The sequence below is a fragment of the Mesorhizobium bavaricum genome, from assembly GCF_056781655.1.
Genome location: NZ_CM165566.1, coordinates 3,239,793 through 3,292,891, shown reverse-complemented (window position 1 = coordinate 3,292,891; position 53,099 = coordinate 3,239,793). Strand labels below are relative to the sequence as shown.

Here is a 53,099-nt window from a genome sequence, read left to right as displayed (position 1 = left end):
CTTCGGTGATGCCGGTTTCATCAACCAAACGGCGAACAAGATCGTCCAGCGCACCCGGTGGCCTTCCTTGCTCGTCAGTCATCGGAACCATCCCGTATGCGGCACAACGCAACTTACTGTTACTGGTTCCCCCCGCAGAATGACTCGCTAATCCTGTACGAAAGCGTACAGTTCACTTGTCGCTCGGTCGTCAATGGCAACGAGCGGTTGAAAGAGTCGATCACGCTTTCGCCCTTGAGGGAGACGCGAGATGGCCTTACGTGGCACGGCTGACGAAATACAGTTGGCGGCACTCACCAGACTTCTAGACGATTATTGTGAGCAGGCCGGCATTGAAGGCACGCACCCAGCGCGGGAACATTTGGCACGTCGCCTGATCGCTCTTTTCAGCGGCAACATCGACAGTCCAGACCATATCAAGATGGCTCTGGACAGCGTTGCGAAGGACTGGAAGCCCGATCAGATGCCGAGAAACGGCTAGTCGCAACGCTTATTGCAGGCTCCGCGAACCACCCGTGACGGACTCGGCTAGCGGGTTTTCGCGCCTCGCCGTAAGGTCATCGCCGCGGATACGCTGCCCTACACACGGTCATCACGGTGTCGCGCAGCCAGCGATGCGCCGGGTCGGCATCCATGCGCGGATGCCACATCGCCGATATATTGAACTCCGGCACGGGCAGCGGGATTTTGAAGGTCGCAAGACCCGCCGTGGCGGCATGGTCGCATGCCATGGCGTTGCCAAGACACGACCGCGGCACGGCCGCGACCAGATCCGACTGGCGTGCGATCCGCATCGCATCCGGGTAGCCGGGCACGATAACCCTTATTGCCCGTTTCAGCCCCAGCCTCTGCAGGGCGGCATCGATCGGCTCGATCGGATCGCCTTCCCTGGACGCCACCACATGGTTGCAGGCCGCATAATTTTCGGGCGTCACCACTGGTCCCAGAAGGGGATGCCCAATCCGGGCGACGCCGACGAGCCTGTCCTGGAACAACATCTGGGTGCGTATCTCCGGCGCGGAGGTGCCAAGCACGCCGATCTCCAGATCGATGAGCCCCTCCCGTAGCGGTCGCGCATCCTTGTTGGGTTTGGCGACAAAGCGCAGGCAGATGCGTGGCGCCGCCTGCGTAACGGCGGTCACGACGGGGCCGGACAGAAATTCCAGGAAGGCTTCACTGACACGTATGGTGAATGTCAGGTCGAGCGAGGCGGCGTCCACGTCGGTGATTTGCGGCCGCAGCACCGCTTGCACGTCCCGCGCGAGCTCATGGACGCGGTCGCGCAGCTCGGCGGCGCGCGGTGTCGGCACAAGTCCCCGCCCGGCGCGGACGAGCAGCGGGTCGCCCGTCGCTGCCCGAAGCCTGGTCAGGGTCCGGCTCATGGCCGATGTACTCAAGCTGAGACGACGGGCCGCCCCGGTCACGCTGCCCTCGGCGAGCAACACATCCAGCGCTGTGAGAAGGTTCAGATCCACATCGGCATTGTCCATGCAATGAGCCTACCCCACTCGCTTCGCATGACATAGCGCCCGATGCAACTATACTTTGATTGTGATGCGTCTGGCGCCCGGCGTGTGGTTGCTTATATCCGCGGTCAACCCTCACCACCCGAAAGACATTCACCCATGCCTACAGCCGTTTTGAGCGATAGAGCCCGCACGATCCTCCTCATTGGCGCATCGCGTGGCCTCGGCCATGCCATGGCGGCCGAGTTCCTGAAGAAGGGATGGAACGTCGTCGGCACGGTCCGCGACGGTGGAACCCGGACCCTGTTGCACGATCTGGCGGACGAGTATGGCGGTCGGGTCGAGATCGAGATCCTGGACATTTGCGAGCCCGATCAGCTCGCGGCGCTGCACGGCCGCCTGTCCGGCAGAGTGTTCGACATGCTGTTCGTCAACGCCGGCGTGAGCAACAACCCGGTCGAAACGATCGCGGATGTGACGACCGACGAGTTCGTCAGGGTGATGGTCACCAATTCGCTGAGCCCGATGCGTGTCATCGAAAGCCTGGAGCCGTACGTTCCCGCGACAGGTCTGATCGGCGCTATGTCATCCGGGCAAGGCAGCGTCGCCAACAACGAGACCGGCCAGCGCGAGGTCTATCGCGGCAGCAAGGCGGCCCTGAACATGTTCATGCGAAGCTTCGCCGCCCGCCAGGCCGGCACATCGCGCGCCATGGTGGTGATGGCGCCGGGCTGGGTCCGAACCGATCTGGGCGGCCCGGACGGGCGGCTGAGCATCGAGGAGAGCATTCCCAGCCTGGTGAACGTGCTTCTCGCGAAGCAGGGAAAACCGGGCCTGGAATATCTCGATTATCTCGGCCGTACGGTCCCCTGGTGACATTGTTCGAGATCAAGGCGCTGCTCATCCCGTTACGGTTCGTTGCTCGCGACGCGATCAATGGCGTCGGTCAGCCGTTTCCGCTCCTTGTTGATCCACTGACCCTCCGAGTAGTTTTGGAGAAACGCCTCGGCGAACTCCACAGGATCCTCCCCGACGATCGCGCGGATCGGGGTTCCGATCGCCGCGCTCTGCTCGAAGAGATCCGCGAGATCCTCCAGCATCGATACCAGGGTGTCGCCTTTCGTTATCGCCCCGAAGTACATCAGGTATCGATCCAGCGCATCGATCGCCGCGCGATAGTTCGCGGGAAGCTGTGCCGTCCGCGCCTTGTAGTGCCGGTAACGCTTCTTCTGATCGATCGACCCTGCGATCTGCTCAATCCACCCTGTGGCCATGTCTATTTCCTTTCCGTGTGAAGCTGCTCGAGCCGTTCCGCGAGGAAACTCCACGTCCTCCAGAACTCTTCGAGATATTCCCGTCCCCGAGCGTTGACCGAATACACCTTGCGCGGCGGCCCCTTCTCGGACGGGATCTTCTCCACGTCGACGAGGCCCTTTTGCTCGTTCCTGACGAGCAGGGCGTAGACGGTGCCTTCGGCGATGTCGGAGAAGCCCTGCTCCCGCAACCGTGCCGTGATCTCGTAGCCGTACGCGGGCTGCACGGAGAGGATCGCGAGGATGATGCCCTCCAGCGTGCCCTTCAGCATCTCCGTCATCTGCTTGCCCACGCAAAATCTCCCGTAGCTACTCAGCGTTACTAACTACCAGTATGTAGCAACACTGAATAGTGGCCGTCAACCCCCGTGCCCTCCAGATGCGCTGACCCGGGGCAGACCAGCGCCTGACGCCCTGGCCATCGCCACCTTGGCCATCATCGCCCGGTCCAGTCCGTCGTCTCACAGGGAGGAGCGCAGAGCGTCATTTTCTCGAGGGCTGAGGTTTGCCAAAACGCGTTGCGCGCGGCTCCCCGGCCAGCGCGACAGCGGATGAGCGCCAAAAGGCCGCTCCAGGTGCTTTTGCACGTGGTGCGTCTCCACGGTAAATCGGCCGGCGATAATGTCTGGCAGCCAAAGTGCGTCAGGGTTGGCGTCAAGTCGCGTCGGCAGAAGGTCGTAGCGCGGCGCCAGCGGATGCGTCAGCCTCTGCAGGCGGCCACTCACGCTACAGTGATCGGCAGGGATGAAACCCCACGCTGCCAGCGGCGTTTTAACGCTGCAACGCAGTCGAGGTTTCCAATGCAAACCGCATGGTTCTCCAAACCCGTGGTGGTTTCCGTCGGCGTCACCGGTTCCACCCGCAATCTGTCCAATACCCAACAGGCCATCGAATTGCTCACGACACATTGGCGCGACACAGGCAGCGTGAAGCATCAGTCCGCGCTGCGCGCCTGCCGCCGGGCGACGAGCGGCGACGTGTCCCCCGACATCGCCAGGGAGGCTTTTGTCGATGCCGCGCGCGAGGCGCATATCCTGGTCGAGTAGGCCGGGTCGAGCAAGCCGGCCGCATTCACGGACCGTGGCGGCCGTTCACATTTTCGTGATTGACGGAACCGGTTGAAACGGCAGGCGTTTTTTTGCAGGCGTCTTTTTCTCAGGCAAACACTAGGCGCCTTTTTCTCAGGCAACATCAGGAGGCGTTTATGCGCGTCATGAATCTCGCCACCCTCGCCCTCATCATCCTTGGCGGTCTCAACTTTCTGTCCATGGGTGTTACGGGCTACGACGTAATCGGCACGGTCCTCGGGGGCGCCATGCTGGCCCGCCTGGCCTATCTGGTCATCGGCCTTGCAGCCATATGGCAGCTTATGCCGGGCTTCCAGAGCTTGACGGTTGGAGAAGTCGATGCCGAACGGCATATTCATCATCATCCGTGACCAGTAAGGTGGGGGCGGCGGAAAATCCGCCGCCCCCATCGCATGAAGGCGATCAGGCGGCCGCCATGTGAAGCGCGGGGGCGAATTTCAAGCATTCTTCACGTCCTGCAAAAATCAGGAGCCTCGCTGGCGAGCAAGCGAATCCAGGAACTGGGTGATTTGACGGGCGCCACTCAAATTCACCACTGGCACCAGCGGCCCGCGGATTGCCCGCTCCGCCTCGATGGCAGGCCGACTGTTGCGATCGAAATTCCAGATGTAGCGGAGAAACGACAGGTACTCCGCATCCAGCCGCTCGGTGCATCCGGCAGGCAGATCAGGCCGGGGGCGGTTCAACACGCTGCGCAGGACCACTCGTCTCAGACAGGTGGTGCGAGGCGTGTTCAGCCAGACAACGAGATCGGACTTGGGAAGCCTCAAATCAAAGGTCTGCCGGTAGTAGTTTCCCTCACACACCCAACCGGCACCCGCAACCGCCGCGCCGACGCGTGCCCGGAAAACTTCGGGTTCGGGTTTGCTCCAGCCTGGTCCCCAGAAGAGCTTGTCGAGATGCACGACCGGCAAATGCAGCCGCTCGCCAATATGCCGCGCTAGGGTCGACTTGCCGCTTCCGGCGTTTCCGAGAATTACGATCCGCTGCATCATTTTGGCTTTGCGACTTCCCGGACACAGTAGTCAACCTGGCGACTGAATTTCGGCCGGCCAGACTCAGACTGTTCGCGCCCCATGCCTGGCCAGCGCGTGCTCGATCAGCACGTCGATGGTCTGGCTGTAGCCTATGCCTGACGCCGCCAGCGCCTTGGCATACATCGAGATGTCGGTGAAGCCGGGAAGCGTGTTGACCTCGTTGACCAGCAGCGAACCGTCGGCACGCAGGAAAAAGTCGACGCGCGCCATGGCTTCGCAGCCGAGCGCCTGAAAGGCCTGCCGCGCCATCTCCCTCGCTTTGTCGGCGACCGCGGCCGGGACATCGGCCGGCACCTTGACCACCGCGCCATCGGCATCGAGATATTTGGCCTCGTAGGTGTAGAAGCCGTGCCTGCCGGCCGGAATGATCTCGCCGGGCAGCGAGACCGTCAGCGTGCCGTCGGCCCTCTGCAGGACCGAGCACTCGATCTCGCGGCCTTCGACGAACTCCTCGATCAGCGCCTTGCCGTCATAGCGGAAAGCCGTTTCGATGGCCTGCCGGAAACCGTCCCTGTCATTCACCTTGCTCACCCCGAAGGACGAACCCTGGCGCGCCGGCTTGGCGAAGAATGGCAGGCCGAGCGCCCCTGCAATCTCCTGGAACGAACTGACATCGTTTCGATGCAAGGTGACCGAGCGGGCAACGGCAAGGCCGGCCTCGCGCATCAGCCGCTTGGCGACATCCTTGTCCATGGCGGCGGCCGAGGCGAGGATACCGCAGCCGACATAGGCGACATCGGCGACCTCGGCGTAGCCCTGCACCGAGCCGTCCTCGCCGAACGGCCCGTGCAACACCGGAAAGACGACATCGACGGGGTCAGGTTGCGTTCCATCCCGCGACACGGCGACCAGCCTGCCCTTGCCGCCGGGCAACAGCGCGACCTCCACACCGTCCTCGGATACCGGAGCCCCTGCCCCGTCGCCGGCGGCCGACTGTTGCAGCAGCCACCTGCCATCCCTGGAGATGGCGATCGGCACGATCTCGTAGCGTGTCCGGTCGATCGCCTTCAGCACATTGGCGGCCGAAAGACGCGACACGTCATGTTCAGCCGAACGCCCGCCATAGAGGATGGCCACCCTTGTCTTGTCCGTCATCGAAATCCCTCAACTGTCAAAAATCAAATGGCAACCGCAATGCCCCGATTGGCGAAGAAGCGGTCGAAATCGGCCGGCGCCAACTCTGCGTTTTCCTGTGTGGCGCTGGTATGGCCGGACGGATTGTGGAAGCGGAAACCCTCGTCCGACGCCGCGGTGACCAGCACCAGATGGCCGCCCTTCGAGGGCGGCTGGCGCTCGGGCCAGCGGATCGAGCTGCTGACCGAAGCGATGAAGAAGCGCGACCGCGCCAGGATCGCCGGAATGTCCGATGTCGCGACATTCGTCATCACCTCGGCTTGCAGTCCGAAAACCTCCTGCACGAAGCTGACGAAGGGCGCGTAGATCAGCCCCTTGATCGAACCTTCGGTGACGACATAGCCGCCATATCCAGCGCAGCGCCGGGCCAGTTCGATCGTCGGAACGATCTCGCCGCGCGTCGCCAGGATCATCTTCAGGCACGCCATGCCACAGATGTTGGCGGCCCAGACCGCGTACTCCTCAACTGTCTCAGCCCCCGACCGCTGCCACAGAGGATCGCGCCGGAGCGCGACTTCAGCGCCCTCGGCGAGCACGTCCATGGTCATGTCTGATGTTTCCCACTGGCTGAAGAACGGCACGGTTTCAGGCAGTGGACTCATGCGACTCCTCGATCGGTTTCGGATTCTCGTATACGAGGATACGCGATGGGTGGAAAGCCGCTCAGAAGGCGATTTTCACCGAGGCGGCGCTGCGCTTGGCCGGCCCGTGATGGACGGCCTCGATGTTGTTGCCGTCCGGATCGAGCAGGAAGGCAGCGTAGTAGCCGGGATGATAGGGGCGTTCACCCGGCGCGCCATTGTCCGTGCCGCCGCCGGCGAGCCCGGTCTTGTAGAAGGCATCGACCATCGCATGGTCCCTTGCCTGGAAGGCGAGATGATGGCGCCCGGTGAGCTTTCCCTGCGCCGCCCGGCTATCGGCGCTGGAGACGAACAGCTCGTCGGCCCAGAAATAGTCCTCGCCGACACCACCGATCGGCACATCGAGCACCTGCAAGATCGCCTCGTAGAAACGCCGGCTGGCGGGCAGGTCCCTGACCACCAGCTGGATATGGTCGATGAGCCGGCCGCGATGCAGTTCCATGAAAATTCCTCCTCGCAAGGCTTTCGAATTTAGGTTCGGACGGCGGGCCGTCAATGCAGGGGCTTGCCAACCGCCAGTCCTGCCACACGCCCGGCCATGGCATCTTCGGTCTGTCTCGAACAGAAAAAGCCCGCCGGGAGGGGGATCCGGCGGGCCTTTGGAAAGCTGATACCGAGCTTTCTGATGTCTGACGGGGGATCAGACATGGTGAGAACTTTTATGTGCCGCAGAGGTTCCACCGGAACGAAAAAAACCGCCAGCGAGTTTGTCGGTTCTCGGAAGCCGGACCATGTGTCAGGCGATCAATCCCGTTTCAGCTGGAACCTTTTGTTCGGAGCCAGGTTTCGTCCCGCGGCAGGGAGGAATCCAATTGGATAGTTTTCACAGGCTCGAAGCGCTGATCGACAGCGCCGGTGTCGACGATGTCAAAGAGGCAAACGCTTTGTTGCGTCGCTTCAAGGGCGGGTCGCAGGACGTCACGGCGGCCATCGACGAGTTCATGCTGGACTTCGTGACATTGGTCTTCGTCGTCGAGGTCGGCCAGGACGATTTCGAAAGACCGATCCGCAAGCTCGCCCGCACCAGTCTCTCGACTCTCAACCACCTGGTCAACGTGGCGGCGTAAGGACGCCGCTCCGGGCGCCGGGCTATCCCTTCAATATGGCAGCCAGCCTGGGGATGCCCTCGCTCACCGCGCGCCGGTCGGCGAGCGTGAACGATAGCCGCAGCGTGTTGCGCCCGGTTGCGTCGGCAAAGAACGCGCTGCCGGGCACGAAGGCGACGCGCGCCTCCTTCACCGCCCGCGCCAGCAGTGCGGTGGCGTCGGACCCTTCCGGCAGCGTCGCCCAGACGAACATGCCGCCTTCCGGGCGGCTCCAGGTCACGCCTGCCGGCATGTTGGCCTCGAGCGCAGCAAGCAGGCCGTCGCGGCGCTCGCGGTAGGCACCGATGAGCTTTTCCACCTGGTCGTCGAACACGGCTTCGGCGACGCGATGCATCACCACCTGGTTGATCGACGGGCTGTGCAGGTCGGAGGCCTGTTTCATCAGCACCAGCTTCTCGACGATGTGGCGCGGCGCGCACACCCAGCCGACGCGCATGCCCGGCGACAGGATTTTCGAGAACGAGCCGCAATAGAGCGTGCGCGCCTTGTCGATGCCGCCGGATCGGGCGCAGTCGAGCGCCAGGATCGGCGGCACGCCCTCGCCGTCATAGCGCAGCGCGCGATAGGCGGCGTCCTCGATGACGGCGATGTCGAGCTCGCCGGCGAGGTCGAGCACCGCCTCGCGCTGCTGGCGGTTCAGCGTTTCGCCGGTCGGGTTGGCGAAATCCGGCACCAGATAGGCGAACTTGGCCCGCCCGCCATTCGCGGCGGCGGCGGCGCGATAGGCCGCCGGCGTCATGTTGCCGCCGGCGACCGTCAGCCGCTCATAGCGCGGCTCATAGGCGTTGAACGCCTGCAGCGCGCCGAGATAGGTCGGCCATGTCACCAGCGCGGTGTCGCCCGGCGACAGGAACAGCTTGCCGAGATAATCCAGCGCCTGCTGCGAGCCGGAGGTGATGAAGATGTTGGCCTCGTCGCAGGCGACGCCGAGCTTGCCCATCTGCCCGGCCAGCCAGCGCCGCAACGGCAGATAGCCTTCCGAGACCTGGTACTGCAGCGCCGCCCCCGCCTCGCCGCCACCAAGCACCGAGGCATAGGCATCGCGGATCGCCTCGGCCGGAAACAGCGCCGGATCGGGAATGCCGCCGGCAAAGGAGATGATGTCGGACTGGTCGAGCAGCTTCAGGAGTTCGCGGATTTCGGACGCCTTCATGCGCGACGAGCGCGAAGCCAGCAGGTTCATCAAGGTCAAGGCGCGCCTCCCGCGACAATTTTTTATATAGGTCAACCTGACTGACCTATATCAGCCCTTCCCGGCAATTTGAATAGAGCCTGACAGCCTTCCGGTATACGCCAGTCGGCGCCGGCCCGGACTGGTGACGGGCATCACCAAGGTCTTCTTGTAGCCGAGATGGCTGCCGGTGAAGCCGAGCTCCTCATAGAAGCGGTGCGCGTCCGCTCGTGACCTGTCGGTGGTGAGCTGGACCAGGCTGCAGTTGCGCGCCCGGCATTGCGCGATCGCCCAGTCGATCATCAGCCTGCCGATCCCGCCCGAGCGCCTGTGGCCGGCGACCCTGACGGCCTCGATCTGCCCGCGCCAGGCGCCCTTGCGCGACAGGCCGGCAAGGTAGGTGATTTGCAAGGTGCCGATCACCTCGCCGCCGTCGACTGCCACCGCCAGCAGCTGGTTGGGATCGGCGTCGATGGCGTTGAAGGCATCGACATAGCCCCGCGCCAGCGGCACCGAGGCGTCCTCGCGGCCGGCGCCGAGCGGATCGTCGGCCAGCATCGCGACGATATCTGGCAGATCGGACGCTTGCGCCTTGCGGAAGGTGATCATGCTGTTGAGATACAGCCAGGCACCGGCAGCGGCAAGATGACGGCCTTTGGCCAGGGCTGGCGCCGCAAGCGTTCGAGGCTCAGCCACCCGGCTCTTCGAACCGCAGGGCCTCACCAATCAGTCCGCATCCCCATCCGCGGGCGCCGCCTTGCCACACTGCGCCAGCACCTTGCCTATGGCCCCGCTCGAGCCTTTCAGCGGAAAACTGGTCTGGCCGTATTTGGCGGCACCGACGCTGACATCGCCTTTCCCACGCAACAGGTCGAGCAGCGGATCGGCTTTGGCCAGGTTCACCACGAAGTAGTTGTACATGGCTTCGAGTTGCAGCGTCTTCGTCACTGTCTTGCCGCCGGCCTTGAAGTCGAACGAGCCGCTGATGCCGGGCTCCAGCTGCTGGCCGGTGGCGCCGAGGTCTAAGCTCAGCACCGGCGTGTCGAAACAGGTCAGCATCAGATGCGCATCGCCTTTCGGCCCGCCGCAGACCGAGGCGGTCAGCACGCTGCCGCCCTCGTCTTCCTCCATCTTCGCGTTCCAGCCGCTGCACGACGCGGCAAACGCCGGCAGCGCGGCCTGCAAGACCGCCACCGCGCCCATGACGATGAGATATCTCATGACTTCCCCCTCAGACATTTGCCGCCGTACCCGCCGGCATTCTATAGGAAAAGCCATTCGGTGGCATCGCCCGTTGCGGCGTCCCGTCCTGATTGTTCGGAGAGCGGTGTTGAGAGCCTGTGTTCGTCTGTGTCTGTCGCTGGCCGCCTGGCTGGCCTTGCCGCTCGCCGCCCATGCCGACTGGAAGCCGGTCGAGAAGGTCGAGACCTACGCCATTTCAGGCCAGTCCGGGCCGGAGCTCTATCGCTCGATCGGTGAGAAGGGTCCGAAGCTCGGCGTGGCCCGCGCCATCGCCCACACCAATTTCAAGCTGACCTGGACCAGGGACTATCAGGCGCGGGCCGGAGCCTGCGTGCTCGTCTCGGCACGGCCGAAGCTCATCATCACCTACACCTTGCCCAGCCCCTCCGCACCGCTGCCGCCGGCCATCGAGAGAAACTGGGAGGTTTTCATCGCGGGCGTCAGCGCCCACGAAAGAGTACATGGCGCCGATATCATCGACATGGTGCGCAAGATCGAGGCGGCGACCGTCGGCCTCAGCGTTGCCGACGATCCCAAATGCAGCAAGATCCGCACCGAAATGACGAAACGCCTGTCCGAACTGTCACAGGCGCAGCGGCAGGCGAGCCGCGATTTCGACCGCGTCGAACTCGGCCAGGGAGGCAATCTGCAGAAGCTGATCCTCGCTTTGGTCAATGGCGGCTGACGCCAAAGCAATTCCAGGAAAAATTGTGAAACGGTTTTCCCGGGAAAAGCGCGTAGCGCTTTCCCTTCGGAATTGCGTCAAAACAAAGGGCTCTAGGCTTCGGAAACCAGACCGTCGAGAAGCGCAAGACCTTCCGGCCAGTCGCCCAGGCCGCTGTCAGCATTGATGTGGCCGAACGCGCCGAGGACGGCCATGCGGCTGCCCCACTGCTTCGCAATCGCCTCGGCATAGTCCGGCGCGCCATAGGGATCGTTGGTGCTGGTCACCACCAGCGAGGCAAAGCGCAGCCGGCCTTGCGGAATGTTGGCGAAAGCCATGCCGTATCGGGGGAAGAGCGCCGCCGTCGGATCGGGAACGCCGACCAGCAAGGCCGCCTTGACAGGGCGCCGTGAGATCTTCTGCCAATGGGCGATCAGCAGGCAAGACAGGCTGTGCGCGACCAACACCGGCGGCTCGGGCGCCTCGATCACGGCAGCCTCCAGCGCCGCCAGCCAGTCGGTGAAATCCGGCAGGTCCCAGCTCGACGGCTGGAACCGCCGCATCGCCGGATTGGCGCTTTCCCAGCGCGACTGCCAGTGCGCCGGGCCCGAACCGCCGCTGCCGGGCAGGATGATGAAATGCGTCATGTCGCCTTGCTCCTATCTATCGGAGCAGCATGGTGGCGTCTTGCTTCGCGGCGGAAAATGGGAAACCATCGGAAAAGTCGCTAGACTTCCGATGGATTCAAGGTGGCCATGAAAAACAGCGATGAGCGCGCGCCGCTCGATCCGACCGACATCGCCATTCTCGAAGCCATGCAGGAGAACGGCCGCATCGGCATATCCGAGCTTGGCCGCCGGGTCGGCCTGTCGCAGCCGGCAACGTCCGAGCGGGTGAAACGGCTGGAGGAGCGCGGCATCATTGCCGGCTACACCGCGGTGATCGATCCGGCCGCACTCGGCCTCGGCATGATGGCGATCATCCGGGTGCGCACCACGCATGAGCACATCCGCCCCTGCCTGAAGCAATTCGCCGAGATGCCACAGATCACCGAGGTGCACCGACTGACCGGCGAGGATTGCTTCATCCTGAAAGTGGTCGTCCCCTCGCCGGCGCAGCTTGAAACCATCGTCGACGCCGTGGCCCGCCATGGCGCGGTCACGACGGCGCTGGTGTTGCGCAGCGAGACACCAAAGCCGATCGGCCGCGACCTGATCAGACGGTCAGGCGGCTAGACCAGAGCGGTGTCGCCGCACTGAGATTCAGTCAGCCGCTCTACCGGCTCAGATCGAGCGCAGCGCTCAGGTCGCCCATCGGTGGCTGGTCGTTGTTGCGCAGCGCCTTGTCGCGGGCGGCGATGCCGGACAGCACCGGCAAATCGTAACGCGCGGTGATGAAGCGCAGGATCGACGTCGTGTCGTATTGTGTGTGGTCGACCGTGCCCATCTTCGCATAGGGCGAGATGATGAAGGCCGGGATGCGGTTGCCCGGCCCCCAGCGGTCGGCCTTCGGCGGTGCGACATGGTCCCAGAAGCCGCCATTCTCGTCATAGGTGACGACCACCAGCATGTGGCTCCATTGCGGGCTTTTCTCCAGATGCGCGACGATGTCGGCGAGATGCTGGTCGCCGCTCGTCACATCGGCATAGCCGCTATGCTCGTTGAGATTGCCTTGCGGCTTGTAGAAACTCACCGCCGGCAGCTTGCCGTCGTCGATCGTCTTGATGAATTCGGCGCCGTCGAGACCGCCATCCCTCAGGTGCTCGGCCCGCGCGGCAGTGCCAGGCGCGTAGGCGGCGAAATAGTTGAACGGCTGGTGGTGGAACTGGAAGTTCGGCACCGGCGTCGCGTTCTTGCCGTCGAGCGTGGCCTGCCAGGCGCCGGAATACCAGGCCCAACTGACGCCCTTCAGCGACAACAGGTCGCCGATGGTGATGTCGTGCTGCGGCGGCAGCGTGGTCGGCAGCGCCGGATCGGCCAGTGCCGTGTCGCCGCCTTCTGCCGGCTTGTTGGCGCTCGGCTGGTAGGGCGGCTGCATGGTGTTGACGGCATAGAAGTCGGGCGTGATGGCGCCGTCATTGACGAATTTCGGCACGCCGCCGAGCGCCGAGGCCGGCGAATTGTCGGCGACCTTCAGCGTCGTGCCATCGGCCTCGACGACGGCGATCTGGCCCTTGACCGGGCTGGTGTCGGCGTGGGGATAGACCGGCACGCAGGCGCAGGCGAGCATGATATGGTTGAGGAAGGAGCCGCCGAAGGCGCCCTGGAAGAAATTGTCGGCCAGCACGTATTTCTTCGCCACCGCCCACATCGGCAGGCTGGAGCCGTCATAGTGGCCCATCACCAGGCCGCCGGAATCGGCCCAGGCGACGAACTTGTCGTTCTTCCCGCCATCGATCTGCATCTGCTCCTGGTAGAAGCGGTGCCAGAGGTCGCGCGTGACGACGGAGGTCTTCTCGTTGAAGCCGCCGGCGTCGTCGATGGCGAAGCTGGCATTGCTGAGATGCGCCGATTGCGCCTCGGTCATCGGCGGCGTCACGCCCTTGGCAGTCAGGCCGCCCCAGGCCGGCGGCAGTTCGGTCAGCGGCTTGCCGTCGCGGTCGAGCTGGCGCACCTGGCCGGCCGAGAGGTTGGCCAGCCCATTGGCGCCGGGGAAGCCGCCATAGAGATTATCGAAGCTGCGGTTCTCGGCATAGATGACGACGACGGTGTCGATCTTGTCGTAGCCGGGCGGGGCGGCGTTGGCTGCAAGCGGAATCGAGGTCAGCACGGTGCCGGCCAGGCAAAGCGAGGTGAAAGGCCGCGTCATGGGAATTCCTCATGGCTGGGGTGGTGGCTAGAGGGGCAAATGCATGGCCGCGAGCGACGAGCCATGGGCGAACGCTAGGTCGACGCCTTGTCACCTTTGTGACATTTTCTGGTCCTGCAAACACGGTTGCGTGAGCGAGTGAGCCGGTCATCAATCCGCAGCAGTACGGTCTTAACTCCGGGGCGGAAAAACGGACCGGACGACATGACAGCGGGACAATGGAAGAAATGCGCCATCGCCGCATCGATGCTCGGCATCGCCGCGATCCTTTCCGCAAGCATTGTCAGCGCAGGCAGCGTCCATCCAGGGCCGATGTCGCGGGCGGATGCCTTCGCGCGGGCGCAGGCGCTGACGGCGCTCGGCCGCAAGATGTTCTTCGACCCGTCGCTTTCGGCCTCGGGCAAGCAGGCCTGCTCGTCCTGCCATGATCCGCACCATGCCTTCGGCCCCGGCTCGGCCGCACCGGTCGAGATGGGCGGGCCGCATCTCGACCAGCCCGGACTGCGCGCCGTGCCGTCGCTGCGTTACCTCCAGGCGGTGCCCGCCTTCACCGAGCATTTCTACGATTCCGAGGATGAAGGCGACGAGAGCATCGACAACGGCCCGACCGGCGGCCTGACCTGGGACGGCCGCGTCGACCGCGGCCGCGACCAGGCCAGGATCCCGCTGCTGTCGCCGTTCGAGATGGCCAACAAGGATGCCGCCGCCGTCACCGCCGGATTGCGCAAGTCGGCATACGCCGATGACTTCAAGGCCGCTTTCGGCGACACCGTGTTCGACCACCCGGATGATGCCTTCGACGCCGCCGCAGAGGCGCTTGGCACCTTCGAGCAGAGTGCGCCCGACTTCTATCCCTACTCCAGCCGCTACGATGCCTTCCTCGCCGGCAAGGCGACGCTGTCGGCACAGGAATTGCACGGCCGCGCGCTGTTCGAGGACGAGACCAAGGGCAATTGCGCCTCCTGCCATCTAAGCGAACCCGCCAATGACGGCGAGCCGCCGCAGTTCACCGATTTCGGCCTGATCGCCGTTGCCGTGCCGCGCAATCCGGCCATCCCGGCCAACACCGACCCCGCCTATTTCGATCTCGGCCTGTGCGGGCCGCTGCGCACCGATTTTCACGGCCGGGCGGAGTATTGCGGCCTGTTCAAGACGCCGACGCTGCGCAACGTCGCGCTGCGAAAAAGCTTCTTCCACAATGGATATTTCCACACGCTGCGCGACGCGGTCGCCTTCTACGCCAGCCGCGACAGCGATCCCGGCCACTGGTACCCCAAGAACGCCGACGGCACGATCCGACAAAACGACGATTTGCCAAAGGCTTACTGGCACAACCTCAACCAGGATCCGCCCTTCGGCAAGAAATCCGGCGACAGGCCGGCGCTGACCGATCCCGAGATCGACGACATCGTCGCCTTCCTGCAAACGCTGACCGACGCGGATCAGCAGTGACTCGCGCCTTCCCTTCTCCCCCTGTGGGAGAAGGTGGATCGGCGCGCAGCGCCGAGACGGTTGAGGGGCGCTGGACGGATCGCCGTCGTTGCCAAGCCGGAACACCCCCCATCCGACCTCGCTTCGCGAGGTCGCCTTCTCCCCCTGTGGGAGAAGCGAAGGCGCCGCCAACCACCGGCCCTTGAATCCACCCTCACTGCGTATCCGCGTGTGCCCTCAGCTCCGCCCGCTTCTCGTCCGACACCACGGCGAGGTCGAGCACCTTTTGCAGGCCGGCGGCGTGGCGGAAGCTGGGCTCGGTCTGCACGCCGCTGGTGACGGCATCGACGAAGCGCTGGTAGTTGGTCGGCACCATGCCGGCGTCGAGCTCTTCCCATCTGGCGTTCTCGACATTCTCGCCGACGCAGGCCTTGAGCACCGAGCCGTCGAGATTGTGCACCACTTCGAGGCTGCCCTTGTCGCCATAGATGCGCAGACGCAGCTCGTTGAGATGGCCGGTAGCCCAGCGGCTGGCGTGCACCACGCCGAAGGCGCCATTGGAAAAATCCAGCGTCATGGCGAAGCTGTCATTGGCGTCGAGCCCGTAGTCGCCGATGCGGTTGCCGGGCGCCTTGTCGAAGGCGCGCAGCCGGCAGAAGACATGGTCGACGTCGAGAGCCGCACCATAGCTGGCGAAATCGAGGATGTGGATGCCGACATCGCCGAGCACGCCATTCGAGCCGTGGCCGCGCGACAGGCGCCAGAGCCATTTCGGATCGGTGCGCCAGTCGCCCCAGAATTTCGACACCAGCCAGCTTTGCAGATAGGACGCCTCGACATGCCTGACCGTGCCGATTTCGCCCGCCTGCACCATCTGGCGGGCCTTCTGCAGCGCCGCGACATTGCGATAGGTGAGGTTCACCATGTTGACGAGGCCGGCAGCCTCGGCCGCGTCGGCCATCTCGGTGGCCTTGCCGAAGTTCTCGGCCAGCGGCTTCTCGCACAACACCGGCTTGCCGGCGGCGATCAGCGCCATGGTGGTCGGATGATGGATGCGGTCCGGCGTGACATTGGCCACCGCGTCGAACTCCCCCCATGTCAGCGCCTCCTCCAGCGAAGTGAAACGGTTAGGGATGTTGAAGCCGTCGGCGAATTCGCCGACGCGCGCCGCATCGACATCGACGGCGCCGACGATGTCGACGCCCTCGATGGCGCTGAAGCGCCTTGCATGTTCCTGCGCCATCCAGCCGGTGCCGAGTATCAAAAGCCGCATTTTTTGCTCCTTGGGGATTATTGGAATTCGCCGTCTCAGAGATGCTGCCAGATCGCCTTCAGCGGCGAGCCCATGGCTTGCTCGATCGTCCGCAACTGCTTGCTGGCCAAGGAGGTCACTCCCGGATCGACGACCGTAAGCGCGCAGACTCCGAACGCCGCGGGCCAGATATAGCGCAGATCGTTCAGCGACGCGGGCTTATGGCAACACGGCGTGGTGACGGACAGGTCTTCGAAGCGCGATGCTGCAGCTTGGTCCATCGCGTCGCCCCACCATTCCTCGATGTCACTGCCGCAAAACGGACAATGGATGCTTTCCGTGTTTGCTCCGGCGTCAAAGAACGTCACGCCTTCTTCCAATTCGACGGCGATATGCTCGGCCAGCGGGAACAGTTCACGCGCAACCTTTATGGCTGCGGCGGCCGCCGGCTCGTCGGGGTGCCAGTGCGGGTCATATGGCACGAAACGCAGATAGGTGTCGGACATGGCTCCTCCCCCGGGTCGACGCCTCAGATAGCGCGGATGATGCCGCCGTCGACACGAATATTCTGGCCGGTAATGTAGCCGGCGCCTTCGGACGCCAGGAAGGCGATGGTCGCGGCGATCTCTTCCGAGGTGCCGTAACGCTGCATCGGCACGCTGTCGCGGCGCTCCTCGGTGGCCGGCAGGCTGTCGATCCAGCCGGGCAGCACGTTGTTCATGCGCACATTGTCTGATGCATAAGTGTTGGCGAAGATCTTGGTGTAGGCGGCGAGCCCGGCGCGGAACACGGCGGAAGTCGGGAACATCGGGCTCGGCTCGACCACCCAGGCGGTCGAGATGTTGATGATGGCGCCAGCCTTCTGCTTGACCATCTGCGGTGCGACGATGCGAACCGGCCGGATGACGTTGAGCAGGTAGACATCCATGCCGGTGTGCCACTGCTCGTCCGTGATCTCGAGGATCGGCGCGCGCGGCCCGTGGCCGCCGCTGTTGACCAGCACGTCGATGCGGCCATAGCGCTCGAGCGTCTGGTCGACGAGACGCTGCAGATCCTCGTTCGACTGGTTGGAGCCGGTGACGCCGAGCCCGCCAAGCTCCTTGGCCAGCGCCTCGCCCTTGCCCGACGAGGACAGGATGGCGACCTTGAACCCATCCGCCGCCAGGCGCTTCGCCGCCGCCGCACCCATGCCGCTGCCGCCGGCCACGACAACAGCTGTTTTCTCTGAACTCATTGGATTTCCTCTCGGGTTGGCAGGACTCTGCAAGCAGTGTTTTCAAGCTTCGGGCGGTGATATAGCTGGTTTCCACGGCTGGTTCGAACCAGAATGCCTGAAATCAAGCTGTAGAAAAACTACTGCATGCCCGAAGCCTTCCTGAGCCTGCCGCCGTTGAATGCGCTTCGCGCCTTCGAAGCCTCGGCGCGTCATCTCAACTTCCGCATCGCGGCCGAGGAGTTGAACGTCACGCAAGGTGCGGTGGCCCAGCACATTCGCGGGCTGGAGGCCGATCTCGGCGCAAAACTGTTCGAGCGGCTGCCGCGCGGCCTGGCCCTGACCGATGAGGGCCGCGCCTATGTGCCCAACATCCGCCGCGCCTTCGACCTGATTTCGGAGGCGACGCTGCTGTTGCGCCCCGAGCCGGCGCGGCTGACGATCAGCGTGACACCGAGCTTCGCCACCAAATGGCTGATCCCGCGACTGCAGGATTTCGTGGCGCACAATCCGCTGGTCGATCTGCGTATCCTGGCCAGCGAAAGCCTGTCGAGTTTCCAGGCCGATGGCGTCGACATTGCTGTCCGGCAAGGGCGCCCGCCGTTCGGCGCCGGCCTGATTGTCGACCTGTTGTTTCCCCAGCAGATCATCGCCGTCTGCAGCCCGGCCCTGCTGCCGGCTGGCGCCGGTGAGATCGCGGCGGCTGAAATCCAGTATCATGTCCTGCTGCACGACACGCATAATCTGTGGCCGGAATTCATGGAAAAGGCCGTCGGCCTGAAGATGACGACCGAGCTGAAACGCATGCGTTTCAACCAGACCGGGCTGGCCATAGACGCGGCCGTCGCTGGCCAGGGCATCGCGCTGGCCAGCCGCTTTCTGGTCGCGGCCGATCTCGCCGCCGGCCGGCTGGTTCAGCCGGTCAGTGGCGAGATGCGCGGCACTCAGGATTTCTACATCGTGATGCCGAGAAAACAGCGGCATCCCGAGCCGACGCAAGCCGTGCGGCAATGGCTGCTCGATGCCGGAGCAAGACCACCAGTCTAGTTCAGCGGATGAATTGCAGGTGGCCGCATGGGTTGGGCTTTAGCCTAACCGTACCCAATCTATGGTTTCCAGCACATAGGGAGCGAACAGGAAATCTCGGATCTCGATGATCCGGCTTTCCGACCAGTCGATCAGGACAAAATGCGCAGGTTTTTCCATCAGGCTGGTGCTGTCGAAGACCAGCATGGCCGGTCGTCCTTCAACTGCGCCGAGGGCGAACCGCCATTTCGTCACTTCCGCATAGCGCGTGAAATATAGGCCAATCTTGTCGCGCCCTTCCAGTTGGAGCCGGTTCACCAGATCGAGCTTTACGTCATCGGCGAGCATGGCGCGGATTGCGTCGAAATCGCCGCTCCGAAACAGGTGGACATAAGCGGTGATCTTCCGCCGGTCCGCATCGGACATCAGCGGCAGCCTTATGTCTTCAGGCGCCTGAGCCAGTTGCCGCAGCGCAACGCGCCCGCGCTGAAGCGCCGATTTGGCGGCTGTCGGAGAGCACCCAGCGATGCCTGCGATCTCGTCGACCGAATGACCCAGAACATCCTTGAGGATCACCGCGCAGCGCTGAAGTTCAGGCAGCCGCAGAAACGTCTGAAAGCTGATCGCGACGATGTCGGCCTCGGGTATGGGCGCCGCTTCGACGTCCTCGGTGAGCGGAACGACCATGTTCCGGGACCTGTCGCGTAGGAAATCGAGGCTCGCATTGTGGGCGATGCGAAACAGCCAACCCTCGAGATTGTCCACCGCGGCGCCCTGGGCTCGCGCGTGAAGGGCCTTGACCAGGGTATCCTGCAATACATCCTCGCCATTGACCGCCGATCCCGTCATGCGCGCGCAGTAGCGATGAAGGCGCGGCCGCAGCGCTTTCAGACGATCCTCGAATTCGTTCGTGTTCATGTTTCGAGACCTACAGCGCTTCCGCGCTCTGTTTCGCCAGGGATCGGACACAAATGTCGATGAGAATCTTCGACAGAGCGGCCGGTTGTGACATGAATGGCGAGTGGCTGCTTTCCAATGATTTTTACGATCTTTACGACCTGTATAAGCCGCGGCCAGCCATTTTGTGCCCTCGCCCGCCGAGACGAACGAAGGGGAATGGGTTCAAACTTCCCTGTCGTCGAAAAGGAACATCTGAACGCCCGAGTCGTCAGGCGCAAAAGTCGGCGATCCGCCCCGGTCGCCTGTCCCTCCACGCTGGCAAACGCCTTTTCGATCGCCGCAAGGTCGTCGAAATGCAGGATTGCGATCCGATGAAGGTTGAAGGTTCCCACAGGCGTTGCGATGGGGCCGTCGCTGATCTCGTATTTCCTCAGACCCGGAATCTTCTTGGCGAGGGGCACGTGGATTTCAAAGTAATGTCGGTCAAATGCCTCGACGTCCTTCGGTATCTGGTAAATCACCACCATCCGAGCCATTGCGGTTCTCCTTTGTTACTTGTGTGATGCAAACTTAACTGTGTTTCGCCCTCACCGGATTTCGCTCAACACCGCCGAGCTCACGACACCAAGGACGATCCGAAGGGCGGAAACGGATCGCGACGTAGAAGATTTCTTGGAAAATGCGTGTGCATTGCAACGCCAGTTGCAATGACCCTATGCAGCCAGCTAGATCGGCAACAGGGCGTCGGGCTTCACATTGGCGATCGAGGCGTAGGTGTGCGTTTCCCGGACGCCGGGCAGCGGCAGGATGACCCGCTGCAGGAAATCCTGGAACATCGCCATGTCGGCGATGCGCGCCTTGACCAGATAGTCGAACCCGCCGACCACCATGTGGCACTCGATGATCTCGGGCGCCCGCAAGACCGCCTCGGCGAAGCGGTCGAAGACATGCGGCGCCGTATGGTCGAGCCGCACCTCGATGAAGACGAGCTGTGCCTGCCCGATCCTGGCGGGATCGAGAACGGCTCGCACCGCGCGGATGAACCCTTCGGCGAACAGCCGCTTGACGCGTTGCGCCGCTCCTGTCGGCGACAGGCCGACCCGCCGCGCCAGATCGAGGGTCGTGCGGCGGCCGTCCTCCTGCAACAAGCGCAGCAGCGAGCGATCGATACGGTCGAGATCTTCCATTTCAGGATTCACACTTTTGAACCGGAACAAGCGTGATAGTCACGCCAAAATCGCAGAAACAGCATATTTCATCACGCCATCAGATCGCAATACCGTTGCCGTGCACTCCTGCCGACAGCGAAAGCGAACCTCATGACATCAGCCCTATCGATCTCCCGCAGCGCCCAGACCAAGGGCGATACACCGGTGCTCATTCTGAGCGAAGTCGAGGTGAAAACATGCGTCGACCTTCGCCAACTTCTCGACGCTCTGGCCGGCGGCTTCAAGGCGCTGTCCGGTGGGAAGATCGTCAGTCCGGCCCGGCCGCAGCTCGATATTCCGCAGGCCGGCTATTCGCTGGCGATGCCGGCCTGGGCGGCGGACATGCATCTGACGGTCAAGATCGTCAACGTCTTCGAAGGCAACATCGCCAGGGGCATCCCGAGTCATCTCGCGACGATCCATCTGTTCGACCCGCAGACCGGCATGCCGGTCTGCATCATGGACGGCACCTACATCACCGCCGCCCGCACCTCCGGCTCGGCTGTGTTGTCGGTGCGCGAACTCGCCCGCCGTGACGCCAAGGTCGTGACGGTGGTCGGCGCCGGTGTGCAGGCCAGCCAGCACCTCAAACTTCTGCCGCTGGTGCGCGACTTCGCCGAGATCCGCGTCGTCTCCAAAGAGTTCGCGGATGCGCAGGCCCTTGCCGTGCAGCATCCCGGCGTCGTCGCAGCCAGCGATATCGAGGCCGCGGTGCGCTCGTCGGATGTCGTCTGCCTGGCGACGCATTCCTACCAGCCGGTGATCTCGGCCGACTGGGTGCGGCCCGGCACCCACGTCTCGTCGGTCGGCGTCGCACCGCCCGGCGGCGAACTGCCGGTCGAGCTTGCCGGCCGGGCCGGCCTGTTCGTCGAGACCAGGGATGCCTTTGCCCCGACCCCGGTCGGCTCCTGCGAACTGGCCGGTATCGATCCGCAAACCGGAATGGAACTCGGCGAAATGCTGCTCGGGCTGCGGCCGGGCCGCGTCGGCGCCGACCAGGTCACCGTCTACAAGGCGATGGGCGTTGCCATGGAAGACATGGTGGCGGCCGACCTCGCCTATCGCGAGGCGGTTCGCAGAAGAATCGGGCGCATCGTTGCGCTGTAGGAGGTTGGCCAAGTTCATTGTTCAAGTCGGCGCTGCCAACGTTCGGACCAAGGGCATTGGAACCGAAGCAATGGTCTGCTCGACAACCGGAGCGGAGCGGACATTCGAGCCCGTGGGAAGCACAAAAGGCCGTCGTTTGCAGGCCAGCTGAATTTGCTAACGCACCCTAGGCAAGCCAGGCAGCATCTGGCTCAGTACCCGATCCCGCAGGACGACGTGATGGAAGATGGCCGCGGCGGCGTGCAGGCCGGCGAGCCATAGGATGATATCGCCAAGCGTGCCGTGGATCTCCGCCAGCGGTGCGCCCCAGGTGCCGGAAAACGGCCCGATCGCTCCCAGGCCGTAGACCGTCACCGGGTGGCCGCCGAACCATGCGCCGAGCATGGCGGTCGCCGGGACCGCGAACAGAAGCGCATAGAGCGCCCAATGCGTTGCCTTCGAGGTGACGTCCATCCATGCCGGCATCGGCGGTGTATCGGGAACACGGTCGAACAGGCGCCAGATCAGGCGAATGACCAGGAGCCAGAAAACGGTGAAACCGAGCGATTCGTGAAGCAGCAGCGTCGAGGCGCGGGCGTCGGAATAGACCCGCGTCGGCGGGCCCCCTTCGGAGACCAGGAAGGCAATGAGGACAAGCAGTGCCGTCAGCCAGTGAAATGCCTGGGCGAGGCTTCCGTAGCGGGTTGTCGTACCGGACAGCGACATGCAAAAGCTCCGTTGGACAAAATGCCCCGCGCCTGAACGTGCCCTTATTTCAGTTGGTCCTCAATGGACATCAATCCTCGTCGGTCCAGATCAGCCGCAGCAGGCGCAGCAGCGTTGCCCGCTCCTTTTTTGTCAGCCGCTGCAGGAACCGATCCTCGTGCCGGCGAACCTTTTGCCGCCATCCGGGCATGGCTTCCCTGGCAGCTTGCGTCAGGGCGAGCGTCTGCACGCGTTTGTCTTCGGCATGGTCGTCGCGCTCGACCAGCCCGCGCTCTTCCAGTTCGGCGAGCAGCGGCGCCATGTTGGCGCTCTTCATGCCGAGCAGGCGGCAGAGTTCGGCGGCGCGGATGCCGGGCTTCTCATCGATCAGCGCCAGCATACCGTAGGTGACCGGGCGCAGCTCCGCCTCTGCCAGCTCGACCGCGAAATCGTTGAGCGCAAAGGTCGAGGCGCGTTTGAGATTGTAGCCGACCTGTGCGTCCAGCGCGTCTTCGGGAGCCGTGCCTGGCGCGCTGCGACTGGTATGAACCTCATCCATGTTGCAACCGATCGCCGCGATCAAGGCCCTTGTCAAGCGAAAAAGACTATGCGACATAGCAAACACGATAGCTATGCCACATAGCAATAGCCATCAATGCTGAGGCGAAACGGGAGGACCTGCACATGACCGAAGAGACCGTTGCCTTCGACGTCGAGAACGGCATCGCCTGGGTGCGCTTCAACCGGCCGGACAAGCGCAACTGCATGAACCCGGCGCTCAACCGGCGGATGATGGAGGTTCTCGACCAGCTGGAATTCCGCGACGATGTCGGCGTGCTGGTGCTGTCCGGCGAAGGCAGCGCCTGGTCGGCGGGCATGGACCTCAAGGAATATTTTCGCGAGACCGAAGCCAAGGGTCTTGGCGCCATCCGCAAGGCGCAGTCCGAAGCCTATGGCTGGTGGCGGCGGCTGCGCTGGTACGGCAAGCCGACCATCGCCATGGTCAATGGCTGGTGCTTCGGCGGCGGCTATGGCCCGCTCTTCGCTTGCGACCTCGCCTTCGCCGCCGACGAGGCGCAGTTCGCCCTGTCGGAGATCAACTGGGGCATCCTGCCCGGCGGCGGCGCCACCAAGGTGGTGGTCGACCTCCTGTCGATGCGCGATGCCATGTACCACGCGCTGACTGGCGAACTTATCGACGGCAGGAAGGCCGCCGCCTGGAAGCTGGTCAACGAAAGCCTGCCACTGGCGGATCTCAAGGCGCGTGTCACCGAGGTCGCCACCCTCCTGCTGAAGAAGAACCCGATTGCCCTGAAGGCGACCAAGGACGCCATCCGCCGCGTCGCCGAGATGACCTACGACAACGCCGAGGATTATCTGGTGCGCGCCCAGGAGGCAGCCAACTCCCACGACAATGAGGGCCGCAAGGAAGGCATCCGCCAGTTCATCGACGAAAAGAGCTACAAGCCCGGTCTCGGCAGCTACGACAAGGCCAGGTGACCTGCAAGCATAACGCAACCCTGGGGAGGAGATGCAGATGCCGGCCTGGACGACAACGGACCCCGTGGCCCTGCACGCCAGGGCGCAGCCGGATCGCGTCGCCTGTGTCGACCTGGCCACCGGCCGGCGCTGGACTTACGTCGCACTCGACGCGGCCATCCAGCGCGCTGTCGGCGTTCTCGAAGCCGGCCATGGCATCGGGCCCGGGCAACGGATCGCGACGATCGCCCGCAACAGCGCCGACTTGCTTGTCCTGCAGCAGGCCGCGATGCGGCTCGGCGCCATCTTCGTGCCGCTCAACTGGCGGCTCGCCAGCGCCGAACAGAAGACGATCCTCGAAGATTGCGATCCGGTGCTGCTGCTGCATGACTCGCCCCTCGATATGCCGCCGCCCAAAGGCTGCATGCCGGTCGAAGTCGCTGCCTTCGCGGCGGCGGTCGAGGCGCATGCACCGGCGCCGCACCGCCTGTTGCCAGCGGACGGTACGCCGTCGATCATCCTCTACACGTCAGGCACGTCTGGCCGGCCGAAAGGGGTCATCGTCACCGAGCGCAACGCCTTCGCCACGGCGATCAATTTCGGGGTGCTGGGGCGGGTCGGCAATGCCAGCATCTTCCTCTGCGACACGCCGATGTTCCATGTCATCGGCCTCATCGCCAGCTTGCGTCCACCGCTGCTGCAGGGCGGCACGGTGTTGATCTCGCCCGGCTTCGATGCCCGCCTCACCAACCGTCGCCTCGCCGATCCCGCGCTTGGCGTCACCCACTATTTCTGCGTGCCGCAAATGGCCAGAATGCTGCGCGACGATCCGGGTTTTGCGCCCGCGAACTGGACCTCGCTCACCGCCATCTTCACCGGCGGCGCGCCCAATCCGGCCGCCGACATCCTCTGGTGGCTGGCACAGGGCGTGCGCATGGTCGACGGCTTTGGCATGACGGAAGCCGGCACCGTGCTCGGCATGCCGGTCGAGGCCGACCAGATCGCCCTCAAGGCGGGCTCGGCGGGTCTTGCCGCACCGACGATCGGCCTGCGCATCGTCGGCGGGGATGACCGCGATGTCGCCGCCGGCGAGCCAGGCGAGATATGGCTGTCAGGCCCCAGCATCACATCAGGCTACTGGAACCGGCCGGAGGAGACAGCGCGCGCCTTTACCGCCGATGGCTGGTTCCGCACCGGCGACATCGGGCGGCGGGACGACGAAGGCTTTGTCACCCTCGTCGACCGCCGCAAGGACATGTTCATCTCCGGCGGCGAGAACGTCTACCCGGTCGAAATCGAGATGGCCCTGCTCGACCACCCTGCCATCGCCGAGGCGGCCGTGATCGGCGTCGCCGACCAACGCTGGGGCGAAGTCGGGCGCGCCTTCGTCGTGGTCAAACCCGGCTGCGTCGTCGATCCGGCGGATCTGGCAAGCCACTGCGGCAGCCGCATCGCCCGCTACAAGGTGCCGAAGGAGTTTTTGCTCACGCAAGCGCTGCCGCGCACCGCATCCGGCAAGATCCAGAAACACATTTTGCGCAACTGGACGGCATCGGTCAACGGGCAAGCCTGAGGCAGACAAGCCTGAGGTATGCGGCTGTTCAGCCGGTGGGCACGGCGCGAAAAATCGCGGCGGCGGCCGCAACGATTGCCGCATTGTCCTGCGCCATCTTGCCATCTGCGAGCGTCTTGCCGTCTTCCAGCCCGACCCGCGTCGACCAGCGCTTGCGCCGCGCAAGCGCAACGAACGGCCAGACCGTGGCGTCGGCGCCGTGCAGCAGGATCGGCCGCCGCACCCCGGCGCGCTCGAGCACGGCGGCGATGCCATGCGCCTCGTCAAGTGCTGCGGCCAAGTCCTGGGTGTCGATCTCGATCAGGATGCGCAACACCCGGTCGTGGCCGGCAAGACCGACGAAGCGCTCGGCATCGGCGACGGTGGCAAGCCCCGCCTCGATGCCGACGCCGCGCTGGCGCAGCAATTCCATCACGGCGGGCGCGTCGGCCTCCGACAGATTGACCGAGGCATAGTCGGGCAGTTCCCGCCAATCGGCAATCGCCGCGCGGGTCCGTTCGACATCGTTCTCGATCCAGGCGCCGGTCGACACGCCGATGAGCGTGCCCGGGCAGGCCTGGCGCACCGCCAGCACGGTGGCATCGACGGCCGCCAGGCTTTCGCGCCCGTCGTCGCGCGGGTGGATATGCAGTTCGGCCGCTCCGGCGGCGACGCAGGCCGCGGCGTCGCTGGCCATCGCCTGTGCATCGAGCGGCAGCCTGGGGTGGAAATCGCGCGGACGCGCGCCGTTGATACAGGCCTGGACGATCATCGATCTCACCTCGGACAAGGACGTCACAGTCTAGCCGTGCAGCAAGAGGCGGCAAGGAGTTGGGCGAAGTCTCTGCTGCAGCGCGGGCAAGATTGGCAGCATTTGAATAAAAGCCGCCTGTGGATATTTACCCCGCGTTCCGCCAGGCCCGGCAAGATACATTAGGGCGGGATCATGGAGAGACGATTGACCAGTGATTTTTCAGCCGCCCGCATCCATCTCGAACGCGCCTATCACTATCTGCGTGGCAGTGACGAGACGAGCCGCACGGCATGCGACGCCCTCGATCTGTTGATCGAAATGGTGGCGGAAGCACAGCACAAGCGATCCGAGGCTGGGGTGCTGGAGTTTCCGCAATCGACGGCGCGGCGAACCGCCTAGGATGTGACGAGATTCAGGTCAGGCCGGTCGGCCCGGCCTGGATCTCGACACCCTGGATCACGATGCCTTGCGGGCCGCAACCACTTCGGTGGCGCGCATGACGATCTGGTCCAGCGGTTCCGGCCGGTGCAGCAAGAACCCCTGGCCGAAGGCGACGCCCATGTCGCTCAGCATCATCAACGTGTCCTGCCGTTCGATCTTCTCGCCCACAACATCGCAGCCCAGGCTGCGGGCAATGCTGGTGATGGCCAGCACGATCTCGCGGTCGAAGCGGCTTTGCGTGATGTGCTCGATGAAGGAGCCGTCGATCTTGATCGTGTCGACGGGGAAGCGCCTTAGATATTCGAACGAACTCATGCCGGCGCCGAAATCGTCGAGGCTGACCCGGCAGTGCCGCTCGCGCGCCTTGCGCACAAATTGTTCGGCGGCGTCGAAATTCGTGACCGCGGCGGTCTCGGTGATCTCGAAGCCGATGCCCGAATGCGGCGCCCCGGTCTGCTCGATGACGCTGTCGACGAACTCCCACAGCTGCGGATCGCTCAGCGTCTGCGCCGACAGGTTGAAGCCAAGCGTCAGCGTGCCCGCGCGCAAGGCCGCGCCATGTCGCGACAGCGCGGTGCGGATGATCCAGCGGTCGAGCCTGGAAGCGATGCCGAACCGCTCGGCCACCGGAATGAACTCGCCGGGCGGCACCAGCCGGCCATTGCGCGCGGAGAGCCTCGCCAGCACCTCGACATGGCGGCTTTCTTGCCAGGGTCTGCCCAGCAGATGGATTTCCTGGCCGAACAGTTTCAGCCGTCCGTCTTCCATGGCATCGACGGTGTCGGCGGCGATGCGCGCCGCATTCAGCCCGCCCGACCCCGATTCCGCGGTCGCCGAGAACACCGCGAAACGGTTGCGTCCGGCGGCCTTGGCCGCGTAGCAGGCGTCGTCGGCGCAGGCGAGCGCGTCGGCCACCGTGGTGCTGGCGTCATCGACGAAGGCGATACCGATCGAGGCCGCCAGCTTGCGCGTCGACGCGGCCAGGCCGAGATCGGCTTCGCGCACCGCGCCAAGCACGGCAGTTGCGATCCGCTCGGCCTGCGCGGCATCGCAATGCGGCACCAGCAGCGCGAATTCGTCGCCGCCCAGCCGCGCCGCATGCGCCGATGGCGGCAGGCAGCCGCGAATGCCGGCGGCAACGCTCTTCAGCGCCATGTCGCCGGCGGCGTGGCCGGCGAAATCGTTGAGCGCCTTAAAGTAGTCGAGATCGACATAGAACACCGCCAGCGGCGCACCTGCGGCGATATGGTCGGCGAGTTGCCGGTCGAAGGCGGAGCGGTTCCACAGGCCGGTCAGCGCGTCATGGCGGGCCTGGTAGGCGAGCTCCTGCTCGCGCAGCTTTTCCTCGGTGATGTCTCGTACGGTGCCCAGGATCTGGCCCGCGGCACCCGCGGCGGCGATGAAGCGGACCAGCGATTCGACATGGCGGAGCTCGCCGTCGCGCCTGATGATGCGGTATTGATTGGCGATGACGCCATCCGTTCCGACTGCCGCCTGGTGGGCTCGCTCGGTGACCTCCTTGTCGTCGGGATGCAGATAGGTGTGCCAAAGGTCGGCCGTCACCTCGTCGGTGTCTGCAACGAGGCCGAATATATCCCTGGTTCGGGTATCCCAATAGCTCTTGCTGGTGGCGATGTCGTGGTGCCAGATGCCGGTACCGCTGGCGGCGAGCGCCAGGCGGAAGCGCACATTGACCTGTTCAAGCTCGGCTTCGGTCGCCTTCTGCCTGGTGATGTCGGTCTGCACGCCCATCAGCCGCAGCGGCCGCCCGTCCGCGTCGCGCTCGACGATGCCGCCGCGATCGAGCACCCACACCCAATGGCCCAGCTTGTGCTTCAGCCTGAGTTCGGTCTCGATGGCGTCGGTCTGTCCGGCAATGTGGCGGTCGCCGCTGGCCAGCGCCCGCTCGCGATCGTCGGGATGGGTCAGCTGCAGCCACAGGTCGCTGGCGTTGGCAAGTTCGCTTTCATCATAACCCAGCATCCGCGCCCAAGTCGCGGAATAGAAGCAGTCGCCGGTCGCAAGATCCCAGTCCCAGACGCCAAGATGGGCGCGTTCCAGGGCCTTGGCCCAGAACGTTCCATTGCGACTTTTCTTGTCCTGACGCGTCATCGTCTGTTTCGCTCATCCCCGCCGCGGAGCAATCTGCAGCAAAACCAGAGAAGAAACAGTTACCGTTGGAGGGCCGGCCGAGAGCGGTGATCCGGCATTGCCAAATTATCGGCAGCATTCCCAATTCCTGCAACGACCTTCCCGCCTTTCGATTGGCCGGCAAGAAGCGGAGTTTTGCGCCCGCCGGATCGTCCTAGTGCTTGCCCCAGGACACCGGCCAGTCCGGTGACCCCCAAGACAAAGACAAGCAAACAACAAGAGGACGTCCCAATGACCAAACAGGAAGACAACAAGGCCGTCGTCGTCAGATGGTTCACCGACTTCTGGGGTGAGATCGGCGATCTGTCTGTGGTCGACGACATCGCCGCGCCGGACATGCTGCTCAAATACTCGCTGCATGAGCCGCGCCGTGGCCGCGATGACATCAAGGCCTTCATGACCGACTTCCGCGCCGCCTTCCCGGACCTCAACTTCTGGGCCACCGCCGACCTCATCGCCGAGGGCGACTACGTCGTCGGCCAGTGGGAGGGCGGCGGCACCCACACCGGTCCGGCCTTCAGCGATTTCCTCGTCGGTTCGCTGCCCGCCGCCACCGGCCGCACCATGCGCTTCACCGGCACCACCGTGCTGAAGGTGGTCGACGGCAGGATCATCGAGGAGATCGGCCTCGACGACGGCGTCGCCGCCCTCACCCAACTCGGCCTGATCAAGGCCGCCTGATTGCAGGGCCATCGCCATCCAAGCGATGGCCCTCTTTCAATCCAGCCCAAGCCTGACGACAAGGTAGCCTGCAACAATCGAAAGCCTCGGATGGCGGCGAATGATGCTGGAGCGTCGCGGCGCAACATCTTCGTCAACGAATCCTTGCCAACAAATCGCGCATTATAACTGTATAATTTTTATGATTTTACTTTGGTGAAAGTGTAAACCAGACGGTAATACATTCTCTGCGAAATACTCCATACAGTTTTCTGGGCAGCTGGCGGGATGTCCTTCTATGAATGCGCCCAACGGGCAGAGTAGCGGTAATCGCCGCTCAGTTGCCATTTTTGACCTGGACATCGCGGCAACCAGGAGCGGCTGGCTGCTGACTGCCCTGTGTCTGGCCTATGCCGTGACCGCGCTCTACCTGGAGCCGGATCGCTATCTGCATCTGGCGCATTCCTATGCCAGGCCGTTCGTCTTCTTCCTGCCCGCGCTTCTGGCGGCGGGGCTCGGCCTGGTGGCGCTGACATTTGCCAGGCACAACCCGACCAGATTCATGCTCGACACGCTCAGGCAGCGTTGGCTGGCAGCCGCACCCGTCATCCTTTTGTTCTTTCTCGGCATCACCGCCTTCACTACCTTGAAGGTCGCCATCCCGGACATCGTGCCATTCTACGCCGACCGCGTCCTGGCGGAGCTTGATGTTCGGTTGCACGGCGCCGATCCCTGGACATGGGCGCACAGCGTCGTTCCCGATCCGGCTTCAGCCGTCATCTTCGCCGGCTACGCATATGTCTGGCATGTCCAATGGTTCGGCATTCTGCTGTTCGTTGCTTTCTGGAACGATCCGGTCAGACGCTTGCGCTATCTATGGGCGTTCGCACTGACCACGATCCTGTGCGGCACCGTTCTTGCGACCCTGCTGTCGTCCACCGGCCCGATATTCTATGACCAGTTCTACGGCGGCGACCGGTTTGCCGGACTGCAGATCGCCCTGGCGCGGAACGGCTACTCCGCGTCGATCGATGCCTATGCCAGCTATCTCTTTGCGGCCTACGAAAGTGGCCGCCCGGAACTGGGTACTGGCATCTCCGCCATGCCGAGCGTGCATGTTGCAATCGCCACGCTCAATGCGTTCTTCCTGGCCGGCTTCGGTCGTCGGTGGGCTATCATCGGCTGGTCCTTCGCGGCGCTGATCCTGTTCGGCTCGGTTTACACCGGCTGGCACTATGCCGTGGATGGCTACCTCTCGATCCTTGTCGTGTCGCTGCTCTGGTCCCTGACGGGGCGTTTCGTCCTGCCGCAAGCGAGCCGGGATATCGCCGAGGTGGGATCGGCGATTCCGGATCCGGCGCCACAATGACCGGGCCCGACTAAAGCCGGGCAACCGCGACCCCACAGCTTCGGACGAGTGGCCAGGCGGCATTGGCGCCGCCTGGCTTTGCCGGCTACTGGCTCGGCGCCATCGCGTGTTCGCATGACACGTTCGGGTTCATGTCGGCGAAGGTGCCGGTCGGGTTGCCCTTCCAGGCCCAGACATGCAGTTCGTAGAACGCGCCCAGGCCGTAGCGATTGGGCGCGCTGTTGAAGTTGAACAGCTGTCCGTCCAGCGACGCCGGCCCCTTCGAGGTGATGTATTCGACCGCCACCAGCTTCAGCGTGCCGTCGGCCATCGGCTCGTACATCACGGCTTCGGGACGGGCGATGTCGATCTTGTCGTCCTTCAGATACCGGCCGTTGACGTAGTGGATGCCCATTGCGCCGCCGGTGATGCCGCTGGCGCAGGGAATGGGCGCATAGCCCTCAGCCATAGCTGCCTCGAGGTCGACAAACCGGCTGTTGGCAGCCCGTACCTTGTCGGCCAGCGGATTGGGCTCGGACGCAGGTGCAGCCGCTTCCTGATGCGCCTGCGCGAACGCTGTGCAGACGGCCAGCATGGCCCCCGCAATGAGAAGCCTGTTGCGGAAATTGAGTGTCATCTTCATTCCATTCTTCTTGAAAAAGCACAGATGGCCGGCCGCCGAAAATACGGAGGCCCGACACGCAAGCGCTGTGACTGTTGTTGCTTGGATATCCCGCGATCGATGCGACGAATGCCGGGAACGGTCATCCTTTCGGCAGGTACGGGATCGTTCCGGCCAGATCGGTGTTGTCGATCATCTGGAAACGGCTGTCGCTGCCATCCTGACGGGCCGTGACGAACGGCGCATAGGCCGGATCGCTGGTGAAGGCGCGCGCCGCCGCTTCCGACGGGAACGCCATCAGGGCGATCAGCGTGGTGTCGAGCGGCTTGCCTTCAAGCGTCTTCACATTGCCGCTGCGCGACAGATATCTGCCGCCATGCTTGTGGACGAGATCGTGCACCGACGCCGCGTAGGCCGGTATCCACCGCGGGTCCTTCACCTTGATGTCTGCGATAATGTAGGCGGTCATGGGTCGTCTCCTGGTTTGCTGTGCAAGGGGTATCCCCTGCAACCGGCCAAAGGGCTCGCATGTCAGGGCACTCGCCAGCCAGTCCGCGATCTGTACCGGGGCAGTACAGTTTCCGTACTGGCCGCTTCATTCATGAAGGCCTAATATTCAGCCCAGGTTCGAGGGAGAGGCCGTAATCATGACCCAGCCCGGATACAAGCAGTTCTGCCCGCTATCGATGGCCGCCGAGGTGCTCTGCACCCGCTGGACGATGGTGCTGCTGCGCGAACTGGTGGCGGGCTCGACCCGCTTCAACGACCTGCGCCGCGGCGTGCCGAAAATGTCGCCGACCCTTCTGTCGCAACGGCTGAAGGAGCTCGAACTGGCGGCGATCATCGAGCGCAAGGAAGTGCCGGGCGAGAAAGGCATCTTCGAGTATCGGCTGACGGAGGCTGGCCGGGATTTGCGCCCGGTCGTCGAGGCGATGGGCTTCTGGGGACAGAAGTGGGTCGAGTCCCGCCTGTCGCTGAAAAACCTCGATCCGTCGCTGCTGATGTGGGACATGCGGCGCAATCTGAACCCCTCGCCGCTGCCCGAGGGGCGCACGGTGATACAATTTCTGTATCAGGAGCTACCGGCGTCCAAACGGTCATGGTGGCTGATCGTCGAAAAGCACGGCGAGGTCGATCTGTGCTGGTACGATCCGGGCTTTGACGTCGATCTCTACGTCTCGACCGACCTGCACACGATGACGGCGATCTGGATGGGGTTGATCACGGTCGAGAAGGCCGGGGCGAAGGTCACCTTGACCGGCGATCAGGACATCGCGCGGAAGATGCAGACATGGCTCGGGCTCAGTCCGTTCGCGATCGAACCCAAGCGGGCGGCATAGCAAACGAGGGCTCGGGGGCGACGATCGGCGGCGCTTGGCAGGAAACGGGTGGCGGGGCCGCTTTTTGGCGGCTTCAATGCGGCCATGTTCATCACCCTGGCCAAAAATCTCAAATCCACGCCGCTGCCGGTTGCCGACGATCCGCGCTGGGCGCGCATCGTCGCTCGCGACAAGGCGGCCGACGGGATATTCTGGTATTCGGTGGCGACGACCGGCGTCTATTGCCGGCCTTCCTGCCCGTCGCGGCGCGCCAACCCGAAGAACGTGCAGTTGCACAGCACGCTGGATCAGGCCAAGGCCACCGGCTTTCGCCCGTGCCGGCGCTGCAATCCGAACGGGCTGTCGCTGGAGGCCGGCAACGCGGCGATGGTTGCCGATGCCTGCCGCAGGATCGAGCAGAGCGAGGAAGAGCCGTCGCTCGGTGAACTGGCGGCCGCCGCCGGCCGCAGCGCCGGCTATTTCCACCGCGTCTTCAAGGCGGTCACCGGGCTGACGCCGAAGGACTATGCCGCCGCCCACCGCGCCGCAAGGGTCCGCCAGGGCCTCGAGGACGGCAGCAGCGTGACAGTGGCGATCTACGATGCCGGCTTCAATTCGAGCGGGCGTTTTTACGGGAAATCCACCGGCATGCTCGGCATGACGCCGACGCGCTATCGCGACGGCGGCGCTCATGAAGAGATCCGCTTTGCCGTCGGCGAATCCTCGCTTGGCACCATCCTGGTCGCGTCGAGCCAAAAGGGCGTCGCCTCGATCCTGCTCGGCGACGATCCGGACACGCTGGTGCGCGACCTGCAGGACCGTTTCCCCAAGGCACGCCTGATAGGCGGTGACCGCGACTATGAGGCACTGGTCGCCCGCGTCGTCGGTTTCGTTGAAGCGCCAGCGCTCGGCCTCGACCTGCCGCTCGACGTGCGCGGCACCGCCTTCCAGCAGCGCGTCTGGCAGGCCTTGCAGGATATCCCGGTCGGCAGCACTGTCTCTTACGCTGAAATCGCACAGCAGATCGGAGCGCCAAAAGCGACCCGCGCCATCGCCGCCGCCTGTGCCGCCAACGCACTTGCCGTCGCCATCCCCTGCCACCGCGTGATCCGCAAGGACGGTGCCTTGTCCGGCTATGCCTGGGGCGCGGAGCGCAAGCGCGCCCTGCTCGACCGTGAGATGGGGTCCGGCGGTTCGGGCGGGGTGAAGGCACCCGATACCGACACACACCGGTCTTCGCGGGCCTGACGGCGGGAGACCTGGCGGCAATGCGCGCGATGGCAAGGTCTCCCACCACCGATGCGAAGCCCCGCGGCAACGGCACTGCCGCCACCCCACGCTCCCAGGACGCGAAATCGCTGGTGATGACCGCCATCGGCGAGCTGGTCGATGGCGGCAAAGCCGAGTGGAATTTGACCACGAGCGGCGAGATCGAGCTGCGCTTGTTCACCGGCGAGGTGTTCCTGCTCGGCGAGTTCTCCGTCGCCCGCCTCGCGTGACGAAGGGTGAACGGTTCAAAATCAGCGCCCTACGGCGGGCGCTTCTTCACAGGCTGCGATTTGAATTTGAAAGCAAGCACCGGAGTGAGGACCGGACGCCGTCTCTGTAGGGTTCAGGCACAGACAAAGGAGTGAAGGCAATGACCCTCATGCAAACCCAAATCACCGCTCCGGCGGCGATAGCCCGCAACGCCGCCGTCCTCGACACCATCGCCTATGCCATCGGCCAATCCGCGATCGGCAGGATCCTGCCGGCGCGCAGCCCCATCGGCGTCTGCCATCCTGATCGGCTCGAACGCCGACGCGCTGGAGCGGGACCTCGGCAACCGCTTCCCCGGCGAGATGCTGGTCGAAGACGGGGCCGGATTGCGCGACGATCTCGCGGCCATAGCGCACTTCATTGAAACGCCCAGCGTCGGTCTCGATCTGCCGCTCGACATGCGCCACGGCACGCCATTCCAGCAGAGGGTGTGGGACGTGCTGCGCACCATTCCTTGCGGCGCCACCATCACCTACACCGCACTGGCCCGCCGCCTTGGCCAGCCGAACGGTGCCCGCGCCGTGGCGACGGCCTGTGCCGCCAATGCGATCGCGCTCGGCATTCCCTGCCATCGTGTTGTCCGCGCCGACGGCACGCTGGCCGGCTACCGCTGGGGCGTCGAGCGCAAGCGCGCCTTGCTCGACAAGGAGGCCGCACTATGAACGCCCCTGCCAAGGTTGCCGCATCCGTGGTCGAAGCCGTGGAGGCGCGCGTCGCCGGTTACGACTGGCCAGCCCTTGCCGCCGAACTCGACGGCTTCGGCTGCGCGGTGATCGAGAAATTACTCTCGCCCGAACAATGCCGGCAGATCGCCAGTCTCTATCCCCAGGAACAGCATTTCCGCAGCCACATCCATATGGCCAGGCACGGCTTCGGCAAGGGCGAGTACCGCTATTTCCGCTACCCCTTGCCGGACCTGCTCGGCGGTCTGCGCAGCGCGCTCTATCCCAGGCTGGCCGAGGTCGCCAACCAGTGGAACGAGCGTATGGGGCAAGCCATGCGCTACCCCGCGACGCATGGCGAGTTTCTCGAACAGTGCCACGCCGCCGGCCAGACGCGGCCGACGCCGCTGTTGCTGCAATATGTGCCCGGCGACTTCAACTGCCTGCACCAGGATCTCTATGGCGACCTCGCCTTCCCACTGCAGGTGGCGATCCTGCTTTCCGAACCGGGCAAGGATTTCACCGGCGGCGAGTTCGCGCTGACCGAGCAGCGGCCGCGCATGCAGAGCCGGGTCGAGGTGGTGCCGCTGCGCCAGGGCGACGCGGTTGCCTTCGCCGTCCACAACCGGCCGGTGCGGGGAAGCAAGGGCAATTATCGCGTCAATTTGCGTCACGGCGTCAGCCGTTTGCGCTCAGGCATGCGCCACACGGTCGGCATCATTTTTCACGATGCCAAGTGAGCATGGTCTCCCGGACAAGGAGGAGCACAAAATTCATCCAGCGTCGGCGGATGCCATGTCCAGGACCCACGGGCAGGCATAATAGTCGGTGATGCGGCTGATCGTGCCGCCATCGGCATGGATCCAGATACGCCGGCCGCCAGACATCGCCTTGCAGCCTGTCGACGACCACGATTTCCCCGCCGCATGCGCTGACACCGAGCTTCGAGCAGGACGCTCACAGCGACGGCTCGGTCTTGCCAATGCCGTCCTTTGGTAGCAATCTCAGCTCGGGATCCGGGCGACGACGGCGCTCGGCGCGGGCTCGGCTGAAACAAACGTCACGCCGTTGAGGGGAACCGATCATGACCCGCGACCAGATGCTCGCCCACCTCCGCGCCGCCGACGCCGTCGCGCGCGAAGCGAGGGCGCATGGGCATCATCCGTTCGGGTGCGTGCTGGTCGGGCCCGACGATCGCGTGCTCATGCGGCAGGGCAATCTCGACACCGTGCGCCATGCCGAGACCGAGCTCGCCCGCCGCGCTGCGGCTGCTTACGAGCCGGAGTTCCTCTGGCAATGCACGCTGGTCTCGACCTTCGAACCATGCGCGATGTGCGCCGGAACGATGTATTGGGCGAACATCGGGCGGCTGGTCTACGGGGGCGATGAGACCAAGATCCTGGCGCTGACCGGAGATCACCCGGATAATCCGACGATGAGCCTATCCTCGCGTACCGTGTTCGGCTCCGGCCAGAAAAAGATCGAGGTCTTTGGCCCCTTCCCCGAAATCGAGGACGAGCTGCACGAGCCGCACCGCGATTTCTGGCAGCGCTGACGCGGTGGCTCAGGAAAGGTCGCGTCTGCAACGATCCCGGCACGAGGCGGCAGAATCCATCCGGCCAGTCGATCCGGTACCTAGACCGCCGGCGCGTAGCGGTTGACCACCATGCCGCAGGCATAGGCCTTCGAGCCGAGCAGGCGCAGGGTCTTGAAACCGCCCTGGTCGAAGATCCGCCGTCCCGCGCCCAGAACCGCCGGGTTGACGAACAGCTGGAACTCGTCGACCAGCCCGGCCGCGATCAGGGCGGAGGCGAAACCGGCACCGCCGAAGACGGCCATGTCGCCGCCCTCGCCCGCCTTCAGTGCGTTGACTTCGCGCGGCAGGTCGCCGCTGGCCACCGTCGTGCGCTCCCATCGCGAGGCTTTGAGCCTGTCGCTCAGCACCACTTTCCGCGCATCGACGATGCGCTGCGCGAAGGCATAGAACGGATCGCTCGCAGATTTCTCCGCCGCCTTGCCCCAATGGGTGAGATACCCCTCCTCGGCCATCTTGCGGCTGAGCAGGATGGTGTCGATGCCGGCGAAGACGGTGTTGAAATCCTGCTTCAGCGCCTCGTCCCAGGCGCAGCCGTCGCCCCATTCCCAGAGCTGCCAGTGATGGTCGTCGTCGGCGCCGACAAAGCCGTCGACCGACATCTGCATCTGCAGGATCAGCTTTTTCATCGTCATTCTCCTCGGTTGTCCGGCTCAAGGATTCGGGCGAAAGCCTGCGCCAAGCGCGCTGCCATGGTCAGCATGAAATACTTTACATTTGGAACCATTGACGCAAGATGAAAATGATGTCAATTGTAAAGTGATTTAAAAATGGAACCATAGCGATGTCGACCAAGGGAAAGTCCGGCTGTCCGATCAACCTGTCGCTCGAACTGCTCGGCGACCGCTGGACACTGCTCATCATCCGCGACCTGATCTTCGCTGGAAAAAAGCATTTTCGAGAATTCCTGCAGTCCGACGAAGGCATATCCTCGCGCACGCTGGCCGAGCGGCTGCAGACGCTGCAGGAAGAAGGCATCCTCACCCGCAGTGACGATCCCACACACGGGTTGAAAACGGTCTACCGGCTGACGGAGGCCGGCGTCGACCTTTTGCCCGTGCTGGCGACGCTCGGCGCCTGGGGCAGCAAGCACCGCAAGGCCGACGACAAGCTCGCCCGGACCGCCGACGAACTAGCAGCCGGCGGCGAGGTCGCGCTGGAACAGATGAAAGCGGCGTTGCGGGCGGAGCATAGCGTTTAGGTGGCCGCGCCGGCTTGACAATTATCCCCTTTTGTTCTCTATTTGTTCCCGTCTATCAGCAACTGCGGATGTGCGGACGGATGGAAACGACAGCCACCATCCTGCATGCCGATCTCGACGCCTTCTATGCCTCCGTCGAGCAGTTGCTCGACCCGTCGCTGCGCGGCAAGCCGATCGCGGTGGGCGGTGGCGTCGTCCTCGCCGCCTCCTATGAGGCGCGCGCCTTCGGGGTGCGCGGCGGCATGCCGGGACGCAAGGCGCGCGAGCTCTGCCCACAGCTGATCTTCGTCGGCGGCAATTTCAGCGACTACCAGCGGCTGGGCGACGCGGCGATCAAAGTGCTCGACGATTTTACCCCGCTGGTCGAGCGCATCTCCATCGACGAGGCCTTTGCCGACGTCGCCGGCTGTACGCATCTGTTCGGCTCGCCGCGAGAGATCGCCACGACGATCCGCCGCCGCGTTCGGGCCGAACTCGGCCTGCCGATCTCGATCGGCGTGGCGCGTACCAAGCATCTGGCCAAGATCGCATCGCAGGTCGCCAAGCCAGACGGGCTGGTGGTGGTCGACCCCGGCACCGAGATCGCCTTCCTGCACGACCTGCCGGTCGGGCTGATGTGGGGCGTCGGCCCGGCGACCAAAGCGCGGCTGGCCGAAATCGGCATCGAGACCATCGGCCAGTTGGCCAGGACGCACAGCGGCGCGCTGACGCGGCTGCTCGGTCCCGCCGCCGGCGAAAAGCTGTCGGCGCTGTCGTGGAACCGCGACCCGCGCCGACTGGAGACCAAGCGCCGGGCGCATTCGGCCGGCGCGCAATCGGCGCTTGGGCAGAAACCTGCCGTGGCGCGGGTCATCGTGCCCACTCTGCTGCATCTGGCGGACCGCGTCGCCAGCCGGCTGCGCGCCAAGGCGCGGCCCGGCCGCACGGTCACGGTGCGCGTGCGCTTTGCCGATCTCAGCGCCGTCACACGCTCGATCACGCTCGACCAGCCGATCTCGGCTACCACCATGCTGGCCGAGGTCGCCGGCGACCTGGTGCGCGGCGCGCTTGCCGACCACCCGCACGAGAGGACGATCTCGCTGCTGGCGATCTCGGTGTCGCACCTCGAGGAAAGCGCCGAGCTCCAGCTCGAACTGCCGCTCGGCCTCGCCGACGAGAAGCGGCGACCGGGCACGCGGAAAGGCCTCGCGCGCTTCGGCGCCGACCGCGCCATCGACAAGATCCGCGAGCGCTTCGGCAAACAGGCGGTCGGCTACGGCACGGTGGCGCTGGAGGCGACGCGCTCGGTGCCCGATGAATTCAGGGAGTTGGCGGAGAAGGGGCTGTAAGCGCAGCGGAAGCTATTCGACTCCTGCATGTGACCGCGCAAGTTATAACTGAGGGCGGCAAAGAGTGACTTGATTTCCGCCCTGGCTATTCGAGTAAGGTAGCGGCCACAAGGCATGGAATCCGATGTTCGCAGCCTTCATCGTTTGCGCGTCAGTCACAGCTCTCAGCGCGGTTGTCAGTCTCGGTTTCTCCTTGGCTGCCGCCATGAACGAGACCGGCAACGCCCGGACAATAACATTGTACGGTTGTGCACGCAGCGTGGCTTTGGTGGTCGCAAGCGCCGTGCCATTTTTTACAGGTTCGACGGAATGGCTTGAAGCCATCGCCTGGATAATGATCCTTGTGCAGGCTGGAGATGCGGTCATAGGCACCACGATCGATGATCGGACGAAAACCTTCGGCCCGGCCTGCGCCTCGCTCGCCAACCTTCTGGCTCTCCTATGGCTCATCCAGTCTGTTCAATGAGACCACGACAAACAGCCTCAGCGCACGGTCTCGAATCTCGAGGAAAAATGCCGAGCTGCAACTCGAACTGCCGCTCAGAGCAGAATCCCCAAACAGTCGATCAACCCCTGATCGCCTTGCCGGCTTGCTGCAGCAACTCGAATGCCGCGAAGCGCTTGGCGTGCCAGCCGGCCAACGAAGCGTCGGGATGATAGACTTCGCCAAGTTCCGACATGCCGGCCATGGCTGTCACCAGATCCTGGTAAGCCCCTGCGGCGACGGCGCCCAGCATCGCTGAGCCGAGAAGCACCGGCTCCGGCGAGATCGACGCCACCACCACCATGCCTGTGGTGTCGGCCAGCAGCTGGCGCACCAGCGGGCTTTGCCCGGCGCCGCCGCTGACCACGATGGTGTCGACGGGAATACCCTTATCATGTTCGGCCCGCACGATCTGGCGCGCGCCGTAGCCCAACCCAGAGACGCCGGCGACATAGAGCCCGACCAGGCTGTCGAGGTTGGTGTCGAGATCGAGCCCGGCAATCAGGGCACGCGCATCTGGATCGGCGAACGGCGCGCGGTTGCCGAGAAATTCCGGCACGACATGGATGTTGCCTACCAGCGCCGGCGTCGCTGCAGCACCCCCACGGCCTTGCGCTTGCAACGCCAGCCAGGCACCAAGGCTGAGGCCCTCGGCCTGTGCCTTGGCCGCCGCTTCGCCAGCCGCCGGGTGCATGCGCACCAGATGGTCGATGGCCGCGCCCGCCGCCGATTGGCCGCCCTCGTTCAGCCATAGGCCCGGCACCATGGCCGAGAAATACGGACCCCAGACGCCGTCGACGAAGGCGGGTTCGGCGGTCGACGACATGGTGCAGGCCGAGGTGCCGAAGACATAGGCCATGCGTGACAAAACACTGCCGAAGTCGCCGCGCGCACCGACCGTGCCGACGCCACCGGCATGCGCGTCGATCAGCCCGGCCGCCACCGCCGTACCGGGAACAAGGCCAAGGTCCGCCCCCGCTTGCGCGGTCAGCCCGCCGCCGAGAGCGGCACCCGCCGGCACGATCTCGGTGCCGATGCGCGTGAACGCCTCGTCGGCCAGGCTGCCGAGCCCGATGGTCCGGAAATAGGTCTCGTCCCAACGACTCTCATGCGCCAGATAGGTCCATTTGCAGGTTACGGTGCAGACTGAGCGGGCAAGGCTGCCCGTCACCCGCCAAGTTAGGAAGTCGGCGAGGTCCATGAACTGCCAGGCGGCATTGAAGGTGTCGGGCCTATTTTCGGCCAGCCACAAAAGCTTCGGCGTTTCCATCTCCGGCGAGATGACGCCGCCGACGTAGTTCAGCACCGCCTCGCCGCTGCGGTTGATGCGGCGCGTCTGCTCGACCGCACGATGATCCATCCAGACGATGATGTTGCGTTCGGGATTGTTGGACGGGCCGACCGGCAACGGCACGCCGCCCTCGCCCAGCACCACCAGCGAACAGGTGGCGTCGAAGCCGATGCCGGCGATCGCTTCGGGCGCGATGCCGGCTTCGGCCACGGCGGCGCGAGTGGCACGGCACACCGCCCGCCAGATGTCGTTGCTCGACTGCTCGACGATGTCGCCGGGCTCGCGCCAGACCTCGATGTCCTGCTTGGCCGAGGCAAGCAGGTTTCCCATGTGGTCAAACACCCCGGCCCGCGCGCTGCCGGTGCCGACGTCGATGCCGAGGTAGTGGGGCATAATGGAACCTTCGGTTCAGGGGAGTAGGCAGTAGGCAGTAGGCAGTAGGCAGTAGGCAGTAGAAGATTAGCGAGTCAGGCTAGAACGCAGGAAGTGCTTTTTTCGACCGGAGGTCGGACAGTAAAGGTGTCTACATCTTCCCCTACTGCCTACTGCCTACTGCCTACTGTCTACCTACTGCCCTACCTCCCCTCACAAATCATTGCTCTGCGGCAGGATCACCAGATCCCGGATCGTGACATTGCGCGGCCGGGTCAGCATGAACATCACCGCCTCGGCCACCTCGCGCGGCTGCATCAGGCCGCCGGCGGCGAGCTCTTCCTCGAGCTTGGCCTTCGGCCAGTCGCTGACCAGCGCCGTCACCACCGGGCCGGGCGCCACCGCGCCAACGCGCAGGCCGTGTTTCGCCACCTGCCGGCGCACCGTGTGGACGAAGGCCTGCACGGCGTGCTTGGAGGCGGTGTAGATCGGCTCCCAGACCACCGGAACCAGCCCGGCGATCGAACTGGTGACGATGATGTCGCCGGTCTTGCGTTCGACCATGTGCGGCAGCACCGCGTGGATCGAGCGGAAGACGGCGTTGATGTTGAGGTTCAGCATGCGGTCCCAGGCGTCGGGATCACCGGTCAGCACCTCGCCGCCGACATAGGCACCGGCATTGGCATGGAAGATGTCGAGCTGGCCGGCCTTTTCCAGGATCTGCGGCATCATGGTGGCGACGCTTGCCGGCTGCATCAGGTCGATCACCAGCGGGATCGCCTTGGAGCCGAGTTCGGCGCACAGGCTGTTCAGCGTCGCCTCGGCGCGGTCGACCAGCACCACACTGGCGCCGGCCGCCAACATGTATCTGGCGCATTCGAGGCCGATGCCCGATGCGGCACCGGTGATGGCCGCAACTTTTCCGCTCAGTTCCTGACTCATTTTTCTCTTCCTGTTGATGGGTTCAGGCCCGGCCATGGGAAACACGCGAGCGGCGGGCCAGCGAGTCGACGATGACTGCGATGGCAAGCACGGCGCCGGTGATCATGTACCGAAGCGACGAGGACAGATCGAGCAGCGTCAAGCCGCTGGCGATCGACTGGATGACGATGATGCCGAGCAGTGCCGAATAGGCGCTGCCGCGGCCGCCGAACAGGCTTGTGCCGCCGATGACGGCCGCCGCGATGGCGTTGAGGTTGACGTCGCCCGTACCGGCCTGCTGGCTCGCCGAAGCCAGCCGCGCCGCCGACAGCACGCCGCCAAAGGCGGCCAGCATCGAGCACAGCACGAAGGCGCTGGAATAGATCAGCCGCACATTGATGCCGGCGCGCCGTGCCGCCTCGCGGTTGCCGCCGACCGCCGACATCGAGCGGCCCCATTTCGTCCGCGTCAGCGCGTAGTGCATGGCGATGACCAGGCCGACGAACAGGCCGAACATCCACGGAATACCGCGCGCCTGATTGAGATAGAAGACGATGAGTTCGATCACGATCGTGATCGCCACCGCGCGCGTAACGAGACCGCCGGTCGAGGGCGCCGACAGGTTGGCGGCGCGGCGGCGCGCAACGGTGCGCAGGCCGGTGACCAGCATGACGATGCCCGGCACCGCCGCCAGAGCGAACGACACGAATTTCGGCATCACCAGCAGCTGGCCGAAGTTCACCAGGTTCGAGCCGTAGGGTAGGTTGATCGAGCCGGTCGAGCCGAGGATGTAGAGCTGCAGGCCAAGCACCGCCAGCAGGCCGGCCAGCGTCGAGACGAAGCTCGGCATGCCGAGCCGGTTGAACAGCAGCGCATAGAGCGCGCCGATGAAGCCGCCGACGGCGATCGCAGCGAGGATGGCGAGCGCCACCGGCCAACCCTGGTTGACCCACAGCGTGCCGACCAGGGCCGAGGCAAAGCCGCTGATCGAACCGACCGACAGGTCGATCTCGCCGACCATCAGCACGCAGACGATGCCGAGCGCAATGACGCCGACGGTCGAGGAATCGAACAGCAGGTTGACCAGATTGCTGCTCGATAGGAAGATCGGGTTGATGCTGGCGAACACCGTCCAGATGATGACCAGCCCGACGATGACCGGCAGCGAGCCGAGATCGCCCGAGCGCACCCGGTCGAAGAAGGCGCGGATGGCGCCGCTCAAGCCGGCCTCATGCTTGACGCGCACATCGGCGCGGTCGAGCTGCGGCGGCACCGGCGCCGTCTGTTGCACGTCGCGGCTCATGGGTGTGGCTCCTGGGTTTGATCCTGGCGTGCTTGCCTGCGCTCGGCGCGCCGCGACACCGAATTGTTCGACGCGCCGGTGATGGCGCTGACCAGCTCCTGGTTCGAGGCGTCGGGCGTGAAGATGCCGTTGTTGCGGCCAAGCCGCAGCACGACGATGCGGTCGGCGACGGCGCGCACGTCTTCCATGTTGTGGCTGATGATGACAACGCCGAGGCCGCGGTCGCGCACGCGCTCGATCAGGTTGAGCACTTCCGCGGTCTGCGCAACACCGAGGGCCGCCGTCGGTTCGTCGAGCAGGATGAGCTTGGGTTCGAGCAGGAGCGAGCGGGCTATCGCCACCGTTTGGCGCTGGCCGCCCGACAGCGACGCGACCACTTCGCGCACACTTGGGATGCGTGCCGACAGCTCGTTGAGCAGCGTCCAGGCGCGCACTTCCATCGCCACCTCGTCCAGCCGCAGCGGGTTGAGCTCGCGGCCGAGGAAGATGTTGGCGACGATGTCGAGGTTCTCGCACAGCGCCAGGTCCTGGAACACGGTGGCGATGCCGAGCGTCAGTGCCGCACTGGGGTCGGCAAGCGTCACCTGCTTGCCGCGAAAGCTGATGGTGCCAGTGCTTGGCTGATGCACGCCGGCGAGAATCTTGACCAGCGTCGACTTGCCGGCGCCATTGTCGCCGACCAGCGCCACCACCTCGCCGGCGTGGACATCGAGATCGATGTCGGTCAGCGCCGAGACGGCGCCGAAATTCTTCGAGATGCCGCGCAGGCTGAGCACCAGCTCGCCTGTCGGAACCGGTCCGTCCGGGGTATCGATCATGCCTGGAACACCTTTCAAAAAACCGGTTCAAAAGCGGTGAGCGCTGCCTGGCCGCCGCGTGGGCGGCCAGGCAGCGGAGCGGGCAAGGGTCGCGGTCAGCCCCCGATGCCCAGCTTCTTGCAGCCTTCCGCGTAGCGATCGACGCAGAGTTCGGCCGCGGTGTTGATCTTCTTGTCGATGATCTCGGCCTTCAGGTTTTCCTGCGTCACCACCGCCGGCGTGAACAGCTGCGAGGGCGTGTCGTACAGCGTCATCTCGGCTTTCGGCGTTTCGCCCGAAAGCAGCTTGATGGCGACGTTGGCTGCGGCCGCGGCCACGATCTCGCTCGGCTTGGAGATGGTGTTGTACTGGTCGCCGGCGATGATCAGCTGCAACGCGGCGATCGTCGCGTCGTTGCCGGTCACCGGCGGCACCGGATCGACGCCGGCCGCCTTGAAGGCGGCGATGGCGCCACCACCGGTGCCGTCATTGGCGGCGACGACGCCGAGGATCTTCGGGCCGAAGCGGGTGATCTGGCCGCCGGCCCATTGCTGCGCCTTCGGCGGCGCCCATTCCGGCGTGTCGTATTCGGCCAGGATCTGGTAGCCGCTGTTGTCGAGGCCTGCATGGATGCCCTTCTTGATCAGGCCGGCCGCCGCGTCGGTCGGCGAACCGTTGATCTGCAGCACGCCGCCGGTGGCCGGATCGACCTTCAGCGCCTTCAAGTGCTCGACCAGCGAGTCGGCGATCGCCTTGCCGATGCCTTCATTGTTGAACGAGACATAGAAGTCGGCCGGCGCGGTCGGGATCGGCCGGTCATAGGCGATGACCTTGATGCCCTGGCTCTGCGCCAGTTTGACCAGCGAGGCGGCGGCGGTCGAATCTACGGGATCGAGCACGATCGCCTTGGCGCCCTGCGAGATCACCGAGTTGAACTGCTGCTGCTGGCGCGAGGCGTCGGCATCGGCGTTCTGGTAGAGCACCTTGCAGCCCGGGCACAGCTTCTTCATCTCGGCGGCAAAGCCGGGATAGTCGTGCTGTTCGTAGCGGGTCGAGGCCTGGTCGGGCATCAGGAAGGCGACGGTGGCGTCGGTGACTTCGGCAGCCCTGGCGATCGCGGCGGTGCCGGCCAGCAGCGACAGCGCAAGGGCTGCCATGCCGGCGGACTTCCCAGCGGACTTCATTGAAAATCTGGTCATTCGGTCTTCTCCGTTTCTGGATATGGTTGTAAGAAGGTCGTTGACTGCTGTTGTGAAGACGCGCCTCCGCCCTCGCCCCAACTGCAATTGGGAACCAGGGCCCGGCGCCGGCCTTTCAAGCCGCGCCGACATCCTCCGCTGACGAAGGATTTTCGGGACAAGCGCTCTCCATCGCGGACCGCGTCATGCGGGCCACGTTGTCATGCGAAGAATTGTGTTTCCTCCCTTGGTTCCTCCCTGGCTCCTCCGTTAAGCGGCTTTTCCCGCGTTGATGTTGTCGGCCAGCAGGCGCCTGAAACGCGAGGGCGGCATGCCCTTCTCGGCCAGGAACTGCCGGTTGAAATTGGACAGATTGTTGAAGCCGACCTCGTAGCAGATGTCGGTGATCGAGGCCTGCTCGTCGCTCATCAGGATCTGGCAGGCGAGGTTGATGCGCAGCCGCTTGACATACTGCACCAGCGACATGCCGGTGTGGCGGCGAAACGAGCGCGAGAAGGCGCCGGTCGATTGGCCGGCGATAGCCGCGAGATCCGCCTCGTCGAACAGCTGCGTCAGGTTCTCCCTGATATAGGCGAGCGCCTTGTTCATGCCGGCGGTCATGTAGCCCGACGGATCGGGCCGGTAGCTGGCGCTGGCCAGCAGCTGGAACTCCTGCGCGCGGCTGAGCAGACCGGCAATCATCATGAACAATTCGATGCGGCGCACGCCTTGCGCCTGCATCATCTCTTCCATCAGCGGCGCCAGCTCCTTGCTGGTGCGGTTGGAAAACAAAACGCCGCGCCGCGATGCCTCGAGCAGCGGCCCGAGCCCCGCCAGTTCCGGCAGCACATGCATGGCGTCGCCGATGAAGCTTTCCGAAAACTGGATGATGCGGCCGCGCAGCGGGATGGAGCTGTCCCTCGGGATATCGCTGACCCAGTTGTGCGGCAGGTTCGGCCCGGTCAGCACCAGATTGCCCGGCTCGAACTCGCCGATGAAGTCGCCGACGAAATAGCGCCCGTTGGTGAAGATCACCTGATGCAATTCATATTCGGGATGGAAATGCCAACGTACCGTGTGGAAAGGGTAGCCATGCGACCACGCCTTGAAGGACTCACCGCGTCGTATCTGGACAACTTCCAGGTCCGGTTCCATGTCCGTTTCCTCCCGGGCCGGCACGGATCGTCGCCGCGTTCGGCCCACATTCCCTAAACCGGCCGAATTGGTTTCGGCTCTGCATTTCGAGACCACGGTACCGGCTCATGACAGTAGGCGCCACCACGATTCAGGGCAGCGGATGATACTTTTTTAACCGGGAGAGGATGCGGAGAGGCGATATTCGGGCAGGATGGGGTCAGCGCTTCCGATTGGGCTGGCTGACGCGGATGCGTGGCGGGTGGTGGTCACACGCCCACTCTGCGTCCCCCGCATATCAGAAAGTAGCAATCTTCGTAGCGAGTGCGTTCAGGGCCGGATTCCGGCATCGTCCTGCTGCCGTCATGATAGCTTTGAAGAAGGCGCGAGCATTGCGCCACCTTGATCACCCTGACATTGGGAAACAAGGTAACGGCGGCTTCTGACCGCGCCAGAGAAACGGCCGTGAGGACGAGACATCCGAGCCCGAGACTGGCGGCAAGAAAAAAATCGACGTTGCGCATTGGCGTTCCCGAATACGTTCGGGCGATGTTCCTGACAACGCAGAACCCGCGTCATGATTAACATGTGGATAGCGGCACCCTCCTATCATCGAGTGCGATCTGGCGCTTGGCGAACGAGGCCTCATCATGTGATAACGGCGACCGGCCCTTCTTCTGGCGTTCCGGATGCCAGGTGAACTCGCCGGGCTTGAGATCCCTGATGTCCTGAAGCGTCTCCGCGACGAAGCTTCGCGCCGCTGGCAACAACGCCAGCACATACCCCTTTGGGGTTATGGTCGCCCCGCGCCGGCTAAGTCATGTTTCCCTTCATCTTCAAGAAATGCGAACGGCAGCCCGCGCGGAACGGTTCGATCTCAAGCCCGCCCTGGTCTCCGGAAAAAGCATCGGACACAACCTTCCCGGAGGCGAAACAATGAAAGACACTGTCAAACTCGACCGCGCGCTCGGACTCTGGTCCGTCGTGCTCTTCGGCTTGGCCTACATGCCGCTGACGGGCTGCCGGTCGGCCTGCAGATCGTCGGACGGCGCTTCGCCGACGAACAGGTCCTGTCCATGGCGGCGGCCGTGGAAGCACGGTTGACCGCCGCCGGCCTCAATGCGCCGCCGATGGCCGCAGTGGGCCCGTCGCTGGAACGTTGAAGGAGCGATCAGGTCTCATCCTCACCCGAACCGCGCAGCCGTCCACGTGCCACCCGCCGCATTCGACTCCACCGCCGCCGCGACGAACTTCACGCCACGGGCGCCGTCGACGACATCGGGCACCTGCGCCGCGCGCGCCGGATCGACGGCGCCACCCGAACGATGGGCGCGGATGATGTCGGCGGCGTCGCGGTAGAAATTGGCGAAGGCCTCGATATAGCCTTCGGGATGCGCCGCCGGCATGCGCGATACGCGCCGGCTCTCTTGCGTCGAGCCATGGCCGCCGCGCACCAGCGTGCGGGTTTCCTCGCCGTAGATGGAAAAGCGCAGTTCCTCTGGCCGCGCGCCCGACCATTCGAGCCCGGCTCTGTCGCCATAGATGCGCACCGACAGATCATTATAGTGGCCGGGCGATGTCTGGCTGGCGAGGATCGTGCCGCGTGCCCCGCCTGTCCAGCGCACCAGCACATGCGCGTTGTCGTCGAGCCGCCGCCCCGGCACCGCGGTGAACAGGTCGGCCGAGACAGCCTCGGCCTCGCAGCCAGAGATGTAGCTCGCCAGGTTGAAGGCATGCACGCCGATATCGGCCAGCACCGCCGACTGCCCTGCCCTTGCCGGGTCAGTGCGCCACTCCGCCTGCTTCTGGCCCTCGGCGTCGATCGGTTTGGTCAGCCAGTCCTGGATGTAGGCGCCATGCACGGAAACGATGCGCCCGAGTTCGCCCGCCGCCACCATCTCGCGCGCCTGGCGGACCATGGCGTAGCCGGTGTTGTTGAGGGTGACGACGAAGCGGCGCTTTTTCGCCCGCGCCAGCGCCACCAGCGCCTCGGCGTCGGCCAGCGTCGTCGACAGCGGCTTGTCGCAGATCACGTCGATGCCGGCTTCGAGGAAGGCTGTCGCGATCGGCGCGTGCAGATGGTTGGGGGTGACGATGACGACCGCCTCGATGCCGTCCGGCCGCGCCGCTTCGACCTGCGCCATGGCGCGATAATCGGCATAGCTGCGCTCCGGCGCGATGCCGATCTCGGCGGCCGATGCGGCGGCGTTCTCAGGATCCGAGGACAGCGCGCCGGCGACCAGCGCGATCTGGTCGTCGAGGCGCATGGCCAGCCGATGCACGGCGCCGATGAAGGCATTGCGGCCGCCGCCGACCATGCCGACCCGCAAACGTTGGCGTGTCGATCCATCCGATGTTGCATAGACCATGATTTTTCAAACTCCTCCGGGCGGGCCGTTTCTGAGGACGTGCGAGCCTACGGCGCCGCCAGCGCTTTCGAACACGATTTCCAATTTCCATATTGTAAAACGATCGTGCCGCGCTAGCCTGAAATCATGAGTGGGGCAGGCAAAACATCCGGACGGTCCATTGCCGACGAGGCGGCGACCCGCAAGCGCGGGCGCTCGCTGGCGGCACTCGGCTACATCCAGCCGCAGACCTATGAGGAACTGCGCGCGGTGCTGTCGTCCGGAACCGTGCATTTCCCCAAGCGGCTGCGCCAGGTCGCCATCTTCCTGTGGCAGCATCCGAGCGACGTCGCGCTCGGCACCATCGCGCAGGTGGCGGCACAGGCCGGCGTGCAGCCTTCGACGCTGGTGCGCTTCGCCCAGATCTTCGGCTATGCCGGCTTTTCCGATTTCCAGGGCCTGTTCAAGGACCACGTCAAGGGCTCATGGCCGGAAGGACGCGGCGAGCAGCGGGCCGAGACCGAACCCAACGCCAACCTGCATTTCCTGCATGGCATGGTCGGCGCCTCGCAGGCCTCGCTTGGCCGCATCGAGAGCGGCTTCGACGTCAGGAGTTTCGAGAAGATGGTGGCGCTGCTGGCAGCCGCCGACCTGATCTATGTCATCGGCTCCAAGCGCGCCTTCCCCGTCACCACCTATCTGTCGCTGACGCTGTCGCAGCAAGGCGTGCGCAACGTGCTGGTCGACAATGTCGGCTCCACCGCGCTCGATCAGGTCGGCTGCATTGGCAGGCAGGACGCCGTGCTGGCGGTCTCCTTCAGCCCCTACAATTCGATCACCCCCGACCTCGTCGCGGTGGCGCATGAGCGCAACGCCCGCATCGTCACCATCACCGACAGCACCTTCAGCCCGCTGATCCGGCTGTCGGACGCCTGGCTGGAGGTGGTGGAGTCGGACTTCGCCGGCTTCCGCTCGCTGGCCGCGTCGCTGGCCGTCGGCATGGCGCTGGTCCAAGGCGTCGCCGCGCGCCGCGGCCAATGAAGCGACGCTGGCACAATTGACTATCGGGAATTCACGTTCCATATTTCTAAAAATAGAAACTTTGTTCCGGGAGGAGGAATGGAGCTTCAGCTCAACGGCAAGGTGGCGCTGGTCACCGGTGCGACGCAAGGCATTGGCCGCGCTATCGCCGAAACACTCGCGCGTGCCGGCGCCGGCGGCCTGCTGGTCACCGGCCGCGAGAAGGCACGCGGCGACGCGGTGGCGGCGGAGCTTTCGCAGTTGGGCACGCCGACCGTCTTCGTCGCGGCCGACCTCGCCGACCCCGAAGCCCCCGACCTGTTGGCGAAGGCCTGCATAAATCGCTTCGGCCGCATCGATGCTTTGGTCAACGCCGCCGGCTTGACCGACCGCGCGTCCTTCCTGGATGCCGACCTCGACGACTGGGCGTCACTGTTCGCCGTCAATGCACGTGCGCCGTTCTTCCTGATGCAGGCAGCCATCGCCGACATGAAAAAGCGCGGCCAGGGCGGCGCCATTCTCAACATCCTGTCGATCAACGCGCATTGCGGCTCGCCGGAACTCGCCGTCTACTCCGCCACCAAAGGCGCGCTGGCGACGCTGACCAAGAATGCCGCCAACGCCCATCGCGTCGACCGCATCCGCGTCAATGGCATCAATGTCGGCTGGACCGACACGCCGGCCGAACGCGCCATGCAAGCCGACACGCTGGGCAACGGCCCCGGCTGGCTCGACGCCGCCAACGCCTCGCAGCCTTTCGGCCGCCTGTTCTCGACCAACGATATCGCGAACCTTGCGGTCTTCCTGCTCTCCGATGCGGCGGGACCGATGACCGGCACGCTGGTCGACCAGGAACAGTGGGTGATCGGGGCGAACCGGTGAGCGTTGCCGCCTCCCCCGAGACGCTTGGGCCTGCGCTGCTCGATCGTTTGCCTGTGACTGTCCAGAAGCCGGCCTATGACCGCGCGACGCTTGCGCCCGGCATGGCCCATCTCGGCGTCGGAGCCTTTCACCGCTGCCATCAGGCCGAATACACCGACGATTTGCTGGCCAGTCATTTCGATCGCTGGGGCGTGGTCGGCATCAACATCCGACCACCCGGCCTCGCCGGCACGCTCGGCAGCCAAGGCGGCCTCTACACGCGGCTGATCCGCGAAAACAGCCGCATCGAAGCGCGCGTCATCGGCAGCATCGTCAAGGTTGTCGACAGCCAGGCGAGTGCGGCGCCAGCGCTCGAGGTCTTGTCCTCCCCAGACATCGACCTTGTGACGATGACGGTGACGGAAAAAGGCTATTGCCACATCCCGTCGAGCGGCGTGCTCGATCTCGACAATCCAGACATCGTCCATGACCTTGCCAACCCGGAGAAGCCGCGCAGCGTTCCCGGCATCATGGCGCGGGCATTGGAACTGCGCAGGGCGACGCATGGAAGGCCGCTGACCCTTCTGTCCTGCGACAACATCCCGACCAATGGCACCATTCTGGCCAATGTCGTGCAGGCCTTCGCGCAGCGGCGCGGCAACGCCCTCGCCGACTGGATATCAGCCCACGCCGCTTTCCCCTCGGCCATGGTCGACCGCATCGCGCCGGCAACCACGCAAGCCGACCTCGACACAGTCCAGCGGCGCTATGGCTACCGCGATGCGGCGGTCGTCGTCAGCGAGCCGTTCCGCCAATGGGTGATCGAGAAAAAGTTCGCCGGCCGCGTGCCGCGCTGGGACCGGGTCGGCGCCAGCTTCGTCGACGACGTAACACCGTTCGAGCATCTCAAGATGCGGGTGCTCAACGGTGCGCAGACGACGCTCGCCACGCTCGGCGTGCTGGCCGGCTTCGAGCACACATCAGACGCCATCGCCGACCCGCTACTATCGGCCTTCGTGCGGCGCATGCTGGTCGAGGAGACGCTGCCGACATTGATGCCTGTGCCGGGCATGGAGAAGCTTGCCTATGTCGCCCAATGCCTCGGCCGGCTGAAGAACACCGCGATCCGCCATCGCAACCACCAGATCGCCACCGACGGCTCGCAAAAGATCGTCCAGCGCCTGCTCAACCCAATCCGCGAGCGCTTGCGTCAAGGCGCAAGCATCGCGCTGCTGGCGGTGCCGGTCGCCGGTTGGATGGCCTATCTGATCCAGGCTTCGGAAAAATTCGGCAAACGCTGGCCAGTGTCGGACCCCTATGCCGGCAAGGTCGCGGCGATTGCCGACGCAACCGGCCGCGATGCACAGGCGCTAGCGTCCGGCATCCTTGCCATCGACACGATTTTCGACCCCGGCCTTGCCGTGAACGATGTTTTCCGTAGGGCCGTCACATCGGCGCTCGACGGCTTGCTTTCGGACGATCCGATGGCAACCGTCAGGCGCAATTTGAAACAAGCCGACACCACACGGTTGAAGCGGCCCGCACAATCGGCATTATAGGAGCTGGGAGGCACGATGAAACTTGGACTGCTCACCGCACCCTTCGCGGAGACGCCGCTTGGCGAGGTCGCCGGCTGGGCAAGTTCGGCGGGTTTCGAGGCGCTGGAAATCGCCTGCTGGCCGAAATCCTCCGGCGCCAGCCGCCGTTATGCCGGCACCAGCCACATCGACGCCGCCTCGACCTCATCCTCACAGGCGAGCGAGATCGTCGCCTCGCTGGCGGAAAAGAATATTTCCGTCTCCGGCCTTGGTTACTACCCCAATCCGCTGCATCCCGATCCCGCGCACCGCGAGGCGGTGATCGGCCATCTCAAGAAGGTAATCGTGCTGGCTGCCAATATGGGCGTGCCGCTGGTCAATACCTTCTGCGGCGGCGATGCCTCGAAAACCGTCGACGTCAACTGGCAGGAGGCGCTCACGGTCTGGCCTGATATCGTCGCCCATGCGCGCGACCATGGCGTCAAGCTCGCCTTCGAGAACTGCCCGATGATCTTCAGCTATGACGAGTGGCCGGGTGGGCACAACATCGCCTATTCGCCACAAATCTGGCGCCGAGTCCTCGAGGCTTGGGGCGGCGATGTCGGCATGAATTTCGACCCCTCGCATCTGGTCTGGCAGATGATCGACCAGGCCCGCTTCATCCGGGAATTCGGCCCCTACATGCTGCATGCTCATGCCAAGGACCTGATG

Annotated in this window: 61 protein-coding genes and 1 pseudogene (2 of these 62 cut by a window edge); 28 read left to right on the top strand and 34 right to left on the bottom strand. The window is 64.5% G+C overall.

Going from position 1 to position 53,099, the window contains the following annotated elements:
• Positions 1–82 carry the 5' end (the start) of a hypothetical protein gene (locus tag AC1RZR_RS16110; RefSeq protein ID WP_481828923.1) on the bottom strand. The gene continues 86 nt to the left of window position 1, outside the view, so only the first 82 of its 168 coding nucleotides appear in the window; it begins with the start codon at positions 80–82; the stop codon falls past the left edge of the window.
• Between the two features lie 168 nt (positions 83–250).
• Here AC1RZR_RS16110 and AC1RZR_RS16105 point away from each other — a divergent pair, with 168 nt between their 5' ends.
• Positions 251–481: a hypothetical protein gene (locus AC1RZR_RS16105; RefSeq protein WP_481828922.1), complete on the top strand. Its 231-nt coding sequence runs from the start codon at positions 251–253 to the stop codon at positions 479–481.
• A 76-nt stretch (positions 482–557) separates the two neighbouring features.
• On the opposite strand, the gene AC1RZR_RS16100 is transcribed toward AC1RZR_RS16105, so the two are convergent.
• Complete coding sequence (locus AC1RZR_RS16100; RefSeq protein WP_481828921.1) at positions 558–1,490, bottom strand: LysR family transcriptional regulator; 933 nt, start codon at positions 1,488–1,490, stop codon at positions 558–560.
• Between the two features lie 135 nt (positions 1,491–1,625).
• On the opposite strand from AC1RZR_RS16100, the gene AC1RZR_RS16095 reads away from it, so the two are divergent.
• Positions 1,626–2,342, top strand: coding sequence for an SDR family NAD(P)-dependent oxidoreductase (locus AC1RZR_RS16095; RefSeq protein ID WP_481828920.1), 717 nt, complete (start codon positions 1,626–1,628; stop codon positions 2,340–2,342).
• A gap of 32 nt (positions 2,343–2,374) precedes the next feature.
• On the opposite strand, the gene AC1RZR_RS16090 is transcribed toward AC1RZR_RS16095, so the two are convergent.
• A complete protein-coding gene (locus AC1RZR_RS16090) occupies positions 2,375–2,740 on the bottom strand; it encodes a DUF1048 domain-containing protein (protein WP_481828919.1) in 366 nt (121 codons plus the stop codon).
• A 2-nt stretch (positions 2,741–2,742) separates the two neighbouring features.
• Entirely contained in the window at positions 2,743–3,072 is a 330-nt protein-coding gene (locus AC1RZR_RS16085) for a PadR family transcriptional regulator (protein WP_481828918.1), read from the bottom strand.
• A 507-nt stretch (positions 3,073–3,579) separates the two neighbouring features.
• Between AC1RZR_RS16085 and AC1RZR_RS16080 the strand changes: the two genes are divergently transcribed.
• The gene (locus tag AC1RZR_RS16080) at positions 3,580–3,825 is read left to right on the top strand and encodes a DUF982 domain-containing protein (RefSeq protein ID WP_481828917.1); all 246 of its coding nucleotides are present in this window, start codon (positions 3,580–3,582) and stop codon (positions 3,823–3,825) included.
• Positions 3,826–3,983: 158 nt separating this feature from the next.
• Positions 3,984–4,217: a DUF378 domain-containing protein gene (locus tag AC1RZR_RS16075; RefSeq protein WP_477278599.1), complete on the top strand. Its 234-nt coding sequence runs from the start codon at positions 3,984–3,986 to the stop codon at positions 4,215–4,217.
• Positions 4,218–4,331: 114 nt separating this feature from the next.
• Here the strand turns inward: AC1RZR_RS16075 and AC1RZR_RS16070 are convergent, their stop codons facing one another.
• From AC1RZR_RS16070 to AC1RZR_RS16055, 4 genes are all read right to left on the bottom strand, one after another.
• Positions 4,332–4,862: a P-loop NTPase family protein gene (locus AC1RZR_RS16070; RefSeq protein WP_481828916.1), complete on the bottom strand. Its 531-nt coding sequence runs from the start codon at positions 4,860–4,862 to the stop codon at positions 4,332–4,334.
• A 63-nt stretch (positions 4,863–4,925) separates the two neighbouring features.
• Entirely contained in the window at positions 4,926–5,999 is a 1,074-nt protein-coding gene (locus AC1RZR_RS16065) for a D-alanine--D-alanine ligase family protein (protein WP_481828915.1), read from the bottom strand.
• Between the two features lie 23 nt (positions 6,000–6,022).
• Positions 6,023–6,640: a C39 family peptidase gene (locus AC1RZR_RS16060; protein WP_481828914.1), complete on the bottom strand. Its 618-nt coding sequence runs from the start codon at positions 6,638–6,640 to the stop codon at positions 6,023–6,025.
• Between the two features lie 61 nt (positions 6,641–6,701).
• The gene (locus AC1RZR_RS16055; protein ID WP_481828913.1) at positions 6,702–7,121 is read right to left on the bottom strand and encodes a VOC family protein; all 420 of its coding nucleotides are present in this window, start codon (positions 7,119–7,121) and stop codon (positions 6,702–6,704) included.
• 370 nt (positions 7,122–7,491) lie between these two features.
• Here AC1RZR_RS16055 and AC1RZR_RS16050 point away from each other — a divergent pair, with 370 nt between their 5' ends.
• A complete protein-coding gene (locus AC1RZR_RS16050) occupies positions 7,492–7,746 on the top strand; it encodes a hypothetical protein (protein WP_477278594.1) in 255 nt (84 codons plus the stop codon).
• Positions 7,747–7,768: 22 nt separating this feature from the next.
• On the opposite strand, the gene AC1RZR_RS16045 is transcribed toward AC1RZR_RS16050, so the two are convergent.
• From AC1RZR_RS16045 to AC1RZR_RS16035, 3 genes and pseudogenes are all read right to left on the bottom strand, one after another.
• The gene (locus AC1RZR_RS16045; protein WP_481829071.1) at positions 7,769–8,968 is read right to left on the bottom strand and encodes an aminotransferase-like domain-containing protein; all 1,200 of its coding nucleotides are present in this window, start codon (positions 8,966–8,968) and stop codon (positions 7,769–7,771) included.
• Between the two features lie 147 nt (positions 8,969–9,115).
• Positions 9,116–9,565, bottom strand: a pseudogene (locus AC1RZR_RS16040) (GNAT family N-acetyltransferase); the annotation flags it as partial.
• A 117-nt stretch (positions 9,566–9,682) separates the two neighbouring features.
• The gene (locus AC1RZR_RS16035; protein ID WP_481828912.1) at positions 9,683–10,177 is read right to left on the bottom strand and encodes a hypothetical protein; all 495 of its coding nucleotides are present in this window, start codon (positions 10,175–10,177) and stop codon (positions 9,683–9,685) included.
• A 109-nt stretch (positions 10,178–10,286) separates the two neighbouring features.
• Here AC1RZR_RS16035 and AC1RZR_RS16030 point away from each other — a divergent pair, with 109 nt between their 5' ends.
• On the top strand, positions 10,287–10,883 hold the full coding sequence (locus AC1RZR_RS16030; protein ID WP_477278592.1) for a DUF922 domain-containing Zn-dependent protease: 597 nt from the start codon (positions 10,287–10,289) through the stop codon (positions 10,881–10,883).
• Between the two features lie 92 nt (positions 10,884–10,975).
• Here AC1RZR_RS16030 and AC1RZR_RS16025 read toward each other — a convergent pair whose 3' ends face one another.
• Positions 10,976–11,509 (bottom strand): RBBP9/YdeN family alpha/beta hydrolase, encoded by a 534-nt coding sequence (locus tag AC1RZR_RS16025; protein ID WP_481828911.1) that lies wholly within the window; start codon positions 11,507–11,509, stop codon positions 10,976–10,978.
• Positions 11,510–11,617: 108 nt separating this feature from the next.
• On the opposite strand from AC1RZR_RS16025, the gene AC1RZR_RS16020 reads away from it, so the two are divergent.
• Positions 11,618–12,097 carry an Lrp/AsnC family transcriptional regulator gene (locus tag AC1RZR_RS16020; protein WP_481828910.1) on the top strand — a complete coding sequence of 160 codons (480 nt, stop codon included), beginning with the start codon at positions 11,618–11,620 and terminating at the stop codon, positions 12,095–12,097.
• 40 nt (positions 12,098–12,137) lie between these two features.
• Here AC1RZR_RS16020 and AC1RZR_RS16015 read toward each other — a convergent pair whose 3' ends face one another.
• Positions 12,138–13,670, bottom strand: a complete 1,533-nt coding sequence (locus AC1RZR_RS16015; protein WP_477278589.1) for an acid phosphatase — start codon at positions 13,668–13,670, stop codon at positions 12,138–12,140.
• Positions 13,671–13,916: 246 nt separating this feature from the next.
• Between AC1RZR_RS16015 and AC1RZR_RS16010 the strand changes: the two genes are divergently transcribed.
• A complete protein-coding gene (locus tag AC1RZR_RS16010) occupies positions 13,917–15,122 on the top strand; it encodes a cytochrome-c peroxidase (protein WP_481829070.1) in 1,206 nt (401 codons plus the stop codon).
• A gap of 193 nt (positions 15,123–15,315) precedes the next feature.
• On the opposite strand, the gene AC1RZR_RS16005 is transcribed toward AC1RZR_RS16010, so the two are convergent.
• Genes AC1RZR_RS16005 through AC1RZR_RS15995 form a run of 3 tightly spaced genes read right to left on the bottom strand, consistent with a single transcriptional unit; the run spans position 15,316 to position 17,587 of the window.
• Positions 15,316–16,374 (bottom strand): Gfo/Idh/MocA family protein, encoded by a 1,059-nt coding sequence (locus AC1RZR_RS16005; protein WP_477278588.1) that lies wholly within the window; start codon positions 16,372–16,374, stop codon positions 15,316–15,318.
• A gap of 35 nt (positions 16,375–16,409) precedes the next feature.
• Positions 16,410–16,859 (bottom strand): hypothetical protein, encoded by a 450-nt coding sequence (locus tag AC1RZR_RS16000; RefSeq protein ID WP_477278587.1) that lies wholly within the window; start codon positions 16,857–16,859, stop codon positions 16,410–16,412.
• Between the two features lie 23 nt (positions 16,860–16,882).
• Positions 16,883–17,587, bottom strand: coding sequence for an SDR family oxidoreductase (locus tag AC1RZR_RS15995; protein ID WP_477278586.1), 705 nt, complete (start codon positions 17,585–17,587; stop codon positions 16,883–16,885).
• Between the two features lie 126 nt (positions 17,588–17,713).
• Here AC1RZR_RS15995 and gcvA point away from each other — a divergent pair, with 126 nt between their 5' ends.
• Positions 17,714–18,613: a transcriptional regulator GcvA gene (gene gcvA, locus AC1RZR_RS15990; RefSeq protein WP_477278585.1), complete on the top strand. Its 900-nt coding sequence runs from the start codon at positions 17,714–17,716 to the stop codon at positions 18,611–18,613.
• Positions 18,614–18,652: 39 nt separating this feature from the next.
• On the opposite strand, the gene AC1RZR_RS15985 is transcribed toward gcvA, so the two are convergent.
• The 3 genes from AC1RZR_RS15985 to AC1RZR_RS15975 all read right to left on the bottom strand — a co-directional run bounded on the left by AC1RZR_RS15985 (position 18,653) and on the right by AC1RZR_RS15975 (position 20,679).
• Complete coding sequence (locus tag AC1RZR_RS15985) at positions 18,653–19,510, bottom strand: sigma-70 family RNA polymerase sigma factor (RefSeq protein WP_477278584.1); 858 nt, start codon at positions 19,508–19,510, stop codon at positions 18,653–18,655.
• Positions 19,507–20,028, bottom strand: a complete 522-nt coding sequence (locus AC1RZR_RS15980; RefSeq protein WP_481828909.1) for an EthD family reductase — start codon at positions 20,026–20,028, stop codon at positions 19,507–19,509. Before AC1RZR_RS15980 ends, AC1RZR_RS15985 begins: the two co-directional genes overlap by 4 nt.
• A gap of 189 nt (positions 20,029–20,217) precedes the next feature.
• Positions 20,218–20,679 (bottom strand): Lrp/AsnC ligand binding domain-containing protein, encoded by a 462-nt coding sequence (locus AC1RZR_RS15975; RefSeq protein ID WP_477278582.1) that lies wholly within the window; start codon positions 20,677–20,679, stop codon positions 20,218–20,220.
• 132 nt (positions 20,680–20,811) lie between these two features.
• On the opposite strand from AC1RZR_RS15975, the gene AC1RZR_RS15970 reads away from it, so the two are divergent.
• Positions 20,812–21,807 (top strand): ornithine cyclodeaminase family protein, encoded by a 996-nt coding sequence (locus AC1RZR_RS15970; protein ID WP_477278581.1) that lies wholly within the window; start codon positions 20,812–20,814, stop codon positions 21,805–21,807.
• A 156-nt stretch (positions 21,808–21,963) separates the two neighbouring features.
• Here the strand turns inward: AC1RZR_RS15970 and AC1RZR_RS15965 are convergent, their stop codons facing one another.
• Complete coding sequence (locus tag AC1RZR_RS15965; protein ID WP_477278580.1) at positions 21,964–22,512, bottom strand: cytochrome b; 549 nt, start codon at positions 22,510–22,512, stop codon at positions 21,964–21,966.
• 70 nt (positions 22,513–22,582) lie between these two features.
• Positions 22,583–23,050 carry a MarR family winged helix-turn-helix transcriptional regulator gene (locus AC1RZR_RS15960; protein ID WP_477278579.1) on the bottom strand — a complete coding sequence of 156 codons (468 nt, stop codon included), beginning with the start codon at positions 23,048–23,050 and terminating at the stop codon, positions 22,583–22,585.
• 125 nt (positions 23,051–23,175) lie between these two features.
• Here AC1RZR_RS15960 and AC1RZR_RS15955 point away from each other — a divergent pair, with 125 nt between their 5' ends.
• The gene (locus tag AC1RZR_RS15955; protein WP_477278578.1) at positions 23,176–23,991 is read left to right on the top strand and encodes a p-hydroxycinnamoyl CoA hydratase/lyase; all 816 of its coding nucleotides are present in this window, start codon (positions 23,176–23,178) and stop codon (positions 23,989–23,991) included.
• Positions 23,992–24,022: 31 nt separating this feature from the next.
• Complete coding sequence (locus AC1RZR_RS15950; RefSeq protein WP_481828908.1) at positions 24,023–25,543, top strand: AMP-binding protein; 1,521 nt, start codon at positions 24,023–24,025, stop codon at positions 25,541–25,543.
• Positions 25,544–25,571: 28 nt separating this feature from the next.
• Here the strand turns inward: AC1RZR_RS15950 and AC1RZR_RS15945 are convergent, their stop codons facing one another.
• Entirely contained in the window at positions 25,572–26,294 is a 723-nt protein-coding gene (locus tag AC1RZR_RS15945) for a 3-keto-5-aminohexanoate cleavage protein (RefSeq protein WP_477278576.1), read from the bottom strand.
• Between the two features lie 186 nt (positions 26,295–26,480).
• On the opposite strand from AC1RZR_RS15945, the gene AC1RZR_RS15940 reads away from it, so the two are divergent.
• The gene (locus AC1RZR_RS15940) at positions 26,481–26,675 is read left to right on the top strand and encodes a hypothetical protein (RefSeq protein WP_477278575.1); all 195 of its coding nucleotides are present in this window, start codon (positions 26,481–26,483) and stop codon (positions 26,673–26,675) included.
• A 57-nt stretch (positions 26,676–26,732) separates the two neighbouring features.
• Here AC1RZR_RS15940 and AC1RZR_RS15935 read toward each other — a convergent pair whose 3' ends face one another.
• Positions 26,733–28,829 carry an EAL domain-containing protein gene (locus AC1RZR_RS15935; protein ID WP_481828907.1) on the bottom strand — a complete coding sequence of 699 codons (2,097 nt, stop codon included), beginning with the start codon at positions 28,827–28,829 and terminating at the stop codon, positions 26,733–26,735.
• 270 nt (positions 28,830–29,099) lie between these two features.
• On the opposite strand from AC1RZR_RS15935, the gene AC1RZR_RS15930 reads away from it, so the two are divergent.
• Together AC1RZR_RS15930 and AC1RZR_RS15925 are read left to right on the top strand one after the other, a co-directional pair.
• Positions 29,100–29,549 (top strand): ester cyclase, encoded by a 450-nt coding sequence (locus AC1RZR_RS15930; protein ID WP_481828906.1) that lies wholly within the window; start codon positions 29,100–29,102, stop codon positions 29,547–29,549.
• Positions 29,550–29,826: 277 nt separating this feature from the next.
• Complete coding sequence (locus tag AC1RZR_RS15925) at positions 29,827–30,897, top strand: phosphatase PAP2 family protein (RefSeq protein WP_481828905.1); 1,071 nt, start codon at positions 29,827–29,829, stop codon at positions 30,895–30,897.
• Positions 30,898–30,982: 85 nt separating this feature from the next.
• Here the strand turns inward: AC1RZR_RS15925 and AC1RZR_RS15920 are convergent, their stop codons facing one another.
• Complete coding sequence (locus AC1RZR_RS15920) at positions 30,983–31,519, bottom strand: hypothetical protein (protein ID WP_481828904.1); 537 nt, start codon at positions 31,517–31,519, stop codon at positions 30,983–30,985.
• 121 nt (positions 31,520–31,640) lie between these two features.
• Positions 31,641–31,967, bottom strand: coding sequence for a DUF1330 domain-containing protein (locus AC1RZR_RS15915; RefSeq protein ID WP_477278570.1), 327 nt, complete (start codon positions 31,965–31,967; stop codon positions 31,641–31,643).
• 178 nt (positions 31,968–32,145) lie between these two features.
• On the opposite strand from AC1RZR_RS15915, the gene AC1RZR_RS15910 reads away from it, so the two are divergent.
• The 6 genes from AC1RZR_RS15910 (at position 32,146) to AC1RZR_RS15885 (ending at position 36,573) form a co-directional block, all read left to right on the top strand.
• On the top strand, positions 32,146–32,838 hold the full coding sequence (locus AC1RZR_RS15910; protein WP_481828903.1) for a winged helix-turn-helix transcriptional regulator: 693 nt from the start codon (positions 32,146–32,148) through the stop codon (positions 32,836–32,838).
• 84 nt (positions 32,839–32,922) lie between these two features.
• The gene (gene ada, locus AC1RZR_RS15905; protein ID WP_481829069.1) at positions 32,923–34,065 is read left to right on the top strand and encodes a bifunctional DNA-binding transcriptional regulator/O6-methylguanine-DNA methyltransferase Ada; all 1,143 of its coding nucleotides are present in this window, start codon (positions 32,923–32,925) and stop codon (positions 34,063–34,065) included.
• A gap of 20 nt (positions 34,066–34,085) precedes the next feature.
• Positions 34,086–34,316: a hypothetical protein gene (locus tag AC1RZR_RS15900; protein ID WP_481828902.1), complete on the top strand. Its 231-nt coding sequence runs from the start codon at positions 34,086–34,088 to the stop codon at positions 34,314–34,316.
• A gap of 216 nt (positions 34,317–34,532) precedes the next feature.
• Entirely contained in the window at positions 34,533–35,018 is a 486-nt protein-coding gene (locus AC1RZR_RS15895) for a methylated-DNA--[protein]-cysteine S-methyltransferase (RefSeq protein WP_481828901.1), read from the top strand.
• A complete protein-coding gene (locus AC1RZR_RS15890) occupies positions 35,015–35,758 on the top strand; it encodes a 2OG-Fe(II) oxygenase (protein WP_481828900.1) in 744 nt (247 codons plus the stop codon). Before AC1RZR_RS15895 ends, AC1RZR_RS15890 begins: the two co-directional genes overlap by 4 nt.
• Positions 35,759–36,102: 344 nt before the next feature.
• A complete protein-coding gene (locus AC1RZR_RS15885) occupies positions 36,103–36,573 on the top strand; it encodes a nucleoside deaminase (RefSeq protein WP_477278565.1) in 471 nt (156 codons plus the stop codon).
• An 80-nt stretch (positions 36,574–36,653) separates the two neighbouring features.
• On the opposite strand, the gene AC1RZR_RS15880 is transcribed toward AC1RZR_RS15885, so the two are convergent.
• Positions 36,654–37,241, bottom strand: coding sequence for a dihydrofolate reductase family protein (locus AC1RZR_RS15880; protein WP_481828899.1), 588 nt, complete (start codon positions 37,239–37,241; stop codon positions 36,654–36,656).
• A gap of 155 nt (positions 37,242–37,396) precedes the next feature.
• Between AC1RZR_RS15880 and AC1RZR_RS15875 the strand changes: the two genes are divergently transcribed.
• The 3 genes from AC1RZR_RS15875 to AC1RZR_RS15865 all read left to right on the top strand — a co-directional run bounded on the left by AC1RZR_RS15875 (position 37,397) and on the right by AC1RZR_RS15865 (position 39,607).
• Positions 37,397–37,813 (top strand): winged helix-turn-helix transcriptional regulator, encoded by a 417-nt coding sequence (locus AC1RZR_RS15875; RefSeq protein WP_481828898.1) that lies wholly within the window; start codon positions 37,397–37,399, stop codon positions 37,811–37,813.
• Positions 37,814–37,893: 80 nt separating this feature from the next.
• Positions 37,894–39,141 (top strand): DNA polymerase IV, encoded by a 1,248-nt coding sequence (gene dinB, locus AC1RZR_RS15870; RefSeq protein ID WP_481828897.1) that lies wholly within the window; start codon positions 37,894–37,896, stop codon positions 39,139–39,141.
• A gap of 124 nt (positions 39,142–39,265) precedes the next feature.
• On the top strand, positions 39,266–39,607 hold the full coding sequence (locus AC1RZR_RS15865) for a hypothetical protein (protein ID WP_477278561.1): 342 nt from the start codon (positions 39,266–39,268) through the stop codon (positions 39,605–39,607).
• A gap of 100 nt (positions 39,608–39,707) precedes the next feature.
• On the opposite strand, the gene AC1RZR_RS15860 is transcribed toward AC1RZR_RS15865, so the two are convergent.
• From AC1RZR_RS15860 to AC1RZR_RS15825, 8 genes are all read right to left on the bottom strand, one after another.
• Entirely contained in the window at positions 39,708–41,312 is a 1,605-nt protein-coding gene (locus AC1RZR_RS15860) for an FGGY-family carbohydrate kinase (RefSeq protein ID WP_481829068.1), read from the bottom strand.
• Between the two features lie 189 nt (positions 41,313–41,501).
• The gene (locus tag AC1RZR_RS15855; protein WP_477278560.1) at positions 41,502–42,230 is read right to left on the bottom strand and encodes an SDR family oxidoreductase; all 729 of its coding nucleotides are present in this window, start codon (positions 42,228–42,230) and stop codon (positions 41,502–41,504) included.
• A 22-nt stretch (positions 42,231–42,252) separates the two neighbouring features.
• Positions 42,253–43,512, bottom strand: coding sequence for a sugar ABC transporter permease (locus tag AC1RZR_RS15850; protein ID WP_477278559.1), 1,260 nt, complete (start codon positions 43,510–43,512; stop codon positions 42,253–42,255).
• Complete coding sequence (locus AC1RZR_RS15845) at positions 43,509–44,330, bottom strand: ATP-binding cassette domain-containing protein (protein WP_477278558.1); 822 nt, start codon at positions 44,328–44,330, stop codon at positions 43,509–43,511. Before AC1RZR_RS15845 ends, AC1RZR_RS15850 begins: the two co-directional genes overlap by 4 nt.
• A 95-nt stretch (positions 44,331–44,425) precedes the next feature.
• Positions 44,426–45,508: an ABC transporter substrate-binding protein gene (locus tag AC1RZR_RS15840; protein WP_481828896.1), complete on the bottom strand. Its 1,083-nt coding sequence runs from the start codon at positions 45,506–45,508 to the stop codon at positions 44,426–44,428.
• A gap of 249 nt (positions 45,509–45,757) precedes the next feature.
• On the bottom strand, positions 45,758–46,642 hold the full coding sequence (locus AC1RZR_RS15835; protein WP_477278556.1) for a helix-turn-helix domain-containing protein: 885 nt from the start codon (positions 46,640–46,642) through the stop codon (positions 45,758–45,760).
• 248 nt (positions 46,643–46,890) lie between these two features.
• Complete coding sequence (locus tag AC1RZR_RS15830) at positions 46,891–47,145, bottom strand: hypothetical protein (RefSeq protein WP_481828895.1); 255 nt, start codon at positions 47,143–47,145, stop codon at positions 46,891–46,893.
• Between the two features lie 660 nt (positions 47,146–47,805).
• Positions 47,806–48,990 (bottom strand): Gfo/Idh/MocA family protein, encoded by a 1,185-nt coding sequence (locus AC1RZR_RS15825; protein WP_481828894.1) that lies wholly within the window; start codon positions 48,988–48,990, stop codon positions 47,806–47,808.
• Between the two features lie 126 nt (positions 48,991–49,116).
• Here AC1RZR_RS15825 and AC1RZR_RS15820 point away from each other — a divergent pair, with 126 nt between their 5' ends.
• From AC1RZR_RS15820 to AC1RZR_RS15805, 4 genes are all read left to right on the top strand, one after another.
• A complete protein-coding gene (locus AC1RZR_RS15820) occupies positions 49,117–50,010 on the top strand; it encodes a MurR/RpiR family transcriptional regulator (RefSeq protein WP_481828893.1) in 894 nt (297 codons plus the stop codon).
• A gap of 78 nt (positions 50,011–50,088) precedes the next feature.
• A complete protein-coding gene (locus AC1RZR_RS15815; RefSeq protein WP_477278549.1) occupies positions 50,089–50,871 on the top strand; it encodes an SDR family oxidoreductase in 783 nt (260 codons plus the stop codon).
• On the top strand, positions 50,868–52,409 hold the full coding sequence (locus AC1RZR_RS15810; RefSeq protein ID WP_481828892.1) for a mannitol dehydrogenase family protein: 1,542 nt from the start codon (positions 50,868–50,870) through the stop codon (positions 52,407–52,409). Before AC1RZR_RS15815 ends, AC1RZR_RS15810 begins: the two co-directional genes overlap by 4 nt.
• Before the next feature lie 15 nt (positions 52,410–52,424).
• Positions 52,425–53,099 carry the 5' portion of a sugar phosphate isomerase/epimerase family protein gene (locus AC1RZR_RS15805; RefSeq protein ID WP_481828891.1) on the top strand. 240 nt of this gene lie beyond the right edge of the window, so the window shows 675 of its 915 coding nt (coding positions 1–675); the start codon lies at positions 52,425–52,427; its stop codon lies off the right edge, out of view.

Excerpts from the sequence above, each read along its gene's own strand:
- AC1RZR_RS16105 (WP_481828922.1), top strand. The coding sequence starts at position 251 with ATGGCCTTACGTGGCACGGCTGACGAAATACAGTTGGCGGCACTCACC.
- AC1RZR_RS16100 (WP_481828921.1), bottom strand. The coding sequence starts at position 1,490 with ATGGACAATGCCGATGTGGATCTGAACCTTCTCACAGCGCTGGATGTG.
- AC1RZR_RS16095 (WP_481828920.1), top strand. The coding sequence starts at position 1,626 with ATGCCTACAGCCGTTTTGAGCGATAGAGCCCGCACGATCCTCCTCATT.
- AC1RZR_RS16090 (WP_481828919.1), bottom strand. The coding sequence starts at position 2,740 with ATGGCCACAGGGTGGATTGAGCAGATCGCAGGGTCGATCGATCAGAAG.
- AC1RZR_RS16080 (WP_481828917.1), top strand. The coding sequence starts at position 3,580 with ATGCAAACCGCATGGTTCTCCAAACCCGTGGTGGTTTCCGTCGGCGTC.
- AC1RZR_RS16075 (WP_477278599.1), top strand. The coding sequence starts at position 3,984 with ATGCGCGTCATGAATCTCGCCACCCTCGCCCTCATCATCCTTGGCGGT.
- AC1RZR_RS16070 (WP_481828916.1), bottom strand. The coding sequence starts at position 4,862 with ATGATGCAGCGGATCGTAATTCTCGGAAACGCCGGAAGCGGCAAGTCG.
- AC1RZR_RS16065 (WP_481828915.1), bottom strand. The coding sequence starts at position 5,999 with ATGACGGACAAGACAAGGGTGGCCATCCTCTATGGCGGGCGTTCGGCT.
- AC1RZR_RS16060 (WP_481828914.1), bottom strand. The coding sequence starts at position 6,640 with ATGAGTCCACTGCCTGAAACCGTGCCGTTCTTCAGCCAGTGGGAAACA.
- AC1RZR_RS16055 (WP_481828913.1), bottom strand. The coding sequence starts at position 7,121 with ATGGAACTGCATCGCGGCCGGCTCATCGACCATATCCAGCTGGTGGTC.
- AC1RZR_RS16045 (WP_481829071.1), bottom strand. The coding sequence starts at position 8,968 with ATGAACCTGCTGGCTTCGCGCTCGTCGCGCATGAAGGCGTCCGAAATC.
- AC1RZR_RS16035 (WP_481828912.1), bottom strand. The coding sequence starts at position 10,177 with ATGAGATATCTCATCGTCATGGGCGCGGTGGCGGTCTTGCAGGCCGCG.
- AC1RZR_RS16025 (WP_481828911.1), bottom strand. The coding sequence starts at position 11,509 with ATGACGCATTTCATCATCCTGCCCGGCAGCGGCGGTTCGGGCCCGGCG.
- AC1RZR_RS16020 (WP_481828910.1), top strand. The coding sequence starts at position 11,618 with ATGAAAAACAGCGATGAGCGCGCGCCGCTCGATCCGACCGACATCGCC.
- AC1RZR_RS16015 (WP_477278589.1), bottom strand. The coding sequence starts at position 13,670 with ATGACGCGGCCTTTCACCTCGCTTTGCCTGGCCGGCACCGTGCTGACC.
- AC1RZR_RS16010 (WP_481829070.1), top strand. The coding sequence starts at position 13,917 with ATGCTCGGCATCGCCGCGATCCTTTCCGCAAGCATTGTCAGCGCAGGC.
- AC1RZR_RS16005 (WP_477278588.1), bottom strand. The coding sequence starts at position 16,374 with ATGCGGCTTTTGATACTCGGCACCGGCTGGATGGCGCAGGAACATGCA.
- AC1RZR_RS16000 (WP_477278587.1), bottom strand. The coding sequence starts at position 16,859 with ATGTCCGACACCTATCTGCGTTTCGTGCCATATGACCCGCACTGGCAC.
- AC1RZR_RS15995 (WP_477278586.1), bottom strand. The coding sequence starts at position 17,587 with ATGAGTTCAGAGAAAACAGCTGTTGTCGTGGCCGGCGGCAGCGGCATG.
- gcvA (WP_477278585.1), top strand. The coding sequence starts at position 17,714 with ATGCCCGAAGCCTTCCTGAGCCTGCCGCCGTTGAATGCGCTTCGCGCC.
- AC1RZR_RS15985 (WP_477278584.1), bottom strand. The coding sequence starts at position 19,510 with ATGAACACGAACGAATTCGAGGATCGTCTGAAAGCGCTGCGGCCGCGC.
- AC1RZR_RS15980 (WP_481828909.1), bottom strand. The coding sequence starts at position 20,028 with ATGGCTCGGATGGTGGTGATTTACCAGATACCGAAGGACGTCGAGGCA.
- AC1RZR_RS15975 (WP_477278582.1), bottom strand. The coding sequence starts at position 20,679 with ATGGAAGATCTCGACCGTATCGATCGCTCGCTGCTGCGCTTGTTGCAG.
- AC1RZR_RS15970 (WP_477278581.1), top strand. The coding sequence starts at position 20,812 with ATGACATCAGCCCTATCGATCTCCCGCAGCGCCCAGACCAAGGGCGAT.
- AC1RZR_RS15965 (WP_477278580.1), bottom strand. The coding sequence starts at position 22,512 with ATGTCGCTGTCCGGTACGACAACCCGCTACGGAAGCCTCGCCCAGGCA.
- AC1RZR_RS15960 (WP_477278579.1), bottom strand. The coding sequence starts at position 23,050 with ATGGATGAGGTTCATACCAGTCGCAGCGCGCCAGGCACGGCTCCCGAA.
- AC1RZR_RS15955 (WP_477278578.1), top strand. The coding sequence starts at position 23,176 with ATGACCGAAGAGACCGTTGCCTTCGACGTCGAGAACGGCATCGCCTGG.
- AC1RZR_RS15950 (WP_481828908.1), top strand. The coding sequence starts at position 24,023 with ATGCAGATGCCGGCCTGGACGACAACGGACCCCGTGGCCCTGCACGCC.
- AC1RZR_RS15945 (WP_477278576.1), bottom strand. The coding sequence starts at position 26,294 with ATGATCGTCCAGGCCTGTATCAACGGCGCGCGTCCGCGCGATTTCCAC.
- AC1RZR_RS15935 (WP_481828907.1), bottom strand. The coding sequence starts at position 28,829 with ATGACGCGTCAGGACAAGAAAAGTCGCAATGGAACGTTCTGGGCCAAG.
- AC1RZR_RS15930 (WP_481828906.1), top strand. The coding sequence starts at position 29,100 with ATGACCAAACAGGAAGACAACAAGGCCGTCGTCGTCAGATGGTTCACC.
- AC1RZR_RS15925 (WP_481828905.1), top strand. The coding sequence starts at position 29,827 with ATGAATGCGCCCAACGGGCAGAGTAGCGGTAATCGCCGCTCAGTTGCC.
- AC1RZR_RS15920 (WP_481828904.1), bottom strand. The coding sequence starts at position 31,519 with ATGAAGATGACACTCAATTTCCGCAACAGGCTTCTCATTGCGGGGGCC.
- AC1RZR_RS15915 (WP_477278570.1), bottom strand. The coding sequence starts at position 31,967 with ATGACCGCCTACATTATCGCAGACATCAAGGTGAAGGACCCGCGGTGG.
- AC1RZR_RS15910 (WP_481828903.1), top strand. The coding sequence starts at position 32,146 with ATGACCCAGCCCGGATACAAGCAGTTCTGCCCGCTATCGATGGCCGCC.
- ada (WP_481829069.1), top strand. The coding sequence starts at position 32,923 with ATGTTCATCACCCTGGCCAAAAATCTCAAATCCACGCCGCTGCCGGTT.
- AC1RZR_RS15900 (WP_481828902.1), top strand. The coding sequence starts at position 34,086 with ATGCGCGCGATGGCAAGGTCTCCCACCACCGATGCGAAGCCCCGCGGC.
- AC1RZR_RS15895 (WP_481828901.1), top strand. The coding sequence starts at position 34,533 with ATGCCATCGGCCAATCCGCGATCGGCAGGATCCTGCCGGCGCGCAGCC.
- AC1RZR_RS15890 (WP_481828900.1), top strand. The coding sequence starts at position 35,015 with ATGAACGCCCCTGCCAAGGTTGCCGCATCCGTGGTCGAAGCCGTGGAG.
- AC1RZR_RS15885 (WP_477278565.1), top strand. The coding sequence starts at position 36,103 with ATGACCCGCGACCAGATGCTCGCCCACCTCCGCGCCGCCGACGCCGTC.
- AC1RZR_RS15880 (WP_481828899.1), bottom strand. The coding sequence starts at position 37,241 with ATGAAAAAGCTGATCCTGCAGATGCAGATGTCGGTCGACGGCTTTGTC.
- AC1RZR_RS15875 (WP_481828898.1), top strand. The coding sequence starts at position 37,397 with ATGTCGACCAAGGGAAAGTCCGGCTGTCCGATCAACCTGTCGCTCGAA.
- dinB (WP_481828897.1), top strand. The coding sequence starts at position 37,894 with ATGGAAACGACAGCCACCATCCTGCATGCCGATCTCGACGCCTTCTAT.
- AC1RZR_RS15865 (WP_477278561.1), top strand. The coding sequence starts at position 39,266 with ATGTTCGCAGCCTTCATCGTTTGCGCGTCAGTCACAGCTCTCAGCGCG.
- AC1RZR_RS15855 (WP_477278560.1), bottom strand. The coding sequence starts at position 42,230 with ATGAGTCAGGAACTGAGCGGAAAAGTTGCGGCCATCACCGGTGCCGCA.
- AC1RZR_RS15850 (WP_477278559.1), bottom strand. The coding sequence starts at position 43,512 with ATGAGCCGCGACGTGCAACAGACGGCGCCGGTGCCGCCGCAGCTCGAC.
- AC1RZR_RS15845 (WP_477278558.1), bottom strand. The coding sequence starts at position 44,330 with ATGATCGATACCCCGGACGGACCGGTTCCGACAGGCGAGCTGGTGCTC.
- AC1RZR_RS15840 (WP_481828896.1), bottom strand. The coding sequence starts at position 45,508 with ATGACCAGATTTTCAATGAAGTCCGCTGGGAAGTCCGCCGGCATGGCA.
- AC1RZR_RS15835 (WP_477278556.1), bottom strand. The coding sequence starts at position 46,642 with ATGGAACCGGACCTGGAAGTTGTCCAGATACGACGCGGTGAGTCCTTC.
- AC1RZR_RS15830 (WP_481828895.1), bottom strand. The coding sequence starts at position 47,145 with ATGCGCAACGTCGATTTTTTTCTTGCCGCCAGTCTCGGGCTCGGATGT.
- AC1RZR_RS15825 (WP_481828894.1), bottom strand. The coding sequence starts at position 48,990 with ATGGTCTATGCAACATCGGATGGATCGACACGCCAACGTTTGCGGGTC.
- AC1RZR_RS15820 (WP_481828893.1), top strand. The coding sequence starts at position 49,117 with ATGAGTGGGGCAGGCAAAACATCCGGACGGTCCATTGCCGACGAGGCG.
- AC1RZR_RS15815 (WP_477278549.1), top strand. The coding sequence starts at position 50,089 with ATGGAGCTTCAGCTCAACGGCAAGGTGGCGCTGGTCACCGGTGCGACG.